Annotated in this window: 51 protein-coding genes, 5 tRNA genes and 1 other RNA gene (1 of these 57 running past the window's edge); 24 read left to right on the top strand and 33 right to left on the bottom strand. The window is 71.2% G+C overall.

Going from position 1 to position 56,691, the window contains the following annotated elements; translation table 11 throughout:
• The 14 genes from lanKC to rfbA form a co-directional block, all read right to left on the bottom strand.
• Window positions 1-52 carry the beginning of a class III lanthionine synthetase LanKC gene (gene lanKC, locus DNK56_RS18825; RefSeq protein ID WP_111336307.1) on the bottom strand. Its footprint begins 2,555 nt before the window's first position, so 52 of the gene's 2,607 nt are visible here — the first part of the coding sequence; its start codon is at window positions 50-52; its stop codon lies beyond the left edge, outside the window.
• Window positions 53-104: 52 nt separating this feature from the next.
• On the bottom strand, window positions 105-1,748 hold the full coding sequence (gene mpaP / locus DNK56_RS18830; protein ID WP_111336309.1) for a daptide biosynthesis intramembrane metalloprotease: 1,644 nt from the start codon (window positions 1,746-1,748) through the stop codon (window positions 105-107).
• Between the two features lie 61 nt (window positions 1,749-1,809).
• A complete protein-coding gene (locus DNK56_RS18835) occupies window positions 1,810-2,550 on the bottom strand; it encodes an ABC transporter permease (RefSeq protein ID WP_111336311.1) in 741 nt (246 codons plus the stop codon).
• The gene (locus DNK56_RS18840; RefSeq protein ID WP_111336313.1) at window positions 2,543-3,271 is read right to left on the bottom strand and encodes an ABC transporter ATP-binding protein; all 729 of its coding nucleotides are present in this window, start codon (window positions 3,269-3,271) and stop codon (window positions 2,543-2,545) included. The genes DNK56_RS18835 and DNK56_RS18840 overlap by 8 nt, the downstream gene beginning before the upstream one ends.
• Window positions 3,268-3,474, bottom strand: coding sequence for a hypothetical protein (locus tag DNK56_RS18845; RefSeq protein ID WP_111336316.1), 207 nt, complete (start codon window positions 3,472-3,474; stop codon window positions 3,268-3,270). The genes DNK56_RS18840 and DNK56_RS18845 overlap by 4 nt, the downstream gene beginning before the upstream one ends.
• 106 nt (window positions 3,475-3,580) lie before the next feature.
• A complete protein-coding gene (locus tag DNK56_RS35030) occupies window positions 3,581-3,751 on the bottom strand; it encodes a daptide-type RiPP (RefSeq protein WP_158564900.1) in 171 nt (56 codons plus the stop codon).
• Window positions 3,752-3,836: 85 nt separating this feature from the next.
• On the bottom strand, window positions 3,837-3,998 hold the full coding sequence (locus DNK56_RS35445) for a daptide-type RiPP (RefSeq protein WP_199564806.1): 162 nt from the start codon (window positions 3,996-3,998) through the stop codon (window positions 3,837-3,839).
• Window positions 3,999-4,077: 79 nt separating this feature from the next.
• A complete protein-coding gene (mpaC, locus tag DNK56_RS18850) occupies window positions 4,078-5,352 on the bottom strand; it encodes a daptide-type RiPP biosynthesis dehydogenase (RefSeq protein WP_111336318.1) in 1,275 nt (424 codons plus the stop codon).
• Window positions 5,349-6,677, bottom strand: a complete 1,329-nt coding sequence (gene mpaD / locus DNK56_RS18855) for a daptide-type RiPP biosynthesis aminotransferase (protein ID WP_111336320.1) — start codon at window positions 6,675-6,677, stop codon at window positions 5,349-5,351. Before mpaD ends, mpaC begins: the two co-directional genes overlap by 4 nt.
• Window positions 6,674-7,492: a daptide-type RiPP biosynthesis methyltransferase gene (gene mpaM, locus DNK56_RS18860; RefSeq protein WP_111336323.1), complete on the bottom strand. Its 819-nt coding sequence runs from the start codon at window positions 7,490-7,492 to the stop codon at window positions 6,674-6,676. Before mpaM ends, mpaD begins: the two co-directional genes overlap by 4 nt.
• 7 nt (window positions 7,493-7,499) lie before the next feature.
• The gene (gene mpaB, locus DNK56_RS18865) at window positions 7,500-8,564 is read right to left on the bottom strand and encodes a daptide biosynthesis RiPP recognition protein (RefSeq protein ID WP_199564807.1); all 1,065 of its coding nucleotides are present in this window, start codon (window positions 8,562-8,564) and stop codon (window positions 7,500-7,502) included.
• 88 nt (window positions 8,565-8,652) lie between these two features.
• On the bottom strand, window positions 8,653-9,618 hold the full coding sequence (locus tag DNK56_RS18870; RefSeq protein WP_111336325.1) for an LLM class flavin-dependent oxidoreductase: 966 nt from the start codon (window positions 9,616-9,618) through the stop codon (window positions 8,653-8,655).
• A 354-nt stretch (window positions 9,619-9,972) separates the two neighbouring features.
• Window positions 9,973-10,581, bottom strand: a complete 609-nt coding sequence (locus DNK56_RS18875) for a dTDP-4-dehydrorhamnose 3,5-epimerase family protein (RefSeq protein ID WP_274578713.1) — start codon at window positions 10,579-10,581, stop codon at window positions 9,973-9,975.
• Window positions 10,582-10,586: 5 nt separating this feature from the next.
• Window positions 10,587-11,462, bottom strand: coding sequence for a glucose-1-phosphate thymidylyltransferase RfbA (rfbA, locus tag DNK56_RS18880; RefSeq protein WP_111339391.1), 876 nt, complete (start codon window positions 11,460-11,462; stop codon window positions 10,587-10,589).
• Window positions 11,463-11,631: 169 nt separating this feature from the next.
• Between rfbA and hrpA the strand changes: the two genes are divergently transcribed.
• The 3 genes from hrpA to DNK56_RS36080 all read left to right on the top strand — a co-directional run bounded on the left by hrpA (window position 11,632) and on the right by DNK56_RS36080 (window position 16,220).
• Window positions 11,632-15,591, top strand: coding sequence for an ATP-dependent RNA helicase HrpA (gene hrpA, locus DNK56_RS18885; RefSeq protein ID WP_111336330.1), 3,960 nt, complete (start codon window positions 11,632-11,634; stop codon window positions 15,589-15,591).
• A 127-nt stretch (window positions 15,592-15,718) separates the two neighbouring features.
• Window positions 15,719-15,793 (top strand) — tRNA-Asp (locus tag DNK56_RS18890).
• A 139-nt stretch (window positions 15,794-15,932) separates the two neighbouring features.
• Window positions 15,933-16,220, top strand: a complete 288-nt coding sequence (locus DNK56_RS36080; RefSeq protein ID WP_111336333.1) for a DUF6274 family protein — start codon at window positions 15,933-15,935, stop codon at window positions 16,218-16,220.
• 469 nt (window positions 16,221-16,689) lie between these two features.
• Here the strand turns inward: DNK56_RS36080 and bldC are convergent, their stop codons facing one another.
• Complete coding sequence (gene bldC / locus DNK56_RS18900) at window positions 16,690-16,896, bottom strand: developmental transcriptional regulator BldC (protein WP_020869672.1); 207 nt, start codon at window positions 16,894-16,896, stop codon at window positions 16,690-16,692.
• Between the two features lie 563 nt (window positions 16,897-17,459).
• Entirely contained in the window at window positions 17,460-18,305 is an 846-nt protein-coding gene (locus DNK56_RS18905) for a hypothetical protein (RefSeq protein WP_111336336.1), read from the bottom strand.
• 179 nt (window positions 18,306-18,484) lie between these two features.
• Between DNK56_RS18905 and DNK56_RS18910 the strand changes: the two genes are divergently transcribed.
• Together DNK56_RS18910 and DNK56_RS18915 are read left to right on the top strand one after the other, a co-directional pair.
• The gene (locus tag DNK56_RS18910) at window positions 18,485-19,576 is read left to right on the top strand and encodes a Leu/Phe/Val dehydrogenase (protein ID WP_111336338.1); all 1,092 of its coding nucleotides are present in this window, start codon (window positions 18,485-18,487) and stop codon (window positions 19,574-19,576) included.
• 288 nt (window positions 19,577-19,864) lie between these two features.
• Window positions 19,865-20,122, top strand: coding sequence for a DUF3073 domain-containing protein (locus DNK56_RS18915; RefSeq protein ID WP_073966783.1), 258 nt, complete (start codon window positions 19,865-19,867; stop codon window positions 20,120-20,122).
• Window positions 20,123-20,257: 135 nt separating this feature from the next.
• On the opposite strand, the gene purM is transcribed toward DNK56_RS18915, so the two are convergent.
• From purM to DNK56_RS18935, 4 genes are all read right to left on the bottom strand, one after another.
• Window positions 20,258-21,331 (bottom strand): phosphoribosylformylglycinamidine cyclo-ligase, encoded by a 1,074-nt coding sequence (purM, locus tag DNK56_RS18920; protein WP_111336341.1) that lies wholly within the window; start codon window positions 21,329-21,331, stop codon window positions 20,258-20,260.
• 60 nt (window positions 21,332-21,391) lie between these two features.
• Window positions 21,392-22,918 carry an amidophosphoribosyltransferase gene (gene purF / locus DNK56_RS18925; RefSeq protein ID WP_111336344.1) on the bottom strand — a complete coding sequence of 509 codons (1,527 nt, stop codon included), beginning with the start codon at window positions 22,916-22,918 and terminating at the stop codon, window positions 21,392-21,394.
• Between the two features lie 345 nt (window positions 22,919-23,263).
• On the bottom strand, window positions 23,264-24,064 hold the full coding sequence (locus tag DNK56_RS18930) for a maleylpyruvate isomerase family mycothiol-dependent enzyme (protein WP_111336346.1): 801 nt from the start codon (window positions 24,062-24,064) through the stop codon (window positions 23,264-23,266).
• Window positions 24,065-24,158: 94 nt separating this feature from the next.
• Window positions 24,159-24,797: a TetR/AcrR family transcriptional regulator gene (locus DNK56_RS18935; protein WP_111336349.1), complete on the bottom strand. Its 639-nt coding sequence runs from the start codon at window positions 24,795-24,797 to the stop codon at window positions 24,159-24,161.
• Window positions 24,798-24,920: 123 nt separating this feature from the next.
• Here DNK56_RS18935 and DNK56_RS18940 point away from each other — a divergent pair, with 123 nt between their 5' ends.
• Window positions 24,921-26,477, top strand: coding sequence for an MFS transporter (locus DNK56_RS18940; RefSeq protein WP_111336351.1), 1,557 nt, complete (start codon window positions 24,921-24,923; stop codon window positions 26,475-26,477).
• Between the two features lie 68 nt (window positions 26,478-26,545).
• On the opposite strand, the gene purL is transcribed toward DNK56_RS18940, so the two are convergent.
• The 3 genes from purL to purS are packed head-to-tail and all read right to left on the bottom strand — an operon-like array spanning window position 26,546 to window position 29,729.
• Window positions 26,546-28,795 carry a phosphoribosylformylglycinamidine synthase subunit PurL gene (gene purL, locus DNK56_RS18945; RefSeq protein ID WP_111336353.1) on the bottom strand — a complete coding sequence of 750 codons (2,250 nt, stop codon included), beginning with the start codon at window positions 28,793-28,795 and terminating at the stop codon, window positions 26,546-26,548.
• Complete coding sequence (gene purQ / locus DNK56_RS18950) at window positions 28,792-29,472, bottom strand: phosphoribosylformylglycinamidine synthase subunit PurQ (protein ID WP_111336356.1); 681 nt, start codon at window positions 29,470-29,472, stop codon at window positions 28,792-28,794. Before purQ ends, purL begins: the two co-directional genes overlap by 4 nt.
• A complete protein-coding gene (gene purS, locus DNK56_RS18955; RefSeq protein WP_018521910.1) occupies window positions 29,469-29,729 on the bottom strand; it encodes a phosphoribosylformylglycinamidine synthase subunit PurS in 261 nt (86 codons plus the stop codon). Before purS ends, purQ begins: the two co-directional genes overlap by 4 nt.
• Before the next feature lie 386 nt (window positions 29,730-30,115).
• Between purS and DNK56_RS18960 the strand changes: the two genes are divergently transcribed.
• The 8 genes from DNK56_RS18960 (at window position 30,116) to DNK56_RS18995 (ending at window position 34,761) form a co-directional block, all read left to right on the top strand.
• A complete protein-coding gene (locus tag DNK56_RS18960; protein ID WP_199564808.1) occupies window positions 30,116-30,451 on the top strand; it encodes a histone-like nucleoid-structuring protein Lsr2 in 336 nt (111 codons plus the stop codon).
• A 143-nt stretch (window positions 30,452-30,594) separates the two neighbouring features.
• Window positions 30,595-30,666: transfer RNA gene (locus DNK56_RS18965), tRNA-Gly, on the top strand.
• Window positions 30,667-30,747: 81 nt separating this feature from the next.
• A tRNA-Gly gene (locus DNK56_RS18970) sits at window positions 30,748-30,823 on the top strand.
• A 147-nt stretch (window positions 30,824-30,970) separates the two neighbouring features.
• A complete protein-coding gene (locus tag DNK56_RS18975; protein WP_111336362.1) occupies window positions 30,971-31,915 on the top strand; it encodes an ABC transporter ATP-binding protein in 945 nt (314 codons plus the stop codon).
• A complete protein-coding gene (locus DNK56_RS18980) occupies window positions 31,912-32,715 on the top strand; it encodes an ABC transporter permease (protein ID WP_111336364.1) in 804 nt (267 codons plus the stop codon). The genes DNK56_RS18975 and DNK56_RS18980 overlap by 4 nt, the downstream gene beginning before the upstream one ends.
• A 17-nt stretch (window positions 32,716-32,732) precedes the next feature.
• Window positions 32,733-34,055: a sensor histidine kinase gene (locus DNK56_RS18985; RefSeq protein ID WP_111339392.1), complete on the top strand. Its 1,323-nt coding sequence runs from the start codon at window positions 32,733-32,735 to the stop codon at window positions 34,053-34,055.
• A complete protein-coding gene (locus DNK56_RS18990) occupies window positions 34,052-34,663 on the top strand; it encodes a response regulator transcription factor (RefSeq protein WP_111336366.1) in 612 nt (203 codons plus the stop codon). Before DNK56_RS18985 ends, DNK56_RS18990 begins: the two co-directional genes overlap by 4 nt.
• A gap of 22 nt (window positions 34,664-34,685) precedes the next feature.
• A tRNA-Gly gene (locus tag DNK56_RS18995) sits at window positions 34,686-34,761 on the top strand.
• Between the two features lie 112 nt (window positions 34,762-34,873).
• Here the strand turns inward: DNK56_RS18995 and DNK56_RS19000 are convergent.
• The 6 genes from DNK56_RS19000 to ffs all read right to left on the bottom strand — a co-directional run bounded on the left by DNK56_RS19000 (window position 34,874) and on the right by ffs (window position 43,625).
• Window positions 34,874-35,788, bottom strand: coding sequence for a phosphoribosylaminoimidazolesuccinocarboxamide synthase (locus tag DNK56_RS19000; RefSeq protein ID WP_111336368.1), 915 nt, complete (start codon window positions 35,786-35,788; stop codon window positions 34,874-34,876).
• Between the two features lie 116 nt (window positions 35,789-35,904).
• Window positions 35,905-37,365 carry a N,N-dimethylformamidase beta subunit family domain-containing protein gene (locus tag DNK56_RS19005; protein ID WP_111336370.1) on the bottom strand — a complete coding sequence of 487 codons (1,461 nt, stop codon included), beginning with the start codon at window positions 37,363-37,365 and terminating at the stop codon, window positions 35,905-35,907.
• Window positions 37,366-37,538: 173 nt separating this feature from the next.
• Window positions 37,539-39,530, bottom strand: a complete 1,992-nt coding sequence (locus DNK56_RS19010) for a hypothetical protein (protein ID WP_111336373.1) — start codon at window positions 39,528-39,530, stop codon at window positions 37,539-37,541.
• Window positions 39,531-39,772: 242 nt separating this feature from the next.
• Window positions 39,773-41,041 (bottom strand): phosphoribosylamine--glycine ligase, encoded by a 1,269-nt coding sequence (purD, locus tag DNK56_RS19015; protein WP_111336375.1) that lies wholly within the window; start codon window positions 41,039-41,041, stop codon window positions 39,773-39,775.
• Between the two features lie 197 nt (window positions 41,042-41,238).
• The gene (locus tag DNK56_RS19020; protein ID WP_111336378.1) at window positions 41,239-43,482 is read right to left on the bottom strand and encodes a DNA polymerase III subunit gamma and tau; all 2,244 of its coding nucleotides are present in this window, start codon (window positions 43,480-43,482) and stop codon (window positions 41,239-41,241) included.
• A gap of 48 nt (window positions 43,483-43,530) precedes the next feature.
• An RNA gene (gene ffs / locus DNK56_RS19025) (signal recognition particle sRNA small type) lies at window positions 43,531-43,625 on the bottom strand.
• Window positions 43,626-43,747: 122 nt separating this feature from the next.
• Between ffs and DNK56_RS19030 the strand changes: the two genes are divergently transcribed.
• Window positions 43,748-43,835 (top strand) — tRNA-Ser (locus DNK56_RS19030).
• Between the two features lie 63 nt (window positions 43,836-43,898).
• Here the strand turns inward: DNK56_RS19030 and DNK56_RS19035 are convergent.
• From DNK56_RS19035 to DNK56_RS19045, 3 genes are read right to left on the bottom strand one after another with little or no spacing between them, the layout of a single operon-like run.
• Window positions 43,899-44,813 (bottom strand): FAD-dependent oxidoreductase, encoded by a 915-nt coding sequence (locus tag DNK56_RS19035; RefSeq protein WP_111336380.1) that lies wholly within the window; start codon window positions 44,811-44,813, stop codon window positions 43,899-43,901.
• Between the two features lie 4 nt (window positions 44,814-44,817).
• Window positions 44,818-45,387 carry a cysteine hydrolase gene (locus DNK56_RS19040; protein ID WP_111336383.1) on the bottom strand — a complete coding sequence of 190 codons (570 nt, stop codon included), beginning with the start codon at window positions 45,385-45,387 and terminating at the stop codon, window positions 44,818-44,820.
• Window positions 45,388-45,412: 25 nt separating this feature from the next.
• Window positions 45,413-46,546: a helix-turn-helix domain-containing protein gene (locus DNK56_RS19045; protein WP_342211090.1), complete on the bottom strand. Its 1,134-nt coding sequence runs from the start codon at window positions 46,544-46,546 to the stop codon at window positions 45,413-45,415.
• A 215-nt stretch (window positions 46,547-46,761) separates the two neighbouring features.
• Between DNK56_RS19045 and DNK56_RS19050 the strand changes: the two genes are divergently transcribed.
• From DNK56_RS19050 to DNK56_RS19085, 8 genes are read left to right on the top strand one after another with little or no spacing between them, the layout of a single operon-like run.
• Entirely contained in the window at window positions 46,762-47,229 is a 468-nt protein-coding gene (locus DNK56_RS19050; protein ID WP_111336387.1) for an NUDIX hydrolase, read from the top strand.
• 3 nt (window positions 47,230-47,232) lie between these two features.
• Complete coding sequence (locus DNK56_RS19055) at window positions 47,233-47,880, top strand: hypothetical protein (RefSeq protein ID WP_111336389.1); 648 nt, start codon at window positions 47,233-47,235, stop codon at window positions 47,878-47,880.
• Entirely contained in the window at window positions 47,877-49,676 is a 1,800-nt protein-coding gene (locus DNK56_RS19060; RefSeq protein ID WP_111336392.1) for a DUF4254 domain-containing protein, read from the top strand. The genes DNK56_RS19055 and DNK56_RS19060 overlap by 4 nt, the downstream gene beginning before the upstream one ends.
• Window positions 49,677-49,721: 45 nt before the next feature.
• Window positions 49,722-50,297, top strand: coding sequence for a phosphoribosyltransferase domain-containing protein (locus tag DNK56_RS19065; protein ID WP_111336394.1), 576 nt, complete (start codon window positions 49,722-49,724; stop codon window positions 50,295-50,297).
• On the top strand, window positions 50,294-51,442 hold the full coding sequence (locus DNK56_RS19070) for a glycosyltransferase family 9 protein (RefSeq protein ID WP_111336397.1): 1,149 nt from the start codon (window positions 50,294-50,296) through the stop codon (window positions 51,440-51,442). Before DNK56_RS19065 ends, DNK56_RS19070 begins: the two co-directional genes overlap by 4 nt.
• Window positions 51,439-52,575 (top strand): hypothetical protein, encoded by a 1,137-nt coding sequence (locus tag DNK56_RS19075; RefSeq protein ID WP_111336400.1) that lies wholly within the window; start codon window positions 51,439-51,441, stop codon window positions 52,573-52,575. Before DNK56_RS19070 ends, DNK56_RS19075 begins: the two co-directional genes overlap by 4 nt.
• Window positions 52,560-53,309, top strand: coding sequence for an SDR family NAD(P)-dependent oxidoreductase (locus DNK56_RS19080; protein WP_111336403.1), 750 nt, complete (start codon window positions 52,560-52,562; stop codon window positions 53,307-53,309). Before DNK56_RS19075 ends, DNK56_RS19080 begins: the two co-directional genes overlap by 16 nt.
• A complete protein-coding gene (locus DNK56_RS19085; protein WP_111336406.1) occupies window positions 53,302-53,895 on the top strand; it encodes a histidine phosphatase family protein in 594 nt (197 codons plus the stop codon). The genes DNK56_RS19080 and DNK56_RS19085 overlap by 8 nt, the downstream gene beginning before the upstream one ends.
• Before the next feature lie 485 nt (window positions 53,896-54,380).
• On the opposite strand, the gene DNK56_RS19090 is transcribed toward DNK56_RS19085, so the two are convergent.
• A complete protein-coding gene (locus tag DNK56_RS19090; protein ID WP_111334259.1) occupies window positions 54,381-55,148 on the bottom strand; it encodes a transposase in 768 nt (255 codons plus the stop codon).
• Between the two features lie 207 nt (window positions 55,149-55,355).
• Between DNK56_RS19090 and DNK56_RS19095 the strand changes: the two genes are divergently transcribed.
• On the top strand, window positions 55,356-56,486 hold the full coding sequence (locus tag DNK56_RS19095) for a hypothetical protein (protein WP_146615261.1): 1,131 nt from the start codon (window positions 55,356-55,358) through the stop codon (window positions 56,484-56,486).
• Window positions 56,487-56,691 lie beyond the last annotated feature (205 nt).

Consider the following 56,691-nt stretch of genomic DNA (forward strand, 5'->3'; position numbering starts at 1 on the left):
TGTCGTAGAAGACCTCGCCGGGCCGGCAGAAGGTCAGATACCGGAAGTCCATCAGGGTCTCCTAGCAAGCCTGTGGCAGAGAGTGCGAACCGGCGGGTGCCGTGCTACCAGCGGAAGGCGGGCAGCACGTACTTGACGTACAGCCACTTCCCGGCGGGCATGCTGCCCGCGTCCACGACCGCTCCGCCGATCCGGGCGTCGGGGGCCTTCGTGAGCTCCAGCCGGTAGCCGTCGGCGGGGGTCGGCAGCGAGTCGGCCCGCAGCGGCAGGAACGCGGAGAGCGGGGCCGTGGTGGACTCCGGCCGGTCCGAGGCGATCACACCGTGCCCGGTCTCGGCCTTCGCGGCGAGCCCCACGCGGTAGAGGCGCACCTGCGCGCCCTTCTCCATCACGGAGCGGTCGGCGGAGGGCGGCAGCAGGAACACGGCGGTGCCGTCGTCGCGCACCTCGTAGCCCGCGGTCACCGTGTACGGGATCTGGACGAGCGCGAGCACGGCCGTGAGCGCCCCGGTGGCCAGCACCGCGCCGATGCCGAGCCGTACCGATCCCGCGCCGCCGGCCCGCGCCTCGCGCAGGACGCGCAGGAAGCCGCGGCCGAGGTGGTAGCAGAGGTAGCCGAGCCCGCAGAGCATGAGCCACGCGCCGATGATGCCGATGCGCTGCAGGGCGTCGCCCCACAGGCCGATCGCCGTGGCGATCAGATAGAGCGGGAAGGCCATGCAGACGAGCCCGAACGGCACGGCCCACCGGCCGAGTTCGGGAAGCCCCCGCGCGTACCGCCCGCCGAACAGCAGCCGGGCCACCGCGCGGCGCCCGTCGACGAGCGCCCGGTCGCGCAGATGCGGCACGTCGAGGTGGCTCATCAGCGCGATGTAGCCGTCGAGCTTGACGAACGGCATCAGGTTGAGGATGCCCGCGATGTACGTGACGAACGAGAAGATCAGGAGCCCGTCGCGGGCCTCGCCGGAGAAGAAGAGGGAGGCCGCGGCCGCGCCCCCGGCGATGACGACCTGGGTGGCGATCCCGGCCAGGGCGACGGCGACCCGCTGCCCCTTGCGCGGCAGCCGCCAGCCGTCCGTCACGTCGCAGAAGAAGGCGGGCGAGAGGTAGAAGAGCATGACGCCCATGCGCGCCGGGCGCCCCCCGTGGTGGGTGAGGACGGCTCCGTGGCCGAACTCGTGCACGGCGGTCGTGGCCAGGATGCCCACGAAGATCGCGAGGTACGTGCCGAGGCCCAGCGGCCGCCCGAGCGCGGCGTTCAGGCCGGCCGACTGGGCCGCGAGCACCATCAGCCCGCCCAGCGCGAGGACGGCGGCCGCGGCGGTCCCGGCCCGGCCCGCCAGCACCCGGACCAGCGGCGACAGGACCCGCAGCATGCGGTCGGGCCGCAGGATCGTGAACTGCACGGTCATCGGCGGTATGAACTTGAAGCGGCGGCCGCTCCTGCGGACCGTCTCACCGTTGTCGAGCAGCCGGCCCGACGCCAGCATGTCCACGGCGGTCGAGACCGCGTCGGCCGTCCACGGCTCGCCGAGGATCTCCGCCAGCAGCGCGTGGTCCCGCGTGCCGTTGAGCGCCAGGGCCAGCCGGGCCAGGTCGGGCTGGACCCGGAGGTAGCGCGCCGACCCCTGCTGGATCAGCCACGGCGCGCCCTCGGCGGCCGGCTCGTGCACCGAGACATCGGGGGCGAGCCGGGGGCGGGCGAGCAGTTCCGGGGGCACGGGCGGCGTCTCGGCCTTGGTGGACATACGGTCTGCCTGCCTTATCAGGTGAGGTCACGAACGCGATCGGATGAGGTCTCGAACGCGTTCAGGTGAGGTCTCGGACGCGGAAGAATCGGTAGGCGGCGAACCCGGCGGCCGCGAGCCAGCCCGCGATGACCAGGAGCGCGACCTGCGGCGAGAGCAGCACATGGCCCACGTCCCGGTAGATCGAACTCATGGCGATGGTGAACAGATAGCTCGCCGCCTCCGGCGCCAGCCGCTGGATGCCGGGGTCCATCAGCAGGGTCAGGGCCATCACCGCGACGACGGCCGCGATCTGGTGGCGGATGATCCAGCCGAGGAAGACGCCCCAGGGCGCGGCGAGCACGTTGCAGACGAACACGCCGAGGGCGATGAGCGTCGTCTCCTTCGTCCACTCGAAGTCCCGGCCGAAGGTGGACATGACGCCCCAGGCGGACAGCACCGAGCAGACCACGGCGAGCAGTCCGAAGACGGCGCCCATGACCGCGCCGATCGCCAGCTTGGCGCCGAACAGCCGGGAGCGCCCGGTCAGCAGGACGGAGCGGCTGATCGAGCCGGAGCCGTATTCACGGGTGACGACGACCGCGCCGTACAGGGACGCGAAGAGGAAGGTCATCATCCACGCGCGGACGACGTCGTCGGTCACCGACGCGAGGGTCGCGGTGCCGTTGTCGATGGCCTTGGAGCCCTCGGAGCCGTAACCGAAGCTCGCCATCAGCGACATGTAGATGCCGCAGAGCATCAGCACGAGCCAGGCCTTGCCGGTCCACGCCTTGAGCCATTCACCGCGCAGTGCGTCAGACACGGGCCCCCCCGGCGGTTCCGGCCAGTTCGAAGAAACGGTCTTCCAGGCGCTCGGCGCCGTCGCCGGTGAGCTGCGACAGCTCGCCCGCGAAGCGCAGCGTGCGCTGGAGGATCACGACGTCGTCGACGGTCTGCTCGACCTCGGCGAGGAGGTGGCTGGAGAGCAGGATGGTCCGGCCCTCCGCCGCGAAGGAGCGCAGCAGTTCGCGCAGCCAGCGGATGCCGTCCGGGTCGAGGCCGTTGACCGGCTCGTCCAGGACGAGGAGCTCGGGGTCGGGGAGCAGCGCGGTGGCGAGCGCCAGGCGCTGCTTCATGCCGGTGGAGTAGCCCTTGACCTTGCGGTCGGCGCCGTCGGTGAGGCCGACCTGGTCGAGCACCTCGTCGACGCGGGACAGCGGCAGGCCCAGGGTGCGCGCCCAGATCCGCAGGTCGCGGCGGCCGGTCGTGCCCGGCATCGGACCGGTCGAATCCATGCTGACGCCCACCCGTCGGGCGGCGTCCGGCAGCTTCTCGTACGGCTGTCCGAAGAGCGTGGCGTGCCCGGTGGTGGCGCGGGCGAGGCCGAGGAGGACGCGCAGGGCGGTGCTCTTGCCGGCCCCGTTGCGGCCGAGGAGACCGACGATACGGCCGGGGCGGACGGCGAAGGAGAGGTCCTCGACGGCGGTCAGCGCGCCGAACCGCTTCGTCACCCCGTGGAATTCGATGACCGCGGGCTCGCTCACGGCTGCTCCTGACCGCGGTTGCCCCTGACCGCGGCGGCTCCGACCAGGGCGGAGGCCCCCGCGATGGCAAAGACGATGACGGCGGTCACGACAATCCGTGACGAACCGTCCAGTTCGAGTGCGGTCGCGACGGCGGCCAGTGCGACCAGCACGCCGAGACCGGCGACGGACAGGGCGAGGCCGACGGCGCTCCTGCGGTTCATGTCTCTCCTCCACCTCATGGTGTTCGGTACTGTGCTCACTGGGCCGATGCCGTGGTGGCGGATGCTGCCCGTCACCACGGCATCGACGCTCAGCTACTTCTCAGCATCAGGTGGCGATGCTGACGGCCACGCTGACCGCGGCGCTGGCCGCGGCGACACCGCTGATCGCGACGCCGATCGCGACTCCGGTCCAGAACCCCGGAGCGTCCATGGCCTCCAGCTCCTGCATGCCCAGTTCGAGCAGCGGAGCGATCTCCTTGGTCTCTTCCATGATCATGTGTCACACCTCTCTTCGTGATGAGTGGTCGGTCGGTACCCGGAAGTGGTGGCCGCCCGGTACGGGGGCCGCCTCTCCCCGGAACTCAGGTGAGGAGCGACACCGAGACGGCGGCGCTGCCGTAGGCGGCCGAGGCGCTGACGATCACGCCGACGACCACGCCGATGCCCGTCGCCCAGCCCGGCGCGTCCATGGCCTCGAGCTCCTGCATACCGAGTTCGAGCAGCGGCTCGGGAGTCTCCTGCATGTCCCCTCCTTCTTGTCATGTTGCGTACTTTTCATCCCCCGCCGCGCCTCCCCGTCACCGGATGAGCGCGGTGGAAGTCCTAGGTGGCCGGGGCCAGTCGCTCCCCGGCGGGGCGGGCTGCGGCGCCCGCCCGCGGCCGGACCGGGCCCGGAGCGGGGCCGGGCTCCATCACGGTCGCCCGCAGCAGCCTCAGCACCTCCGCGTGGCCGAGGCCGCCCAGCATCGGCAGCCCCGCGCCCCACACCCGGACGATGCGGTGCGCGAGCGCCGCGGTCGCCCCGGGGGCGGCGGTGACGCGCCGTCCGACGCCCCAGGCGTCGATGAGCGCGGCCACTCCGTCCGCCGGGTCGGCGGGCAGCGGCTGCCCCGCCCCGGCGCGGACGGCGGACCACAGCCCGCGCAGCCGCCGCCGGGAGCCGAGGCGGGTCTCGCCCCGGTCGATGGCCCGCCACAGCGGTGGCAGCAGTGCGGCGACCGCCGTCATCTTCCGCAGTCCGAGCACGGTGGAGAGCTCGTTGGCGACCAGCCAGCCCTTGACGGCGTACGGGTCGCGCTCGTCGTGGAAGTGCCGGGTGTGGATCTCGGCGCTGAGCCGGGCCGCGCGCTCCCGCTGGGCCGTCGTGGCCGGCCCTCCGGTCCGGGTCGCGGCCACGACCTCGTAGCCGAGGCCCAGCAGCTCCGCCGCCACCGCCCGCACCCGCGCGTCCGGCTCCGGCTGGTCGGCGTGGTCCCCGATGTAGGGGCTGACCAGGCGGAAGAACGCCTCCAGGACGCCCTCGACGAACAGGTGCCTGGGCAGCGTCGCGGTGGCGAGCGGCTCGCGCACCGCGAACTCGGGCCGCAGTTCGGCCGCCATGACGAGCCGTTTGGCGTCCGGGTAGCCGAGGCAGGCCACCGCGCTGGCCTCCGAACCCGTGCCGATGGTGGTCGGCACGGCGATCAGCGGCATCGGGCGCGGCGGTACGCGGGTGAGGACGACGAGTCCGGAGCGCTGGGGCACGGTCAGCCGGCCCGCGACCGCCCGGCCGGCGGCGGCCAGCGTCGCCAGCTTCGCCCGGTCGAGCAGCGCGCCGCCCCCCAGGGCGAACACCCTCGCCGCGCCCTCCAGCCGGGTGGCGAGCGCGAGTACGTCGTCCAGGTCTCCGGCGCCGGTCAGCGTCAGGGACTCGTACGGGCGCGCGCCCAGCACCGCGGTCAGGCCGCGGTGGACCGGGGTGTCCAGGACACCGCCGTCCACGAGCAGGACGGTGCGGCCGGGGGCGTTCAGCCCGGGGTCCCGTCCGATGCGGGCGGCCAGCGCGTCGGTCCCGGTGAGGGTGACGCGGTCGGGTGGCGGGAGCACGGCCGCGGTCATGCCGTCGCCCGCCCGGTGTTCGCCAGGTGGGCGTCGAGCCCCGCCCGCACGCAGGCGAACAGTTCGGCGGCCTCGGCCTCGGTGTAGGTGAGCGCCGGGATGAGCTGGACGCCGTGCAGGCCGGGGTGGACGATCGCGCCCGCCCGCCGGATCTCCGTGACGAGCGCGGGGACCTCGGTCAGCGGGAAGGGTTCGGTGCCGTCGGGTTCCGCCGTGAGACGGACCGAGCGGAAGCAGCCGCGCCCCGTGGACCCGCTCACGTAGGGGTGGGTGGCGGCCAGCGCGTCGAGTTCGCGGGTGAGCGTCTCGCCGAGCACGCGGGCCCGCGCCACCACGTCCAGGCGGCTCATCTCGGCGAGCGTCGCGAGGATCGTCGCGCAGGTGACGGGCGTCCCGGCCTGGGTCTCGCCGTGGCTCAGGAGCGCCCCGGCCTCGTGGAAGGCGTCGGCGACGGTACGGGCGGCGATGACGGCGGCGGCCGCGCTGGTGCCGTTCGTCAGCCCCTTGGACACGATCATCAGGTCGGGCGGCGCCGGCCAGCGCTGCGAGGCGAAGAAGTCGCCGGTCCGGCCGAAGCCGGTCGCGACCTCGTCCGCGACGAGCAGGAAGCCGTGCTCCTCGCGCAGCCGGAGCAGGTCCGCGATGTACGCGTCGTCGAGCGGGATCGCGCCGGAGCCGAGCACCGGCTCGACGACGACGGCGGCGATCTGGGCGCCCTGCCGGGCCAGGAGCCGCTCCAGCTCCCCGGCGTCGTTCGGGGGCACGTGCCGCACGAGCCGCTGGTCGACCCCGTACAGCTGCTGGCCCAGGTCCTCGCCGGTGAGGGCGAAGCCGCCGAAGGTCAGCCCGTGGTAGCTGCCGCGCAGGCCGACGACGACCTTGCGGCGCTCCTGGCCGCGCAGCGCGTGGTAGTGCCGGGCGACCTTCATGGCGAGGTCGTTCGCCGCTCCGCCGGAGGTCGAGAACAGCACCCGGCCGTAGTGCCCGGCGCCCGCGACGTCCACCAGGGCCTCGGCGGCGCGGCGCGCGTACACGTTCTCGTAGCGGAAGGTGCTGAGGTAGGAGGCGTTGAGCAGGGCCTCGGCGCCGGCCCGGGCCACCGCCTCGTTGCCGTAGCCGAGGTTGGTGTTCCACAGGCCGCTGGAGCCGCAGAGCAGTTCCCGGCCGTCGGCGAAGCGGACCCGGACGCCCCGGGCCGAGACGGTGCACAGCTCGTCCTTGCCGTGGTGCTCGGGGGGCAGGAGGTTGGGCCAGAGGGCGGCGGTGCCCGGACCGGCCGTCTCCGGACCGGTGGCCCGGCCGGTGTGCGTATCCGTCGTGGTCATGCCGCGACCTCCACTTCGAGGAGTGTGCTGTGATGGCGCTCGCCGACCGGGGGCAGCGGGTGACGGGCGGCGACCCGAAGACCGCTCGCGTTCAGCTCCGCCTCCAGCCGGTCGGCGGGGAGCACCCGGATGCTGGTGAGGCCCACCCGTACCGGGCCCTCGTCGTACCGGGCCGGGAAGATCGAGACGACGCGGGCCTCCATGCCGGGTTCCCAGTACTCGAACATCCGGTAGTCGTTGCCCGCCGCCGTGCTGAAGTTCAACTCCCGCTCGGCGGGGCCCGATCCGTCCAGGTCGACCGTGGTGAGCAGGAACCTGCCGCCGGGTGCCAGGTGCCGGCGCACGGAGGCGTAGAGCCCCGCCCGGCCGGTCTCGTCCAGCAGCGAGATCGAGGTGGTGGCCAGGACCACGCAGGCGAAGGCGCTCCCCAGCGCGAAGTCGCTCATGTCGCCCTGGACGAGCGTGGCGCGGCCCCGCAGCCCGGCCGGGGCCTTGCCGAGGCGTTCGCGCAGCAGGTCGAGCATGCTCGGGGAGAGTTCGAGCGCGGTGACCTCGCGCCCCAGGGCGAGCAGCGGCATCGTGAGCCGGCCCGAGCCCGCCGCGAGGTCGAGCACGGGTCCGGGGGCGGTGCCCCGGACGAGGGAGATCAGCTCCCGCACCTCGTGGTGGTCCTGTTGTGCCAGCTCGTGGTAGATCGAGGAGCCGTCCTCGTCGTAGAGGCTGCAGCACTCGGCGCGCTCGCCGAGTTCGGCGAGGAGCGTGGCCGCCCGTCCGGCGATGCCGGCCTCCGGCAGCGCGATCCCGTCCGTTCTCATGCCCGCGTCACTTCCCCGCCGCTGCGAGGGGCCGCGTCGTGAGGGCGAGCCCGGCGGCGCCGAACCGCTCGCCCACGGTGTCGAGGCGGGCGCGCTCCACGTACGAGGCGGCCACGTCGGCCGAGTCGCACACGAGCAGTGCCTCGGCGGCCTCGGCGACATCGCGGCCGAGCCGGAAGCTGCGCCCGCGCCGGGGCTCGTGGGCGTACAGGTCCTCGCCGGCCCGCAGCAGCAGGAGCCGGTCGGCGTGCACGGTGTCGGCGGGGTCGCCGTGGTCGGCGAGCCCGGACACGAGGCGCTCGCCGAACCCGGAGACTCCGTCGACGACGATGCCGCGGGCGCGCAGGTCGCGCAGGGCCTGTACGGCGGCGAGGTAGCGGCCGAGCCAGGGCCGGGCGGCCAGCGCGGCGGCGCGGACCGGCTCCGGGACGGCGTTGCCCAGGCAGACGGCGCACGGCGCGTCGGACCGCTCGTTGGCCCGCGTCCACGCCTCGGTGAGCTGCCCGAAGCCGTCGCCCACGGTGCCGAGCGGGGTGCCGCCGGGCGAGGTGGACAGCGTTCCCGAGGGCCCGGCGTGGAGCCGGAGTCCGGGGCCGTCGCCGGCCGGTCCGGCGCCGAGGGCCGGGAGGTCGGCGAGCTGGATGGCCGGGTTGGTGAGGAAGTCCGCGAAGCCGCCCTCCTCGTAGGCGCGGTCGGCGTCGTTGAGGTACGCCTCGAAGTCGCCCTCGTCCGCCACCCGGACGACCGTGGGCCCGACGATCGACATGTACTCGCTGATGCCGTACGCCTGGATCTGGAGGTAGAAGCCGGGGTCGTGCGTGAACTCGGTGCCCGGCTCGGCGAGCGAGCCCTCGTAGGGCACGAGTTCGGGGCCGTCACCGGGCTCGGCTGCGGAGCCGGCCGCACCCGGTACGAAGATCATGGTGTCGTCGTCCACCGCGTCCGAGGCGAGCAGGGCGTCCAGGTGCGCGGCGTCCTCCAGCACGACGGTGCCGGCGGCACGCGGCGCGACCCGGGCCGTGGTCGCACGCCCCGTCGACCAGCCCATCAGGCGCACTTTCAGCGCGGACATGACACACCCTCCTCGATGACCCAGCAAGAAATAAATTCCATGACGGCAACCCCGCGCACATGAACGCGCGGAAATTCAGATCCGGAACCTAAACGGAAGGAAGAGCAGAAAGGATTTTCTTGAGATCGGACATCGCTTCCTGCGCACCGGCCGCATTGAATACCCCGGTCACATTGAGCACCACTTCGTCAACGCCCGCCTTTTCATAGGCCAGCAATTGATCGAGCACCTGACCGGTGTCCCCGCTCAGAAATGCGCCGCCCGCCACAAGTGCTTTCGCATCGGCTTCGACGTCTTCACCGCCCACGCCGACACCGGCCCGGCGCAGCATGTCGATGTAGTGGGGGCCCTTGAGATGCGCCATGTTGCTCGCGAGCGCGATCCGGTCCGGACCCAGGCCCTCGCGCTCCAGCGCCACCGGCACGATCGCGGTCAGCCGGGGTACCGGCCGACCCGCTCGCGCGGCTCCCTCACGCAGCGCCGGAAGCACGATGTCGGCCAGATAGGAGGCGGGGGTCAACCAGGTGATCGCCACATCGGCGATCTCTCCCGCGAGCCGCGCCATGGCCGGTCTGAGCACGCCGAGCCCCAGCTCGACGGGTGGGGCGGGGAAGGCGGGAAGTGCGCCCTGGAACGAGACGAACTCGCCCTTGACGTCGACGACTTCGTTGGCGAGCAGCCCGCGCACGATCGTCAGGTACTCGCGCGCCGCGGTCAGCGGACTGCGGTACGGCTCGCCCAGCAGGCTGCGCTGCATCGAGCGGCCGCCGGGGCCGAATCCGGCCACCACCGGCTGTCCCGTCGCCAGCGCCACGGACCGCGCCTGCACGGCCGCCTCGTACGGGTGCCGCAGCGGCATCAGCGTGACGCCGAGGCCGACCGGCACCCGGAAACCCGCGCCGGCGGCATGTGCGAAGCCCTGGTGCGGCTCCACATACAGTGCCTGCCCCTGCCACAGGCGCTCGGCCCGGGTCCACTGGACCAGGCCGGCATAAGGAAGCAACTGCTCGGGGCGCCGAGGTAAAAAAGGCACCAGAACCGAATAGCCAGTCACGTAAAGCCCCCCGATGATGAATAGCGCCGACCGCCCTCGGAATGGACACGACCATCACATGATGTCCGTGTTATTTCCATCACGCTCCCGGCGTGCGCCAATCATGGCACCCACGTGAAGGAGTGTAAAGAGTCTGTATTGAAGCGGAAGAAGATCACCGATTGTCCGATTCGGCGGGAATAACACTGCTGATCATGGACCACCCCAAGATGATCACATCCAAAAAACGGACAAAAGGTGGCGTGACGGCATCCGCCGAAACGTCCTGGCGACCCCGTCACGGCCGTCGGCGGCCCCAGTACGCCCACAAACGGAGCCCACTGCTCCAGTCGCCGCGGAACTTGTAAACGGAATTCACTTGACGGGGGCGTTCGCTATCCGGAGTCCGCCGCTGTAGGCACGGCACGCCGCGTACTCCGGCAGCGTCCCCGCCGCCCGCGCCCGCGCCAGCGTCGGCGCCGCCCGGTCCCGCTCGGACAGCAGGGGCCGCGCCACCGGCCAGTCGATGGCCAGCTCGGGATCGAGCGGATGCACCGCGTGCTCCGCCGCCGGCCGGTACGGCTCCGAGCACACATAGCTCAGCGTCGTGTCGTCCTCCAGCGCGCAGAACGCGTGCCCCAGCCCCTCCGCCAGATACACGGCCGCCCGCCGCACGTCGTCCAGGCGCACCGCCTCCCAGCGCCCGTACGTCGGGGAGCCCGTCCGCAGGTCCACCACCACGTCCAGACAGGCGCCCCGTACGCACGTCACGTACTTGGCCTGCCCCGGCGGCACGTCCGCGTAGTGCACCCCCCGCACCACCCCGCGCGCGGACACCGACAGATTGGCCTGGGCGAGCCGCAGCGGATGGCCGACCGCCTCGGCGAGCACATCGGCGCGGTACCACTCCAGGAAGAGCCCGCGCGGATCGGCCCTGCGCACCGGCCGGATCTCCCAGGCGCCCGCGATGCCCAGCGCACGCACGTCCATCAGGCCGTCCCCCCTTCGTCCAGCAGATCCAGCAGGTAGCGGCCGTAGCCGCTGGCGAGCAGGGGCCCGCTCAGCGCGCGCAGCTGGGCGTCGTCGATCAGCCCGCACCGCCACACGGTCTCCTCCAGACAGCCGACCTTCAGTCCCTGCCGCTCCTCGACGACCCGTACGTACTCCGACGCGCCGACCATCGAGGCGAACGTCCCGGCGTCCAGCCAGGTCGTGCCCCGGTCGAGCGCCGTCACCTTCAGCTCGCCCCACCGCAGATACGCCTCGTTGACCGCGGTGATCTCCAGCTCGCCCCGCGCGCTGGGGGCGAGACCGGCCGCGATCCCGACCACGCGGTTGTCGTAGAAGTAGAGACCGGGCACCGCGTAGCGCGAGCGCGGCCGCACCGGCTTCTCCTCTATGGACAGCGCGGTGCCGTCCGCGTCGAACTCCACGACGCCGTACGCCGAGGGGTCGGCGACCCGGTACGCGAAGATCCGCGCCCCCACCGGATCGGCGTACCGCCGCAGCCGCGTGCCGAGACCGGCACCGTGGAAGAGGTTGTCCCCGAGCACCAGCGCCACCGGCCGGTCCGCGATGAAGTCCGCGCCGATCAACAGCGCCTGGGCGATCCCCTCGGGGCGCTCCTGCACCCGGTACTCCAGACGCAGACCGAACTGCGAGCCGTCGCCGAGCAGCCGGCGGAAGTGCTGCCGGTCGTCGGGGCCGGTCACGATGAGGATCTCGCGCACCCCCGCCATCACCAGCGTGGTCAACGGGTAATAGATCATCGGCTTGTCGAAGATCGGCAGAAGCTGCTTCGACACCGCCCGCGTCGCCGGCCACAGACGGGAACCCGTACCGCCGGCGAGGAGTATTCCGCGCATCGTCACCGAGGGGGGCACGCCCTGCGGCGGCCGGCCCCGTATCCCTTCAGGTCCGAGTTGCGCGTGATCCTAACGGCTGGGCCGGTCCGCTACCAGGCTCCGCCGGGCCGCCCTTTCGCGCGAAATGGGTTCGCCGTTCCTCCGGCCCGGGTGAGACCCTGGGGTCCGTATGTCTACTTCCTTCGCCGATCTCCAGTCCCGGCTCGCACAGCTCTCCCTCCGCGATGCGAACCGGCTCGGCCGCCGTCTCGAGGGAGCCCGCCGCATCCGTAAGCCCGAGGCACAGCGGGCCGTGCTGGACGAGATCGCCGCCCAGGCGGACAAGGCGGCCGAACGGCTCGGCCTGCGGGCCGGCCGGATGCCCGCCGTCACCTACCCCGAACAGCTCCCGGTCAGTCAGAAGAAGGACGAGATCCTGGAGGCGATACGCGACCACCAGGTCGTGATCGTCGCGGGTGAGACCGGGTCCGGCAAGACCACCCAGATCCCCAAGATCTGCATGGAGCTGGGCCGGGGCGTCCGGGGCATGATCGGGCACACCCAGCCGCGCCGGATCGCCGCGCGCACGGTGGCCGAGCGGATCGCCGACGAGCTGAAGACCCCGCTGGGCGAGGCGGTCGGCTGGAAGGTCCGCTTCACCGACCAGGTGAACCCGGACGCGACCTTCGTCAAGCTGATGACGGACGGCATCCTCCTCGCGGAGATCCAGACGGACCGCGAGCTGCTGGCGTACGACACGATCATCATCGACGAGGCCCACGAGCGGTCCCTGAACATCGACTTCCTGCTCGGCTATCTGGCCCGGCTGCTGCCCCGGCGCCCCGATCTGAAGGTCGTCGTCACCTCCGCGACCATCGACCCGGAACGCTTCTCGCGCCACTTCGGCGACGCGCCGATCATCGAGGTCAGCGGCCGTACGTACCCCGTGGAGGTGCGGTACCGCCCCCTCCTGGAGGAGGACGGCGACGACGCCGACCGCGACCAGATCACCGCCATCTGCGACGCCGTGGACGAGCTCCAGGGCGAGGGCCCCGGCGACGTCCTGGTCTTCCTCTCCGGCGAGCGCGAGATCCGCGACACCGCCGACGCCCTCAACAAGCGCAATCTGCGCCACACCGAGGTGCTCCCCCTCTACGCACGCCTGTCGCACGCCGAACAGCACCGCGTCTTCCAGCGCCACACCGGACGCAGGATCGTTCTGGCGACCAACGTCGCCGAGACCTCGCTGACCGTGCCCGGCATCAAGTACGTGATCGATCCGGGCACCGCCCGCATCTCCCGCTACAGCCACCGCACCAAGGTCCAGCGGCTGCCCATCGAGCCCGTCTCGCAGGCCAGCGCCAACCAGCGCAAGGGCCGCTGCGGCCGTACCTCGGACGGCATCTGCATCCGGCTGTACTCCGAGGACGACTTCCTGACCCGCCCGGAGTTCACGGACGCGGAGATCCTGCGGACGAACCTGGCCTCCGTCATCCTCCAGATGACCGCCGCCGGCCTCGGCGACATCGAGAAGTTCCCCTTCATCGACCCGCCGGACCACCGCAACATCCGCGACGGCGTCCAGCTCCTCCAGGAGCTGGGGGCGCTCGACCCCACCGAAAAGGACCCCAAGAAGCGGCTCACCCCGCTCGGCCGCAAGCTCTCGCAGCTCCCGGTGGACCCCCGCCTGGCCCGGATGGTCGTCGAGGCCGACCGCAACGGCTGCGTACGCGAGGTCATGGTCATCGCCGCCGCGCTCTCCATCCAGGACCCGCGCGAGCGGCCCTCCGACAAACAGACGCAGGCCGACCAGCAGCACGCCCGGTTCAAGGACGAGACCTCCGACTTCCTGGCCTTCCTCAACCTGTGGCGCTACATCCGCGAGCAGCAGAAGGAGCGCGGCTCCTCCAGCTTCCGCCGGATGTGCAAACAGGAGTACCTCAACTTCCTGCGCATCCGCGAATGGCAGGACATCTACGCCCAGCTGCGCTCGGTCGCCAAGCAGATGGGCATCTCCCTGAACGACGAGGACGCGTCCGAGCAGTCGGTGCACACCTCGCTGCTGTCCGGGCTGCTGTCGCACATCGGCCTCAAGGACACCGAGAAGAACGAGTACCTGGGCGCCCGCAGCGCCAAGTTCGCGATCTTCCCCGGTTCGGCGCTGTTCAAGAAGCAGCCCCGGTTCGTGATGTCCGCGGAGCTGGTGGAGACCTCCCGGCTGTGGGCACGGGTCAACGCCCGCGTCGAGCCGGAGTGGATCGAGCCGGTGGCCCAGCATCTGCTGAAGCGCACCTACAGCGAACCGCACTGGGAGAAGGACCAGGCGGCCGTCATGGCGTACGAGCGGGTCACCCTGTACGGGGTACCGATCGTCGCCCAGCGCAAGATCAATTTCGGCCGGATCGACCAGGAGACCTCGCGGGACCTCTTCATCCGCAACGCCCTGGTCGAGGGCGACTGGCGCACCCACCACCAGTTCTTCCACGCCAACCGCAAACTGCTCGGCGAGGTCGAGGAGCTGGAGCACCGCGCCCGGCGCCGCGACATCCTGGTGGACGACGAGACGCTGTTCGACTTCTACGACCAGCGCATCCCCGAACACATCGTCTCCGGCGCCCACTTCGACTCCTGGTGGAAGCACAAGCGCCGCGACGAGCCCGACGCGCTCGACTTCGAGCGCTCGATGCTCATCAACGAGAAGGCCGGGGCCGTCACCAAGGACGACTACCCGGACTCCTGGCGGCAGGGGAAGCTCAAGTTCCGGGTGACCTACCAGTTCGAGCCGGGCGCGGACGCCGACGGGGTCACCGTCCACATTCCGCTCCAGGTGCTGAACCAGGTCACAGCCGAGGGCTTCGACTGGCAGATCCCCGGCCTGCGCGAGGAGGTCGTCACCGAACTGATCCGCTCGCTGCCCAAGCCGGTCCGCCGGCACTACGTGCCCGCGCCGAACTACGCCGCCAAGTTCCTGGAGCGGGCCGTCCCCCTCCAGGAGCCGATCACGGTGACGCTGGCCCGCGAGCTCCAGCGCATGGTCGGCGTCCCGGTCACCGCGGACGACTTCGACCTGGGCCGGGTCCCGGACCACCTCAAGATCACGTTCCGGATCGTGGACGAGCGGCGCCGCAGGGTCGCCGAGGACAAGGACCTGGAGGCGCTGCGGCTGCGGCTGCGCCCGAAGGCCCGGCAGGCCCTCTCCAAGGCCGCCGCGGCCACCGCGGGGCCCTCCGGCGAGTCCATCGAGCGCTCGGGCCTCAAGGACTGGACGATCGGCACGCTGGACAAGGTCTTCGAAACGCTTCCCCAAGCTCTCAGCTCCGTTCGAGCAGGGGAGACCCCACTGGCCGGTCAGCCGGTGAAGGCGTACCCGGCGCTCGTCGACCAGGGCGAGACCGTCGCCGTACGCCTCTTCGACACGGAGGCCGAGCAGCAGCAGGCGATGTGGCGCGGCACCCGGAAGCTGATCCTGCTGAACATCCCGGTGAACCCGGCGAAGTTCGCCTCGGACACGCTGACGAACCAGCAGAAGCTGGCCCTGTCCCGCAACCCGCACGGCTCCGTCCAGGCCCTGTTCGACGACTGCGCGACGGCGGCCGCGGACCGGCTGATCGCGGCGCACGGCGGCCCCGCCTGGGACGAGGCGTCGTTCCGGAAGCTGTTCGACAAGGTGCGCGCCGACCTGGTGGACCTGACCGTCCGCACGATCGACCAGGTGCAGCAGATCCTCGCGGCCTGGCAGGCGTGCGAGCGCCGGCTCAAGACCACCAACAGCCTGGTGCTGATCAACAACGTCACGGACGTACGCGACCACCTGGCGCGCCTGATGCCGCCCGGCTTCGTCACCGCGACCGGGCTGCGCAGGCTGCCCGACCTGATGCGCTACCTGGTCGCCGAGGACCGCAGGCTCCAGCAGATGCCGACCAACGTCCAGCGCGACACCACGCGCATGGACAAGGTCCACGAGATGCAGGACGAGTACGCCTGGCTGCTGGAGCAGCTGCCGAAGGGCCGGCCCGTCCCGCAGGAGGTCCTGGACATCCGGTGGATGATCGAGGAGCTGCGGGTGAGCTACTTCGCGCACGCCCTGGGCACCGCGTTCCCCGTCTCGGACAAGCGCATCGTGAAGGCCATCGACGCCGCCGCGCCCTAGGGGCGTCCGGGGGACGCCCCGGGCGCGCGCCGTGACGGAGCCGCCACCCGCGGTGAGTTCGACCGCACCCGCAGAACTCCTGTACAGTCTGTTTTCGCAGCCGGACGCGAGGAAGGCCGCGAAACCTGGTCCTGTGGAGCAGTTAGGAGTGCTCGCCACCCTGTCAAGGTGGAGGCCGCGGGTTCAAATCCCGTCAGGACCGCAGTACCGAAGGCCCGGATTCCATGAATCCGGGCCTTCGCGCGTCTTGACTCCGGCCTCCGCCGACGAGTACTCAGAAACCAGGGCCCGCCCCCGGATTCCCGGAGCGGGGCGGCGCGCATCCACCGGGAGGTGGCGCGATGGGGGCAACCACGGCCGAGTCGGCGCGGGAGCACGGGAGGGGGCCCCGGCACGCCGTCCGGGCATTGCTGAGGGCCCATCTGGCCGCCGCTTCCGGCTACCGTCACCTCACCCGGCGCTGCGCGGTCTGCGCCCGGCTGCTGCGGCTCGCCACGGAGCCCGTGACGGCCCCCCGGAGCGTCCGGCCGGGCGAGAGCCCCGCCGGACCGCCCACGGCGCCCGCAGGGCACCGGCGGGCCCCGGCAGGGGCTTCGGGGGCCAGGGACGTAAGTCCTCCCACGACATGACCTTCGGCTCCCCCCGTCGGCTTCCTCACAGTGGCAGGCTCGTAGATGGCAACAGTCATGCGGTGTGACGGGTGTCACTGAATCAGTTTTGAGAAGGGGGGACTTTACACCCTTCCTACAACTGGCGAATTTAATATGTGCAATTGCACCCCCGGAGGGATGTCGTCCGTTTGTCACCGCGACACCCCCCGGCGACCCCCGGGGCTCCCGGCCGCAGACCCCGGACGGCGCGCGGAACCGTACCGCGAGGTACGTACCGCGAGGTACGAACCGCGAGGTACGAACCGGGCCGCCGGCGGGCACAAAAAATCGCGCTGGACCCGGCGGAGTCCAGCGCGATCGGATGACATGACCCGCTTGGCACGGGTATGGCGCCCGTTGGGGCGGGCGCCCGTCATATGGAGCTATGAGCGGGCAAGCGGGTTGGGGGACCCAAAAGCCCAGGTGTGAAGGGGTGACAGGGGGTTTGTCAGCCCTCGCTGCGCTGCTGCGGAATGCCCGCCAGCAGGGCACGGACCTCCGCCTCGCGGTACCGGCGGTGCCCGCCGAGCGTGCGAATGGACGTGAGCTTGCCCGCCTTCGCCCAACGGGTAACCGTCTTCGGGTCCACGCGGAACATCGTGGCAACCTCAGCCGGGGTCAGCAGCGGCTCGGCATCAGGGGTGCGAGCGGTCATGAGCGGCCTCCTCGGGAGAACCGAACCATCTCGGTTCTTTCCTCTAAATTCTGCACCTTGACCCGCGTTGCCCGAAATGGCGGACGCGGGCCGAGTCGGTTATAGGACGAACGGCTTGTCCTCGGCACTACAACTACACCATCCGTCCAGCCACGTCGGCCAAACCGATGGAATTGCCCTCCCAGGTGTCCATCAGCGACGGAAAGCCGATGGACCATGCCATAGCGGACAGTCACACCACCGTGACGATCAGTCACAGAGCGATCAGGAGTCATCAGACCCCCCATAGCGTGCAATGCTGAGCGATCCGCCCATACATGGACGGATGGAGTCCTCGCCGGACTCCTTGTCCTATTTTGGCACGAGGGGTAGGGAAGGGCGCAAGGGCCCCGTAAGTGCTATCCATCACGGTTGAGACAAAGGCCCGGTTCGGGACGTAGGTCCCGCCACCCCCTGCGTCACAGGGGCCACTTCACCCCCACGGGTCACACCGGGAACAGGTTCACGCCCTCGCGCAGGAGTGATGTCCAGACCGTCCGGTCTCCTTTGGGACGGCTCCGCCCTCAGTTGGCGAACTGACGGTCCCTCACGGCCCGCCAACGCTCCGCGAGCCGCGCGTACGCCTCGGCGGCCCGCTCCGCGTCCCCTGCCCGCAGCGCGGCGATGCCCTCCGCCACGTCGGCCGCGCTCCGGTCGTCGCTCAGCTGCCGCTCCGACAGCGCGTGCACCAGCCCGCCGTAGTCCAGCTCCACCAGCGCGCGCGGGTGGAACTCCTCCAGCCACCGCCCGACGTCGACCAGGCCCGTGGTCAGCGGACCCTCGTCCATCGTCTCCCGCAGCGTCCGCAGCGACCTGGCCAGCCGGCGCCGCGCCTCGACCATCGGCGTCCGGTACCGGAACACCGGCGGCTCCCCGTCCGGCCCGGCCGCCACATGCTCCCGCTCCTCGTCCGCGAACAGCACGAACCAGCGGACCGGGACCTGCCACACCGCCGACCTGATCCACGGCCGGGCGTCCGGATGACGCGCAGCCCACCGCTCGAGGTCCGCCAGCGCCTGGCCGCGCACCACCGGCGGCAGCACCGCGTCCAGCACCGGACCGGGGAACAGCTCCGCCAGCCCGTCCAGCGCCAGCCAGCCCCGCAGCCGGGTCCGCCACGGGCACACGCACACCACGCCGTCCACCTCGGCCACGAACGCGTCGGCGCTCTCGTGCACCGGCACCCCGGCGGGCGGGGTCGCCGCCAAGTCGGCCAGCGAGCGCCGGAGTTCGTCCTGCGCCGTGGGCATCCGGTCGCGGGCCGCGTAACGGGTCCAGTGGGCGCGCTCGGGCTCCGGGAAGGCCGCCAGTGGCTCGTACACCCGGAGGTAGGACGCGTAGGGAACCAGCACCGAAGACACCACCGACATGCGGTGATCGTGTCACGGCCGGGCCCCCCAGGGGGGTGATCCTCGGCACTGGAACAGATCTACGTGGGGGTAGGACTTACGCTCTTGCTCACCGGGCCGTCCCACACGCGGGCGGGCCGGTGGGCCCTCCCCACCTTCAGGAGGGTCGTTCCGCCGCTTCGTACTTGGGAGTCACCACAGTGACCGATGTGACCGGCGCGCCTGTCGATGTCCTGCACACCCTGTTCCACTCGGAACAGGGAGGACACGAACAAGTCGTCCTCTGCCAGGACCGGGCCAGCGGCCTCAAGGCCGTCATCGCCCTCCACTCCACCGCCCTGGGCCCCGCCCTCGGCGGCACCCGCTTCTACCCGTACGCCTCCGAGGCGGACGCCGTCGCCGACGCGCTGAACCTCGCGCGGGGCATGTCGTACAAGAACGCCCTCGCCGGCCTGGAGCACGGTGGCGGCAAGGCCGTCATCATCGGCGACCCGGAGCAGATCAAGAGCGAGGAACTGCTGCTGGCCTACGGCCGGTTCGTGGCCTCGCTCGGCGGCCGCTACGTCACGGCCTGCGACGTCGGCACGTACGTCGCCGACATGGACGTCGTGGCCCGCGAGTGCCGCTGGACCACCGGCCGCTCCCCCGAGAACGGCGGCGCCGGCGACTCCTCGGTGCTCACCTCGTTCGGCGTCTTCCAGGGCATGCGGGCCTCCGCCCAGCACCTCTGGGGCGACCCGACGCTGCGTGGCCGAAAAGTGGGGGTCGCCGGAGTCGGCAAGGTCGGCCACCACCTCGTCGAGCACCTGCTCGCGGACGGCGCCGAGGTCGTGATCACGGATGTGCGCGAGGAGTCCGTGCGCCGGATCACCGAGCGCCACCCCGAGGTCGCCGTGGCGGCCGACACCGACGCGCTCATCCGCACCGAGGGCCTGGACATCTACGCCCCGTGCGCGCTGGGCGGCGCCCTGAACGACGACACGGTGCCGGTGCTCACGGCCAAGGTGGTGTGCGGCGCGGCCAACAACCAGCTCGCGCACCCGGGCGTCGAGAAGGACCTCGCCGACCGCGCCATCCTGTACGCACCCGACTACGTGGTGAACGCGGGCGGGGTCATCCAGGTCGCCGACGAGCTGCACGGCTTCGACTTCGACCGGTGCAAGGCGAAGGCCGCGAAGATCTTCGACACCACACTCGCGATCTTCGCACGTGCGAAGGAAGACGGCATTCCGCCGGCCGCCGCGGCGGACCGGATCGCCGAGCAGCGGATGGCGGAGGCGCGCCGCGGCTGATCCGCGACCCCCGTACGGCCCCGGCCCGCCGACCGGCGAGACAAGACTCACGCCGGTCGGCGGGTCGTCGGCCGATAAGAGGTTAAAATCGCAGTTGACCAGCGAGGACGGCGCGTCTCGCGGGTCCGCTTCCGGGGCGCTTGATGCGGGCGGCGTACCGTATGGCCGCGGAAGCAGGTACCGTTGAAGCACTACAGGCACGGTCTCTCGGCTGAGAGTCCGGTCTGAAACATGAACGCGTGTCAAGACTCTGGGGCCGTCGAGCCCCGTCACCGAGGGGGTCGAGCCATGGGGCGCGGCCGGGCAAAGGCCAAGCAGACAAAGGTCGCCCGCCAGCTGAAATACAGCACCGGCGGGACGGACCTGTCGCGTCTGGCCAGTGAGCTGGGCGCATCGACTTCGAGTCAACCACCGAACGCGGAGCCGTTCGAGGATGACGACGAGGAAGATGACCCGTACGCACAGTACGCGGATCTGTACAACAACGACGAGGACGAGGACGAGAACGACCAGTCCGGTCCGTCGTCCAAGCGCCGCGGCGCTTGACCTCGCGCTGACACATCATCCCGGTCCGGAGCTGCTCCGGACCGGGTTTTGTGCTGTCCCGGTGCCGCGCGGTCCCGGACGGGAGGGTGAAGGCGGCCGGTGACCGGCCGGGCCCGTCGGCCCGGCCGTTCCCGCTCAGCGTGCGTACGAGCCCACCAGCTCGGCGCCGGTCGTGCGGTCGCCGCGCGCGGTGATCTCACCGGCGACCCAGGAGTCGACGCCCCGGTCGGCCAGCGTGGTCAGCGCCGCGTCCACGGAGTCGGCGGGCACGACCGCGATCATGCCGACGCCCATGTTGAGCGTCTTCTCCAGCTCCAGCCGCTCGACCCGGCCGGCCGTGCCGACGAGGTCGAAGACCGCGCCCGGCGTCCAGGTGGAGCGGTCCACCGTGGCGTGCAGGTGGTCCGGGATGACGCGGGCCAGGTTGTTGGCCAGGCCGCCGCCGGTAACGTGGCTGAAGCCGTGCACCTCGGTCGTACGGGTGAGGGCCAGGCAGTCCAGCGAGTAGATCCGGGTGGGCTCCAGGAGCTCCTCGCCCAGGGTCCGGCCGAACTCCTCGACCTGGCGGTCCAGCGTCCAGCCGGCCCGGTCGAAGACCACGTGGCGGACGAGCGAGTACCCGTTGGAGTGAAGCCCGGAGGACGCCATGGCGATCACGACGTCGCCCTCGCGGATGCGGTCGGGGCCCAGCAGGCGGTCGGCCTCGACCACGCCCGTACCGGCTCCGGCGACGTCGAAGTCGTCCGCGGCCAGCAGGCCGGGGTGCTCGGCCGTCTCGCCGCCCACCAGAGCGCAGCCGGCCAGCACACAGCCTTCGGCGATGCCCTTGACGATGGCCGCGACGCGCTCGGGGTGCACCTTGCCGACGCAGATGTAGTCGGTCATGAAGAGCGGCTCGGCGCCGCAGACGACGAGGTCGTCCACGACCATGCCGACGAGGTCGCGGCCGATCGTGTCGTACACGCCCATGCGGCGGGCGAGGTCGACCTTGGTGCCGACGCCGTCCGTGGCGGAGGCGAGGAGCGGGCGCTCGTAGCGCTTGAGCGCCGAGGCGTCGAAGAGGCCCGCGAAGCCGCCGAGGCCGCCGAGGCCCGCGACCTCGGGGCGCTGCGTCTTCCTGACCCACTCCTTCATCAGCTCGACGGCGCGGTCGCCGGCCTCGATGTCGACGCCCGCTGCCGCGTAGGAAGCACCTGTTGTCTCAGACATTGCCTGGGATCTTTCGTGTGGAAATACGGGGCTCGGGGAAGGGCTGCCGGACGGCCCGGGTCACGGACGCCGCAGCGCGTCGGACGCCGCGGTCGCCGCGGGGCCCGCCGCCAGCTCGGTCTCCAGCAGCTGCTTGCCGAGCAGCTCCGGGTCCGGGAGCTCCATCGGGTACTCACCGTCGAAGCAGGCGCGGCACAGGTTCGGCTTGTCGATCGTCGTCGCCTCGATCATGGAGTCGAGCGAGATGTACGCGAGCGAGTCGGCGCCCATCGACGTGCCGATCTCCTCGACGGACATGCCGTTGGCGATCAGCTCGGCGCGGGTCGCGAAGTCGATGCCGAAGAAGCAGGGCCACTTCACGGGCGGCGACGAGATCCGGATGTGGATCTCGGCGGCACCGGCCTCGCGGAGCATCCGGACCAGTGCGCGCTGGGTGTTGCCGCGGACGATGGAGTCGTCCACGACCACCAGGCGCTTGCCCTTGATGACTTCCTTGAGCGGGTTGAGCTTGAGGCGGATGCCCAGCTGGCGGATCGTCTGGGACGGCTGGATGAAGGTCCGGCCGACGTAGGCGTTCTTCACCAGGCCGTTGCCGAACGGAATCCCGCTGGCCTCGGCGTAGCCGATGGCGGCCGGGGTCCCGGATTCCGGGGTCGCTATGACCAGGTCGGCGTCGACGGGCGCCTCGGCGGCCAGCCGCCGGCCCATCTCCACCCGGGAGAGGTAGACGTTGCGGCCCGCGATGTCGGTGTCGGGGCGGGCCAGGTAGACGTACTCGAAGACACAGCCCTTGGGCTTCGCTTCCGCGAATCGCGAAGTGCGCAGACCGTTCTCGTCGATGGCGACCAGCTCGCCGGGCTCGATCTCGCGGACGAAGCTGGCGCCGCAGATGTCGAGGGCGGCGGACTCCGACGCGACGACCCAGCCGCGCTCCAGGCGGCCGAGGACCAGCGGGCGGATGCCCTGCGGGTCGCGGGCGGCGTAGAGCGTGTGCTCGTCCATGAAGACCAGCGAGAAGGCGCCCCGCACCTGGGGAAGCACCTGGGCGGCGGCCTCCTCGACGGTGAGCGGCTTGCCGTCGTCGTCGGTCTGGCCGGCGAGCAGGGCGGTCACCAGGTCGGTGTCGTTGGTCGCGGCGACCTGGGTGGCGCGGCCGTCCTTGCGCGGGAGGTCGGCGACCATCTCCGCGAGCCGGGCCGTGTTGACCAGGTTCCCGTTGTGGCCCAGGGCGATCGAGCCGTGCGCGGTGGCACGGAACGTCGGCTGCGCGTTCTCCCACACCGAGGCACCGGTGGTGGAGTAGCGGGCATGACCGACCGCGATATGGCCCTGGAGCGATCCCAGGGAGGTTTCGTCGAAGACCTGCGAGACCAGTCCCATGTCCTTGAAGACCAGGATCTGGGACCCGTTGCTCACTGCGATGCCCGCGGACTCCTGTCCACGGTGCTGCAGGGCATACAGTCCGAAATAGGTGAGCTTGGCGACCTCTTCGCCCGGAGCCCAGACACCGAAGACGCCGCAAGCGTCCTGGGGGCCCTTCTCTCCGGGGAGCAGGTCGTGGTTGAGTCGTCCATCACCACGAGGCACGCCACCGAGTGTAGGGGAGATCGACCACTGGTCCGAATTGGGGATGCCGCGCCGGACCGCCGGGAAGGCCCCTCCGGAACACGGTTCCACCCCCTCCCCCGCGGTCACGCGCAGTGACCACAACCCGTCCCTGATCTACGCGCGGCAACCGCCGCAGGGCAGGCGACACCCGGATCACCGGCCACCGGGCGACCGTTTCCGGCCACCGTACGCATCGGTCTCCGGCCCGCTTCGTGGCACTGAGTGAAGCGGTCGGCGGGCGCCGGACGGGAACGGGGCGAACGGTCTTTTCGTGGCGAGCCTCACACCGCGGCCGCCCGGAATGCGGCATCTGGGTGGCGCCGGTCAGCCCATCAGGGGCAGCAGTTCCGACAGGTCGGCGCGCTCGCCGCTGGCGGAGACCTTCGCCGCTTCGACCTCGCGTGCCCATTCCGTACGCCCGGTGGCCAGCCGAATCCAGGTGAGCGGGTCGGTCTCGACGACGTTGGGCGGGGTGCCGCGCGTGTGGCGCGGGCCCTGGACGCACTGCACCACGGCGTACGGCGGCACCCTGACCTCCACCGATCCGCCGGGCGCCCGCTCGGCCAGCGCGTCCGCGAGGAGCCGGCTGCACGCGGCGAGCGCCTGCCGGTCGTACGGGACGGAGAGCCCGGTCGCCGCGTTGAGGTCGTCGGTGTGGACGACCAGCTCCACGGTGCGGGTGACCAGGAAGTCGCCGAGGCGCATGGCCCCGACGCGGGTGGCCAGCAGGCGGTCGTCGGAGGCGCCCGGGACCGCGGCCTCGAACCGGGCGGCGACCTCCGCGTACAGCGCGTCCAGGTCGGGATGGGCGGCGGCCCGCGCGGCGGTGTCGTCCGCGACGGCCGGGGCACGGGAGGCCGTGGTGAACGGCCACTCCAGGAGGGACACCTCGGGTTTGGCCAGGGCCGGGGCGGGAAGCTCCAGCGTCCGGCTGACATGGTCCGGGGCCATCGTGAGGTGGACGGCCAGCTCGCGGACCGTCCAGCCGCCGAGGCCGCTCGGCGCGGCGAGCTGCTCCGGGGTCAGGGTGCGCACGGCATCCCGTACGTGCGTGAACTGGGCGAGGACCGCGGCGCGGGTCCTGGCCGGGTCGTAGCGACGGGCTCGCTTCTGCGAAGGCGGCATGCGGGGAGCCTACGTCGCGGCACCGACACGCCGGCCGGGCGGCGGCGCGACGTTCCCGCTCTCCGTCAGGTCGGGCCGGCGGCCCGCTCCCCCGTCAGCCCCGGGTCGCGTAGTCGCCGAGGCCCTTCTCCAGCAGGTCGAAGGCCCGGTGGGCCAGGACGACCGCGTCGGCGGCGACCGCGGCGGACGGTTCGCCGGCCAGCAGGCGCCTGCGGTTCTCGGTGAGCAGCGCGTTGCGGGTGCCGAGCAGCTGGGAGGCGACGATGCGCGCCATGGCCGGGTCCTCGCCCTCCTCGATCAGCGCCTCGGTGAGCCGGTCCTGGGTGCGCACGAAGAAGGAGTGGGCGCGGGCGAGCAGCGCGGGCGTCTCCATGATCAGCCGCACGATGCCGAGCGCCACCGGGGAGTCGCCCATGCCCACCGAGGGGTCGTGGCGCTCGACGGCCTCGATGAACTGCCGGCGCAGCGCCGCGACCGCCGACTCGCCGGGAGCCCGCTCCCGTACGACCCGGGCGGCGTCGTCCGCGTGCTCCTCCAGCGGCGAGAAGACCAGGTCTTCCTTGCAGTCGAAGTAGTTGAAGACGGTCATCTTCGATACGTCGGCGGCGTCGGCGATCTCCGCGACGGAGACATGGTCGAACCCGCGCTCGGAGAACAGCTTCGTGGCGGCCGCCAGCAGGCGGCGCCGGGTCTCGATCTTCTTGCGCTCGCGCAGGCCCATGCCCTCGGTCATGGCCTCACTGTACCAGGATGAAGATTTATCCGAGATAAAAACTTGACTCAGTACATAAATACCCGCGACAGTGGGAGCACCACGGTGGTGCGCCTCGGCACCGCCCAGGGAGGGGGCCATGCCATGTCCGCGACCACGACCGCCGCCGCACCGGCGCGGGAGGCGACCGCAGAACGACCGAACGCCGAACGACCGACCGCCGAACGACCGACCGCCCGCCGCGGATCGAGGGTCGCCGTGGCGCTCTGCGTCGTCACGATCCTGCTGGCGGTGCTGGACTCGAACATCGTGTCCTCGGCCACCGTGCCGATCGTCCGCGACCTCGACCCCGTGCACGGCGTGGACCGGATTCCCTGGCTGATCGCCGCCTACCAGCTCGCCGCGACCGCCGCGCTGCCGCTGTACGGCAAGCTCTGCGACTCGCTCGGCTCCAAGAAGGTCTTCCTCGGGGCGCTCGCCACCTTCCTGACCGGGTCGGCGCTGTGCGGGATGGCCCAGTCCATGAGCGAGCTGATCGCCGCACGCGCCTTCCAGGGCGCCGGGGGCGGCGGGCTGATGAGCGTCACCATGGTCGTCCTGCGCCAGATCTCCGCCGCCGGAGCGAAGAAGGAGGGCACGGGCGGAGGGACGGGGGGCGACAAGAAGGGCAACATCGGCGGGATCATCGCCGGCGCGGGCATGGCGCTCGGCCCCTGGCTCGGCGGCGCCCTCGCCGACCACGCGGGCTGGCGCTGGATCTTCTACGTCAACCTGCCGGTCGGCATCGCCGTCCTCGTCGCCGCCGCCCTCGTGGTCGAGCTGCCCGCCCGCACGACGCGCCACCGCATCGACTTCCTCGGCGCCGCCCTCGCCGCCGCCTTCTCCACCGCGCTGCTCCTGGTCACCGAGTGGGGCGGCGAGGAGTACGCCTGGACCTCGCCCACCATCACCGCGCTCGCCGTCGCCGCCGCCGTCGCGCTCGGACTGTTCCTGTGGCGCCAGGCCACGGCCGCCGAACCGATCCTGCCGCTCTCGCTCTTCGCGCTGCGGCCCCTGCGCTACGGCTTCGCGATCCAGGGGCTCGTCGGCGTCGCGATGATGGGCTCGATCGTCTACGTGATGATCTACCTCCAGGTCGTCCGGGGGGTCGCCGCGACCTCCGCCGGACTCTTCCTGGTCCCGATGGCGATCGGCATGACCGTCGTCGGCCTCGTGTCCGGCAAACTGGTGGCGGCCGGCTGGTCGCAGAAGACCTTCGTCGTCAGCGGCACCGTCTCCGCCGCGGCCGCCCTCGCCCTGCTGGCCACACTCGACACGGACACCGGCCTGTGGACGGTGCGCGGCGCGCTGCTGCTCATGGGCATCGGCTTCGGCCAGCTCATCGGCCAGCTGATCGAACTCGTCCAGGACACCGCCCCGCCCGGCCGGCTGGGCGTCGCCACCACCGGAGTCCGCTTCTTCCAGACCCTCGGCACCGCGCTCGGCGCCTCCCTCTTCGGAGCCGTCCTCAGCAGGGTGTACGCCTCCCGGGGCCCCGGCGGCACCACCAGCGACATCGCCGGGCTCACCGGCCGGGCCCGCCAGGAGGCGCTGGACGCCTTCGTCTCCTCCACCGACGCGGTCTTCGCCTGCGCCACCGGGGCCATGGTCCTCGCCCTGATCCTGGCGACCCGGCTGCCCGGACCCCGTACGACGACCTGACCGCCGCAGCGCGAAACCCCCCGACCGGACGAGCCGGTCGGGGGGTTTCGGTACGAGCGGTGCGGGAACTACGCCAGCAGCGCCGGGATCGTCTCCTCGTGCGCCGTACGCAGCTCGCTCAGCGGGATGCTGAACTCGCCCTGGACGTCGATCTCCTCGCCGTCCACGACACCGATGCGGGTCACGGGCAGACCGCGCGCCCCGCACATGTCGTTGAACCGCAGCTCCTCGCTGCGCGGCACCGAGACGACCGCGCGGCCCGCGGACTCGGAGAACAGCAGCGTGAACGCGTCGAGGCCGTCCGGCACGACCAGCCGGGCACCCTTCCCGCCGCGCAGGCAGGACTCGGTGACCGCCTGGATGAGGCCGCCGTCCGACAGGTCGTGCGCCGCGTCGATCATGCCGTCGCGGGAGGCCGAGATCAGGATCTCGGCGAGCAGCTTCTCGCGGCCCAGGTCCACCTTGGGCGGCATGCCGCCGAGGTGGCCGTGGACGATCTCGGACCAGGCCGAACCGCCGAACTCCTCGTGCGTGTCGCCCAGCAGGTAGAGGAGCTGGCCCTCCTGCGCGAAGGCGACCGGCGTACGCCGCGTGACGTCGTCGATCACACCGAGCACGGCCACGACCGGCGTCGGGTGGATCGCCGTGTCACCGGTCTGGTTGTACAGCGAGACGTTGCCGCCGGTGACCGGGGTGCCCAGCTCCAGGCAGCCGTCCGCGAGACCGCGGGTGGCCTCGGCGAACTGCCACATGACGTCCGGGTCCTCGGGCGAACCGAAGTTCAGGCAGTCCGAGATCGCGAGCGGCTTCGCGCCGGTGGCGGCGACGTTGCGGTACGACTCGGCGAGCGCGAGCTGCGCCCCGGTGTACGGGTCGAGCTTGGCGTACCGGCCGTTGCCGTCGGTCGCCATGGCCACACCGAGGTTGGACTCCTCGTCGATGCGGACCATGCCGGCGTCCTCCGGCATCGCGAGGACGGTGTTGCCCTGCACGAACCGGTCGTACTGGTCCGTGATCCAGGACTTCGACGCCTGGTTCGGCGACGAGACCAGCTTGAGGACCTGCTCGCGCAGCTCGGCGCCGTTCGCCGGGCGGGCCAGCTTGCCGGCGTCGTCGGCCTGCAGCGCGTCCTGCCAGGACGGGCGGGCGAACGGGCGGTGGTAGGTCGGGCCCTCGTGGGCGACGGACCGCGGCGGCACGTCCACGATCTGCTCGCCGTGCCAGAAGATCTCCAGGTGGGAGCCCTCGGTCACCTCACCGATGACGGTGGCGATGACGTCCCACTTCTCGCAGATCTCCAGGAAGCGGTCCACGTGCTGCGGCTCGACGATGGCGCACATGCGCTCCTGCGACTCGCTCATGAGGATTTCCTCGGGCGAGAGGGAGGAGTCGCGCAGCGGCACGGTGTCCAGCTCGACGCGCATGCCGCCGGAGCCCGCGGAGGCCAGCTCGGACGTGGCGCAGGAGAGCCCGGCGCCGCCGAGGTCCTGGATGCCCGCGACGAGCTTCTCCTTGAAGATCTCCAGGGTGCACTCGATGAGGAGCTTCTCCTGGAACGGGTCGCCGACCTGGACGGCGGGGCGCTTGGCGGGGCCGGTCGACTCGAAGGTCTCCGAGGCGAGCACGGAGACGCCGCCGATGCCGTCGCCGCCGGTGCGGGCGCCGTACAGGATGACCTTGTTGCCCGGCCCGGAGGCCTTCGCGAGGTGGATGTCCTCGTGCTTCATCACGCCGATGCAGCCGGCGTTGACGAGCGGGTTGCCCTGGTAGCAGGCGTCGAAGACGACCTCGCCGCCGATGTTCGGCAGGCCGAGGCAGTTGCCGTACCCGCCGATGCCCGCGACGACGCCCGGCAGGACGCGCTTGGTGTCGGGGTGGTCGGCGGCGCCGAAGCGCAGCGGGTCCACGACGGCGACCGGGCGGGCGCCCATGGCGAGGATGTCGCGGACGATGCCGCCCACGCCGGTGGCCGCGCCCTGGTAGGGCTCGATGTACGAGGGGTGGTTGTGCGACTCCACCTTGAAGGTGACCGCGTACCCCTGGCCGACGTCGACCACACCGGCGTTCTCACCGATGCCGACGAGCATGGCGTCGTTGGCGGGGACCTTCTCGCCGAACTGCTTGAGGTGGACCTTGCTGCTCTTGTAGGAGCAGTGCTCGGACCACATCACGGAGTACATGGCGAGCTCGGCGCCGGTGGGGCGGCGGCCCAGGATCTCGCGGATGCGCGCGTACTCGTCCTCCTTGAGGCCGAGTTCCTTCCAGGGCTGCTCGGTGTCCGGGGTTTCGGCCGCGTGCTCGACCGTGTCCAGGCTCATGCGTTGACCAGCTTCTTGATGATCGAGGTGAAGAAACCGAGACCGTCGGTGCGACCGGTGCCGATCAGCGGCTCCACCGCGTGCTCCGGGTGCGGCATCAGACCGACGACGTTGCCCGCGGCGTTGGTGACGCCCGCGATGTCGCGGAGCGAGCCGTTGGGGTTGCGGCCCACGTACCGGAAGGCGACGCGGCCCTCCGCCTCCAGCTCGTCGAGCGTGCGCTCGTCGGCGGTGTAGCGGCCGTCCATGTTCTTGAGCGGGACGGAGATCTCCTGGCCCTCGGCGTAGTCCGAGGTCCAGGCGGTGCCCGCGTTCTCGACGCGCAGCGTCTGATCGCGGCAGACGAAGTGCAGGTGGTTGTTGCGCAGCATCGCGCCGGGCAGCAGGTGCGCCTCGGTGAGGATCTGGAAGCCGTTGCAGATGCCGAGGACGGGCAGGCCCGCCTTCGCCTGCTCGATCAGTGTCTCCATGACCGGCGAGAACCGGGAGATGGCTCCGGCGCGCAGATAGTCGCCGTACGAGAATCCGCCGGCCAGGATCACCGCGTCGACCTGGTGCAGGTCCTTGTCGCGGTGCCACAGCGATACGGGTTCGGCGCCCGCGACCCGTACGGCCCGCAGGGCGTCCTGGTCGTCGAGCGTGCCCGGAAAGGTGACGACTCCGATACGAGCGGTCACTTCGACTCCTCGGCGTTCTCCACCTTCACGGTGAAGTCCTCGATCACGGTGTTGGCGAGGAAGGTCTCCGCCATCTCGTGAATACGGGCGAGGGCGGCGTCATCGACCGGCCCCTCGACCTCCAGCTCGAAACGCTTTCCCTGACGTACGTCCGCGATTCCCTCGAAGCCGAGACGGGGCAGTGCGCGCTGCACCGCCTGTCCCTGCGGGTCGAGGATCTCGGGCTTGAGCATGACGTCGACTACGACGCGTGCCACTGGCACTCCCGGTGTGGTGGTGTGGTGCGGCTGTTTCTCCGGAGGGGGTACCCCGGACCCCCGCGGGTCCTCTCAGCGTACCTGGCCGGAAATTCTACGCGGGTAGATATCAAACGGGACAGATCACACTCAGATTTCGAACGATCACCGGACGGCGGAAAAGCCGCGAAACAAATGCTCAAGGGCCACCCGCATAGCACCCGGACACGCGCAGGTAATTGGGCGGGCTTCACAATGCGGTCCCTCCCGCTGTACAAATGATTACCGGGGAATGCAGCATTGCCCCGGAGCGCCGACAACAGTCGGCCCGCATCCGCGCTCACAGCCGGAAGGCCGGCATCGGCGCATGCCAGACGCGTCGATGCCGTAGGAAAGGACCGATATCCGTGGCGCAGCGCGTAGTGGTCACACTCTCCGACGACATCGACGGGGGAGCGGCGGCGGAAACGGTCGGCTTCGCCCTGGACGGGAAGTCGTACGAGATCGACCTCAATCAGTCCAACGCAAAGAAACTGCGCGACGCCCTGGCCCCGTACATGGCGGCCGGTCGCAAGCAGACAAATACCGGCAAGAGCGGCAAGGCGCCCGTTCCGTACCGGCACACCGCGCTGGCACCCGACCCGGCGGCGGTGCGCGCCTGGGCGCGCTCGCACCGGATGGACGTGCCGGCCCGGGGGCGCATCCCCAAGAGCGTCTACGAGGCGTTCCGGGAAGCGAGTTAACTCCTCGACAGGTTCGGCCGGCCCCGGCGGGGGCCTCGCCGGGGACCTGCGGGGGAGCCGACTTGCGCAACACCCCCGCAGGTCGGCTAGAGTCTGGAGCACGCCGAGGGGCAAGGCCGAAAAGGCCGAACCCCACGCAGCGTGCGGGTGTAGTTCAGTAGCAGAACATCCCCCTTCCAGGGGGAAGGCGCAGTGTGCAATTCCTGTCACCCGCTCTGCGTCACTCCTGCAGGACCACTCCGGTGGATCAGGTAGGGTAGTGATCGCTCCACCGGTGAAAGCCGAGTGGCGGCAATGCGGACGTAGCTCAGTTGGTAGAGCGCAACCTTGCCAAGGTTGAGGTCGCCAGTTCGAACCTGGTCGTCCGCTCCAGTGAAGAAGGCCCCGGTCATTTCGACCGGGGCCTTCTTCGTGCATTCATGCACACGGCCCCCGCGCGCCGTCGGCCATGACATTTGTCATGCGGGGTGGTGACAGCCCGCACTGCCCCCGGCCTTCCGGCCGGGGGAATGTGGAGTCATGACCAGCGACGACATGGCCCGTGAGTGCGTGATCCAGGCGGAGGACGTCCGCCGCCGCTACGACGGCGGCTTCGAGGCCGTGAGCGGCGTCTCGTTCTCGGTGGCGCGTGGCGAACTGTTCGCCCTGCTCGGGACGAACGGCGCCGGCAAGACCTCCACCGTCGAGCTGCTGGAGGGCCTGGACCGCCCCGACGGCGGCCGGGTCCAGGTCCTCGGTCACGACCCGTACGGCGAGCGCGCGGCGGTCCGCCCCCGCATCGGCGTGATGCTCCAGGAGGGCGGCTTCCCCTCGGAACTGACGGCCGCCGAGACGGTACGGATGTGGGCGGGCTGCACCAGCGGCTCCCGGCCGACCGCGGAGGCCCTGGAGCTGGTCGGCCTCGGCCACCGCGGCCGGGTCCGGGTCAAGCAGCTCTCGGGCGGTGAGCGGCGGCGGCTGGACCTGGCGCTGGCCCTGCTCGGCCGGCCCGAGGTGCTCTTCCTGGACGAGCCGACGACCGGCCTGGACGCCGAGGGCCGCCGCGACACCTGGGCGCTGGTCCGCCGGCTCCAGGAGGAGGGCACCACGGTCCTGCTCACCACGCACTACCTGGAGGAGGCGGAGGCCCTCGCGGACCGGCTCGCGATCATGCACCGGGGCCGGATCGTCACGGCGGGTACCCCCGCCGAGGTGACGGCCGCCCGCCCCGCCCGCATCCGCTTCGAGCTGCCCGACGACGTACCGGCCGCGCGGCTGCCCCTGGACCTCCACGCCGCCGCCGAGGGCCGCCGGGTGGAGATCCGCACGTTCCGCCTCCAGGACTCCCTCGCCGAACTGCTGCGCTGGGCCGCCGAATCGGACGTCGTGCTGCACAAGCTCGACGCGCGCGCGGCCTCGCTCGAAGAGGCGTTCCTCGACATCGCGAAGTCCGCCGCCGAAACCGAAGAGGTACCCGTTCCATGACCACCGCGACCACCCCTGCGGCCGACACCGCCGCCCGCACCACGGCCCTCGGCCGGCTGACCGCCCTCGGGCGCGCCGAGCTGACGCTGCTCAGCCGGAACAGGACGGCGATCTTCGTCGCGCTGTTCGTGCCGGTGACCATGATCCTGGCCATGAGGTCGGCCTTCGAGAACATCGACCTGGACGGCACCGGCCTGTCCATGGCCGGGGCCGCGCTCATGGGCGGCGTCGGCATGGTGCTCATCCAGGCCGTCTACATGAACATGGTCGCCGCCTACGTCGCCCGGCGCGAGGAACTGGTCATGAAGCGGCTGCGCACCGGAGAGGTCAGGGACGGGGAGATCCTCGCCGGGACGGCCCTGCCCTCCGCCGCCCTCGCGCTGGCGCAGAGCGCGGTGATCGTCGCCGCCGGCACGTTCTTCTTCGACCTCGGCGCCCCCGACCGCCCGGAACTGCTGCTGGGCGGGGTGCTGTTGGGCCTGGTGCTGCTGACGGCCCTGGCCGGGGTCACCTCGGTGGTCACCCGCACGGTGCAGACGGCCCAGCTGACGACCCTGCCGCTGTTCCTGATCTCGATGATGGGCTCGGGCGTCTTCGTCCCGCTGGACGTCTTCCCGGACCGGCTCGCGGCGTTCTGCGAATTCCTGCCCGTGACCGGCGTGATGACCCTGATCCGGGCCGGCTGGTTCGGCGTCCCCGAGGGCACCGATCTGCTGGGCGCCGCGCTGACCGGACTGGCCTGGACGGCACTGGCGGTGTTTGCTGTGCAGCGATGGTTCCGCTGGGACCCGCGACGCTGAGAGGGAGGCGGGGCGTGATCCGCGTACAGGGCTGGCGCCGCAGCTGGCAGGAACGCAACAAAATGGAGCGGATCGACCTCTACTCGCGGTTCACCATCTCCGCGTTGCCCTGGTTCTTCGCCCTGGCCTGGCAGGGGGTGCCCTTCCACTCGGACATCCGCCACGAACCGCTCCCGCTGGCCCTGGGGGTGGCGCTGCTCCTGGCGAGCCTGGCGCAGTGCCTGCTGAGCAACCGCAACCTCCCCGCCTCCTACGAGCACTACCTCGGCGTCTCCGTCTTCCCGGTGCGGCGCCTGCTCGCCCCGGTGGCGCTTCTGCTGCTGGCCATCGGGCTGCTGGCGGCGCTGGCCGGGGTGGACGGGGTGAACGGCGCCGGGCTGCTGCTCATGGCGCTGAACGCCCCGATGGCCCTCGTGATCACCCGGGTGCTGCTGGTACCGGTCCGCCGCTTCCTGATCGAGTCGCTCGGCCTCACCGCCCTGATCACCGGGGCCCTCGCCGCGGCCGGGGTGCGGGACGGCACGCTGGCCGCCGTGGTGCCGTGCAGCCTCTTCGGCTGTGTGCTGGTGCTGATCTCGGTGCGGCCCAGCGCCTGGAGCATGAGCGTGATGTGGCAGGCGGAGGAGGCGCGGGACGTGCAGGCCAGGCTCGCCGTCGCCGAGGAACGGCTGCGGTTCGGCCGGGACATGCACGACGTGCTGGGCCGCAACCTCGCGGTGATCGCCCTCAAGAGCGAACTCGCGGTGGAGCTGGCGCAGCGCGGCCGGCCGGAGGCGGTGGACCAGATGGTCGAGGTGCAGCGGATAGCGCGGGCCTCCCAGCAGGAGGTGCGCGATGTGGTGCGCGGCTACCGCGAGGCCGACCTCACCACCGAACTGGCCGGTGCCAAGGGCGTGCTGAACGCGGCCGGCATCGAGTGCACGGTGACCGGCGACGGCGGGGAGCGGCTGCCCGCGCCCGTCCAGTCGGCGCTCGGCTGGGTGGTCCGGGAGGCGGCGACCAATGTGCTGCGCCACGGCGACCCGCGCGCGTGCGTGATCCGGGTGACCACGACGACGGACGCCGCGGTGCTCCGGGTGGAGAACGACGGGGCGGCGGCCGCCGCCGCTCCCGCGTCGGGCACCCCCGGCTCCGGGCTGGCCGGCCTCCGGGAACGGCTCGGCGCGCTGGACGGCACGCTGGAGGCGGGGCTCGCGAAGAACGGCCGCTTCCATCTGACCGCCAGCATCCCGCTGACCAAGGCGGAGGGCTGCCGCAAGCGGGGAATGCCGCCGGGGACCACGGTGGCCCCCGGCGTGATCGTGGGGCCGGGACGCGGCCTGCTGGAAGGAAGACGATGACCGCGGTACGGGTGCTGCTCGCCGACGACGAGCATCTGATCCGGGGCGCGCTGGCCGCCCTCCTCGCGATGGAGGAGGACCTGGTGGTGGTCGCGGAGGCGGCGACGGGGCCGGAGGCGCTGGCCATGGCCCGGGCGCACCGGCCGGACGTGGCGGTGCTGGACCTGGAGATGCCGGAGGCGGACGGTGTGAGCGTGGCCACATCGCTGCGGGCCGAACTCCCGGACTGCCGCACGATGATCGTGACCAGCCACGGCCGGCCCGGCCATCTCAAGCGGGCCCTCGCGGCGGGTGTGCGGGCCTTCGTCCCGAAGACCGTCAGCGCCCGCCAGCTGGCCGGCATCATCCGCACCGTGCACGCCGGAAACCGCTATGTGGACCCGGAGTTGGCGGCGGACGCCATCGCCGCCGGGGACTCGCCGCTGACCGTGCGCGAGACCGAGGTGCTGGAGCTGGCGGCCGACGGGGCGCCGGTCGCGGAGATCGCCGAACGGGCCTCGCTGTCGCAGGGGACCGTACGCAACTACCTGTCCGCGGCGGCCACGAAGCTCGGGGCCGAGAACCGTCATGCGGCGGTGCGTCTCGCACGGCAGCGGGGTTGGGTATAGTAGGTCTCGCGCTTCGGCGCTTGCGGACGTAGCTCAGTTGGTAGAGCGCAACCTTGCCAAGGTTGAGGTCGCCAGTTCGAACCTGGTCGTCCGCTCCAGTGAAGAAGGCCCCGGTCATTTCGACCGGGGCCTTCTTCGTGTCCGTACATCCCCGGCGGGAGTCCTCGCCGGCCGGGGCCCGGTCCGGGTCCGGCCGGCGAGGTGTCGCTCCTACTGCCAGGGGGTGCCGGTGAGCAGCTCGTACGCCTCCACGTACTTGGCGCGCGTCGCGTCCACGACCTCCTGGGGCAGGGCCGGGGGCGGCTGCTCGCTCCTGCGGTCCCAGCCGGAGGCCGGCGAGGTCAGCCAGTCGCGGACGAACTGCTTGTCGTAGGACGGCTGGGCGTGGCCCGGCTCCCAGGAGGCGGCCGGCCAGAAGCGGGAGGAGTCCGGGGTCAGGACCTCGTCGGCGAGGGTCAGTTGCTCGCCGACGTCCGCGGTGGGCGCGTAGCCGAACTCGAACTTGGTGTCCGCGAGGATGATCCCGCGCTCGCGCGCGATGTCGCGGGCCCTGCCGTACACGTCCAGGGTGGTCCGGCGCAGCGCGGCGGCGGTCTCCGTGCCGACCTGGCGGACCACCTCCTCGTAGCTCACGTTCTCGTCGTGGTCACCGACGGCGGCCTTGGTGGCGGGCGTGAAGATCGCGCCCGGCAGCTCGGAGCCGTCCACCAGGCCGTCCGGCAGGCCGATGCCGCAGACGGTGCGCGAGGCGTCGTACTCCAGCAGGCCGGAGCCCGTGAGGTAGCCGCGGGCGACGCACTCGACCGGGACCATCCGCAGCGACGTACAGATCATCGTGCGCCCGGCCCAGTCCTCGGGCGCCCCGGCGGGCACCTCGGTGGACAGCACATGGTTGGGCACCAGGTCGGCGAGCTGGTCGAACCACCACATCGACAGCCGGGTCAGGACGCGGCCCTTGTCCGGGATCTCGGTCGGCAGCACCCAGTCGTACGCGGAGATCCGGTCACTGGCGACCATGACGAGGTCACCGGCCTCGTTCCGGTACAGGTCGCGTACCTTGCCGGTGTGCAGGTGGGTGAGTCCCGGTACCTGCACGGGCTCGGGCTTTTCTACGAATCCGGACACGCTGCCTCCGCGTAGGTTGATCCAGGAACGGTTCCGATTCTCCCGTATCCGGGAACGCCCGGCTGCGGAGGGGTGCCGACCGGGTGGCCCGGCGACCCGCTGCGGAACGCCCGCGCTCAGGCCCGCTTGCAGATCCGGTCGAGCAGATTGGCGGTGGCCCGCTGGATGCGCGCGTCCACATGGCCGGGCCGGTCCAGCGCCGGGGACCAGGCGAAGGTGCCCGAGGCGAAGACGAGCGCGCCGGACGGGGCCCGGTACAGCGAGGTCTCCTGGTACCGCAGCACGCCCTCGCCGTCCTGGTACGGGGAGTGGGCGAGCAGGATGCGGTTGTCGTGCTCGGGCAGCGTGGTGCGCGGGAAGTAGCGGTCGGCCTCGCCCGCCACCAGGCCCGCGATCTCGTCGCCCTCGCCGGCGCCCGTGGCGTCCCACAGCCAGTGGTTCGCGTTCCGCACGACCATCGGATGCGGTTCGGGTACCCGGCCCGCGTACTGGATGCCGAGCAGCTGCTGCTCCGGGCGGTCGATCTCCCGCCACAGCGCGGGCTTGCCGGGGCCCCGGCGCTTGCGGCAGGTCAGCAGCCGGTCGGGCACCCCGGACGCCGAGGGTTTGAGGCCGACCTGCCAGTACATGGTGTTGGCGGAGAGGTGGACGAGCGAGGTGCCGTGGTCGCGGGCGCGCTCCGCCGTACGGCGCATGGGCACCGACCAGTACTCGTCGTGGCCGGGGAAGACCAGGCCCCGGTAGCGCGTCGGGTCCACCCGGCCCGCGTGCAGGTCGCGGGTGTCGGCGTAGGCGAGGTCGTAGCCGTAGCGCTCGGCCCAGCGGATGAAGTCGTACGCGTGTCCCACGTGCAGCGGGAGGCCGGCGCCGGCGTAGGGGCGGTCGAACGAGACGGTGACCGCCGCGTCCTCCTCGCCGAGCAGCCGGCCCTCCTCGTCCCAGGCGTGGTAGAGGCTGGCGCCGGTCCGGCCGTCCTCCGGGTAGAGGTTGTACGCCTGCCAGGTGACGTCCGGGAGCACCAGCAGCAGGTCGGCCGGGTGGTCGTCGCGGATGGTGAACGGGATGTGGGAGCGGTAGCCGTCGAGCGTCGTGAGCACGGCGACGTACGCGCCGATCGACCAGTAGGACGGGATCTGCAACCGCCAGGACAGCCACCAGTGGTGGCAGGAGACCGTGCGGTCGGCGGTGAGCGGGGCCGGCTGGACGATGCCGGAGAGCCGGGGGCTCGTGGTGATCTTCGAGGCGCCGTCGCCCCCGTAGTGGCCGATCCGGTAGACGTCCACGGTGAACTGCTGGGGCGGGTCCACCGTGATGTGGAAGTCGATCGCCTCACCGGGGGCGGCGGCTCCGGTGGAGGTGAAGCCCTTGATCTGCCGGTGCACGTCGTCGGCGGTGCGCGTGCCGCCGTCCGTGGAGCGGTGCAGGGTGGGGTCCGCGTACCAGGGCACGATCTGCCCGGTGTCGTCGAAGTAGTTCTCGCTGCCGCGCAGCCAGGGCAGCGGGCCCTGGCCGAAAGGATCGGTCACGGCGTGCGCCAAGGCACCCGATTCCCACCGACGGATCTGTTCCGCCCCCATGACGCTCCCCCTCCCTCGCAACCCCCGGAACAACAGTGACGCGCCGGCAGTCGGCGCCGTTCCCCAGCACATCACATAACGCACGCACTCCGTCACCGTTCGTCGCGAATTGACGTTTAACGGAACTCGATGCTCCGGTTACGTCCGTTCCGTGCCGGTGGCGACCGGTCGGGTCAGACCAGGCGTACGGGCTTGTCGACGCGTACGCCGACCGCGTCCAGCCAGGACCGCAGCGGGCCCGCGTCACCGTCCTCGATCAGGCTGAGCACCGGGCTCCCCAGATCCGCCCCGCGCTCCCCGCCGACGAGCAGCGCGGGCCCGTCGAGCCAGTCGAGCCCGGGGGCGGCCCCCGCCGTGTCCACGGCGGCACAGCAGACCATCGCCGCGACGTGGTCGACGAGCAGGTCGATCCCGGTACGGGGCGGCTGCAGCGGGAAGAGGGGGAGGGGGTCGGGGCCCCAGGGGGCGAGAAGGTCCTCGCGGGCGGGATGGTGGGCGGGGGCCGTGGAGCCGTTCGCGGGGGCCGTGGAGCCGCCGGGGGCACTCGGGGTGGGGGTGCTCGGAGTGGGGGCACTCGGGGCGGGGGCGCTCGCGCCGGAGTGCGCCTCCGCGCTGTGCGCGTCCGTACCGGCGTGCACGGCGTGGCCGTGAGCCCCCTCCGCGCTGTGGGCTCCGGCGTGCGTGGGCGCGTCCGCGCCGGTGGGGGCGCTCTGTACGGGGGCGTCCTGTACGGGGGCGCTCTGTACGGGGGCGTCCTGTACGGGGGCGTCCTGTACGGGGGCGCTCTGTACGGGGGCGCTCTGTACCGGGGCAGCGGCCCCGGTAGCGCCGGGCCGGGGCGTACCGGGCCCGTCCGCTCCCCGGGCTCCCGCCCGGTCCGCCGCCTCCTCGCGGGCCAGTGCCGCGGTGATCCCGGCCGCCAGCGCCTCGCCGCCGCTCTCCGCCGCCTCCAGGTGGTCGACGACGCGGGCCAGGGTGGGCACTCCGTCGTCGCCCAGGGCGTCCAGGACCCGGTGCAGACGGGCCGCCTCGGAGCGCCACTTCCGGTCGACCACCTCGTCCGGGTACTGCTGCCAGTCCACCGGCGCCCAGTCGGCGCCCGCCCCGGCGGGGCCGCCGTGGAACAGCCGGGCCGCCAGCAGGGAGACCGCCTCGTCGGCCGCGCCGGGCTCCTCCAGGAGGTCGCAGGCGGGGCGCTCGCCGAGCCGGGAGGCGTACCCCTCGGCCAGCCGGTCGCGGCGGGACAGCTCGGTGAGGGCGCAGACGACACCCGCGTCCAGCTGCGAGGGCCAGCGGCCCATCCGCCAGGCGGGCAGCGCGACCCGGGTGAGCAGCCGGTCCCAGCCGGCGTAGGCGAGGCCGACCTGCTCCTGCGCGACGATCCGCACCCCGTAGTCCACCGCCTGGGCGCGCGTGGAGGCGGCGGCGGCCACGCCCCGCTCCATCTCGGCGGCATGGCCGCGGCAGCTGCGCAGCAGCATCCGGGCGATCCGGCCGACGAAGGCGCGCGGCAGCCGCAGCACCCGGCCCACCGGGCCCCGGCCGGGGGCGGCCGCGTCCGCGACGGCCCCGTCGAGGCCCCGGACGAAGCGCCGGGCGGCGGCTATGTCGGGGTGGGCGGACGAGCTCGTCCCCGCGACGACCGGGGCGAGGACCGCGCGCAGCTCGCCCACCCGCATCCACCACAGGAACGGCGACCCGATGACCAGCACCGGGGCCGCCTCGGCCCGCCCGGCGGAGCCACCGCCCGGCGGGCGCGCCCGGTCCTCCAGCCAGCTGTCGCAGTCGGGCGTGAGCGCTATCGCGGCGGGCGCGGGCACATCGAGCCGGTCCGCGAGCTCACGGACCAGGCGGTAGAGGTCGGGGGCCGCCGTCTCGCTCAGCGGAACGGTCGGGCTGACCGCGGGCTTCGCCCGCGCGACCGCGACCGCGACGGCCGCCGCGATCAGCAGGACGACGAGCGCGCAGGCGGCCACCGCCCAGCGGGCCGCGTCCCAGCCGTCGCCGCTCGCGAAACCCCGCGCCCCGGCGGCGAACAGCACCACGGCCAGCGCCGCGGGCAGCAGCGCGGCCGCTGTCGCCCTGCCGCGAATGCGCAGCAGGGCGAGCGCCCGGACCCGCGCCGCACGCGCGCCCGGCTCCTCACCCGTACCGGTACCGGACATGGCTGGACCTCACCCCCTCTGCCCCCACGGCGGTGTTGCTCACTCCCCCACTGTGGCACCGGCCTCTGACATCGCAATGCCGGTGGGCCAAGTGCCGGAACGCCTGCGCCGCACCCTAGTTGGGGGTGCGGCGGGCGTCATCCGGATGGCTCAGCCGTCACTCGATGGAATGGCTTTGGGCAAAGCTGTTGAGGTGTGGGGGGCCTACGGGGTACGGGGGCGAGTCCTCGTTTTTGGCCGGATCAGGCCCGTGCGGTCGCCGCGTCCTCGGCGGCCTTCCGGGCGATGTCCGTACGCAGCTGGGAGCCCTCCAGCCGAATCCTGGCCGCCGCCGCGTAGGCGCGCTCGCGGGCGCCCGCGAGGTCCTCGGCCGTCGCCGTCACGGACAGCACCCGGCCGCCCGCGCTGACGACCGCGTCGCCCTCGCGGCGGGTGCCGGCGTGCAGGACGTACGCGTGCGGGGCGTCCTGCGCCGCGACCTCGCCCAACCCCTCGATCGCATCACCCGTACGGGGAGTCCCCGGATAGTTGTGCGAGGCGATGACCACGGTGACGGCCGCCTCCTCGCTCCACCGCAGCGGCGACAGCTGGTCCAGGGAGCCGTTGGCGGACGCGAGCAGCACTCCGGCCAGCGGCGTCTTCAGGCGCGCCAGGACGACCTGGGTCTCCGGGTCGCCGAACCGGGCGTTGAACTCGATGACCCGTACACCGCGCGAGGTGATCGCGAGGCCCGCGTACAGCAGCCCCGAGAAGGGCGTACCGCGCCGGCGCAGCTCGTCGACGGTCGGCTGGAGCACCGACTCCAGGACCTCGTCCACCAGCTTGGGGTCGGCCCACGGCAGCGGGGAGTACGCGCCCATGCCGCCGGTGTTCGGGCCCTCGTCACCGTCGAGCGCGCGCTTGAAGTCCTGGGCGGGCTGGAGCGGCAGCACGGTGGTGCCGTCCGTGATCGCGAAGAGGCTCACCTCGGGGCCGTCGAGGAACTCCTCGATGACCACCCGCTCGCAGGCGAGCGCGTGGGCGCGGGCCGCCTCGACGTCCTCGGTGACGACGACGCCCTTGCCGGCGGCCAGCCCGTCGTCCTTGACGACGTACGGCGCGCCGAAGGCGTCGAGGGCGGCGTCGATCTCGGCGGGCGTGGTGCACACGTAGCTGCGGGCGGTCGGTACGCCCGCCCCGGCCATGACGTCCTTCGCGAACGCCTTCGAGCCCTCCAGCCGGGCGGCCTCGCCGGACGGGCCGAAGCAGGCGATGCCGGCGGCGCGCACGGCGTCGGCGACCCCGGCGACGAGGGGCGCCTCCGGGCCGACGACCACCAGATCGGCACCCAGCCCGGTGGCGAGGTGCGCGACGGCAGCGCCGTCGAGGGCGTCGACCTGGTGCAGTTCGGCCACCTCTGCGATACCGGCGTTGCCGGGGGCGCAGTACAGGTCGGTGACCTCGGGGTCGAGGGACAGAGAGCGGCACAGGGCATGTTCGCGGGCGCCGCCGCCGATGACGAGGACCTTCACGGGGTGCAGCCTAGCCGCCGGGACGCGCGGGCCCGGACGGCCGCCGATCCGTGGACACGGGGGCGCGTGCCGCGCCGGGGCGGGGGCGGCACGTCGGAGCGCCGGGTGTCCGGCGTCAGGTGCCCAGTGCCAGGCGCCCGGCGTTCGGCGCTCGGCGTCCGGCGTTCGGCGTTCGGAAGGGTGTCGGTGCCGGCGGGCTATTCGTTCGTGTACTCCTCCACCACCGTGGCCCCCAGCTCGCGGACGATCAGCTCGTGTCCGGAGAGCGCGGAGTCGACCAGGTCGGGGTCGTCGGCCTCCGGGATGTCGTCCTCGGGCGCGACGGCCCTGGGCGGCTCGGGAGCGGCGGCGGCCGGCGGCGGCCCGGCCGGGGCCCCGGAGCCGCCCGGCTGCGGCGGGGCGGCGGGAGGCTGGGCGGGGGCGGGCCGCTGCTCGTACGACTGCGGCGCGGGGGCGGCGGGGCGCTGCGGGGCGGGCGGCGGGGTGTACGGGCGCTGGCCCCCGGACGGCGGCGGCGCGGGCTGCCCGGCGCCGCCGGAGGGGTCCACGATGGCCTCGATCTTCCACTGCGCGTTGAACCGCTCGGCCAGGGCCTGCCGCAGCACGTCCTCGCTGCCGCTGCTCGCGAAGTTGTCCCGCGCTCCGGCGTTGAGGAAGCCGATCTGCAGGGTGCTGCCGTCGAACCCGGTGACCTGGGCGTTCTGGCTGAGGAGAATCCACGTGAAACGTCGGCGGTTCTTCACCGCCTCCAGGATGTCGGGCCACATGTTGCGCACCTGCCCCGCGCCCTGCGCCATGCCCGGCGCGGTCTCGGGGGCGGCGTGGGCGCTCTGCGGCGCGGGGGCGGGCGCGGCCGGGGCGGGCGTGGGCGCCGGGGCGGGGCCCCTGCCGGGCGCGGCGGCGGTGGGCCAGCCGCCGGGGCGGCGTCCCTGGTCGGCGGCGGGCGCGGGCGCGGAGGCCGCGGCGGGCCACGCCCCGGGCCGCTGCCCGGAGCCGGGCGCTTCGGCGGGGGGTGGGGTGGGCGCGGGGGCGGCGGGCGGGGTCTGCGGGGCGGCCGGAGCCTGTGTGTACGGGGCGGCGGACTCCGGGGCCTGCGCGGCAGCCGGGGCGGGGGCCTGCTGCCCGTACGGGGCCTGCGGCGCGGGCGCGTCCCCCCGGACGGCGGCGCGTGCGGCGGCGGGCCCGGCGCCCGGCTGCGGGGCGACGGGGGCCGGTGCGTGGGCGAGGGCCTCGGGGCCGGGGACGTACCCCATGGCGGGACCGGGGCCGGTGGTGGCGAAGGAGGCGCCCCGCTCCAGCCGGTCGAGCCGGGCCTGGAGCGAGCGCTCGTCGTCGAAGGCGGCGGGCAGCAGGACCCGGGCGCAGATCAGCTCGACCTGGAGGCGCGGCGAGGTCGCGCCGCGCATCTCCGTGAGCCCCTGGTTGACCAGGTCGGCGGCGCGGCTCAGCTCGGCGGCTCCGAACACGGACGCCTGGGCCTGCATCCGCTCCACGACGTCGGCGGGCGCGTCGATCAGCCCCTTCTCCCCGGCGTCCGGGACGGCGGCGAGGATCACCAGGTCGCGCAGCCGCTCCAGCAGGTCGGCGACGAAGCGGCGCGGGTCGTTGCCGCCCTCGATGACCCGGTCCACGACCTCGAAGGCGGCGGCCCCGTCGCCCGCCGCGAAGGCGTCCACGACGGAGTCGAGCAGGGAGCCGTCCGTATAACCGAGAAGGGCCGTCGCCATGGCGTACGTCACACCCTCGTCGCCCGCGCCGGCGAGCAGCTGGTCCATGACGGACATCGAGTCACGCACGGACCCGGCACCGGCCCGTACGACGAGCGGCAGGACGCCCTCGTCGACGTGGCTGTTCTCCCGGCCGCAGACCTCGGCGAGGTAGTCGCGCAGCGTCCCCGGCGGCACCAGCCGGAAGGGGTAGTGGTGGGTGCGCGAACGAATGGTGCCGATGACCTTCTCGGGCTCCGTGGTCGCGAAGATGAACTTCAGATGCTCCGGGGGCTCCTCCACCACCTTCAGCAGGGCGTTGAACCCCGCCGAGGTCACCATGTGGGCCTCGTCGATGATGTAGATCTTGTAACGACTGGAGGCCGGTCCGAAGAACGCCTTCTCGCGCAGATCACGGGCGTCGTCCACGCCACCGTGCGAAGCGGCGTCGATCTCGATGACGTCGATCGACCCCGGCCCGTTGCGCGCGAGGTCCCGGCACGACTGGCACTCGCCGCAGGGGGTGGGCGTGGGCCCCTGCTCACAGTTCAGACAGCGGGCGAGGATGCGCGCACTCGTCGTCTTGCCGCAGCCCCGCGGGCCGCTGAACAGGTACGCGTGATTGACCCGGTTGTTCCGCAGGGCCTGCTGGAGCGGGTCAGTGACATGCTCCTGACCGATGACCTCGGCGAACGACTCGGGGCGGTAGCGGCGGTACAGCGCAAGGGACGACACACCTACGAGGTTATCGGGGCGCACTGACAACCCCACCCGCCCGGACACGCAAGGGCCCCCCACGCACCCGCCAGAGCCAACCTACCCTTGCTGCCTTCCGGCCCTGGGGGAGTTCAGTCAGATAGCGCCACGTGAGGGGCTGACGCCCACCTTAACCGATCCCCACCCCCACAAGTCCACCTCCCCCACCTCCCCGAACCCCCTCCAGCACCTCCCCGCGGATCGGGTTCGCGAGCACTCCCCAACGTCTTGTATTGTTTGCGGCGGAGGATTCGCCTAGTGGCCTAGGGCGCACGCTTGGAAAGCGTGTTGGGGGCAACCCCTCACGAGTTCGAATCTCGTATCCTCCGCCAGTGCCTCACCGGGCACGATGTCGAAGGGCCCCACCGCTCGCGGTGGGGCCCTTCGACGTTGTCTCACCCCTTGAGGGGCAGGTCCCTGGATGCGTAGTACACGCGCAGCGCTGCCTCGCTGCCGGAGCCCAGGGCGGTCATGATCCGTTGGAAGCGGGCGGAGCGGAGGTCACCGGCCACGATGACGCGGGGGTGCTGGTCGGTGGGCGGGCAGTATCCGTCCGTGCCGCGGATCAGGTCTCCGGGTGGGGCGGCGGGGGCACTTCCCAGGCTGAGGAAGGCCGCGTCCGCCGTGATCGTCCGGTGAATACCGTCCTGCCCCACTGCCTCGGCCGACAACTGGGCACCTTCTCCACCGTGCAGCGTCAGGTGATCGACGGGGAGCAGCGTGACCCGTGGGTCCTCGCGGACCTCGTCGATCTTGTACGCGTCGGCAGCCGGGTACGCCACGAGGAGGCGCGTGTCCGTGGTCGGATGGGCGCGCAGGAAGGTGCCAATAGGGCGGTCGCCACCGAGTACGAGGAGGGTCCGGCCCTGGGCGTCACCGGCGTCCGCCTGCCAGAGCGCGGGCAGAGTCAGACCGACGCAGGCGGTGATCCAGGGCGCGTCGCCGGGTTGGAGAGGGCCGACGCCCGTGGCGACGACGGCGTACGGGGCGGTGAGGGAAGCGCCCGTGTCCAACGTGACGGTCACCTGGTCGTCGTCCGCGCGAAGCTCGGTGACGTACCGGCCGAGTTCGAGCCGGCACAGCTCCGTGCCCTTCAGCTCGGCGACGATGGCGTCGGCCAGCTCGGGGCCGCCGGTGTAGCCGCCGAGAACGTTGTTCAAGGCTGGGATTCGGTACAGGTTCCGGCACAGCCGGTCCGGCTCGACCAAAACCGAGCGCATGCCGACACTGGCGGCCATGCGTGCGGCGGCGCATCCGGCGGGTCCGCCGCCGATGATGATCAGATCGGTGTCGTACAGCGTGTCGCCCATAGGGCTATTCCAGCATCGGAGCCCCTGCATACGCCGCGAGTTGGTCGACCACGTGCTCGGTGGTGACAAGTTGGCCGGTTCCGATCAGACGGCGCGCGACGACGAGGCCGGCGTCGTGTACGTCAGGGCCGGCGTCGCTGGCGCAGGCGTCGGTGACGATCCAGGGTGCGTAGCCGTGTTCGAAGGCGTCGGCCGCAGACTTCAGGACGCAGCTCTCGGTAGCGATTCCGCAGAAGACGAGGTCGGTCCAGCCGCCCCCACGGACCAGTTCGGCTGCCTGGAGGGTGAAGAGCGTGTAGCCGGTCTTGTCGACGACCGCGTGCGCGCGGGCTGCCGCCTCCGCGAGTTCGGGGACGATGTCGGTCTCAGGTGGTTCTTGGAGTCGGCGCCACTGGAAGAAGCGCTCGTACGGGCTGTCCGGATAGTTGAAGTACCGGGTGAAAATCACGGGTCGGCCGGCGCCGGTCCACTGGGTGACGAGATCGGAGACCGCCCGCACGGCGTGGCGGCTTCGCTCGTTCACGAAGCCGTTCTGCATGTCGATCACGACCAGCGCGGCGCTGCCGATGTCCATCCGTTGCTTCTCCTGCCCTGTGTTCTCACCGGACGCCCTCTCGCAGAGCGTCCTGCGCGGCGCGCAGCCGTTCGGCCAGCCCGCTGGTGTTCATGATGGCCTCCCGCATCAGAACGTGTTGAGCGGTCTCCTGGGCTCGGGCGGTGGTGAGCCGGGAGGAGGCGGCACGCAGGAAGCGCCAGCCGTACTGCTCGGGCATGAAGGGGTCCTGGCCGTCCTCGATCATCTGCTGCACCTGGCGGGTGAAGCACCAGAGGGCTTGGACGGTCAGTTCACAGGTGACCAACTCGTCGATGGTGAGGCTGCGCTCGCGGGAGTGAGAGGCATAGGCGACGCCGGACCAGCCCGCGTAGGCGGTGGACACACCCCGTACGCCGAAGGACACGATGTCGGGGTGGTCGAAGCCGGTGGCGAGGAGAGACTCCTCGACCGCACCGCCCAGAGGAGCTGGGCCGTCCGGGGCGCCGCGGTCGACCAGGACAGAGGGCGTGGACAGCAGGCGCAGTGCGGTGTCGTGGGCGTCGCCGGACCAGGGGCCCGAGGTGAGCCAGTAGAGGGAGAGGACGTACTCCGGGTTGGGGACGCGGGCGGGTTCCTCGTCCAGGAGGTCGCGGAGCTTGTCTCGTGCCCAGGGCAGGTCGGAGGCGTAGGAGCGGTACCGCCAGACCGCAAGGTCGGTGAGCGCGGCAGGCTGGTGCGGCTGAACGAGGTGAAAGACGGCCACCCCGCACGCGAAGACGTGAAGGACGCACTCCTGTGCCTCGGGGTGGTCGACGCGGGCCGAGGAGGACTCCAGCCACTCGCCGTGCGCACTCGGTCTCATGTGTGCACGGAGGCGGCCGGCGCGCTCGACGCCGATGAAAACTGGCAGGAACTTGTGGGAGTCGACTTCGATTCGGCCTGTCACGGGTGGCGCAGCGCCGTTTGTTCCCAGCGCCGCCGCGAACCGCGTCTGCGCTTCGCCCGACGCATGGTCGAGCGCGGTGTCGAGCACAGCCTGGGACTCTGCACGCGGCTGGTAACCCGCGCCGCCGCCCTCCCAGTTCGACACGGTGCGGTCGCTGACGCCGAGGTAGGCGGCGAAGTCACGCAGGCTCATGCGAAGGGCTTCGCGCAGCAGCCGTGCTTCGCGCCCGGACCATCTCTGCACAGTCACCACCGTCGTACCCCCCCCGTCCGTCACCTGGTGAAACGCCGAAACACCCTGTGCGGGCAGTCCTGTTCGGCATTACTGCGGCATCGCTGCAGCACTCGTGCGTCACACTCAGCGATCAGTTTGCACCATGCTGTATTCACGAACCGGGGAAAGTGGCCACAGCCAAAAAGCGCCCCTCCGCCCGTTCTCTCCGGTTACACACCCAAGGAGCAAACGGCATGACCGACATCGTCAAGCGCAACGCCCGCGCCATCCTTCTCGACGGCGACGAACTGGTCCTCATCAAGCGCACCAAGCCCGGCAGGGAGCCGTACTGGGTGTCCGTCGGCGGAGGAGTCGAGGAAGAGGATGCGACCATCGAGGCGGCTCTGCACCGGGAGGTGTTCGAGGAGCTGGGCGGCAAGCTGGAACGCGCCGAGCTCGTCCACCTCATCACCGATGTGCTGGAGGGAGGCGTCGGAGTCCAGCACATCTTCGCGGCGCGCCTGGAGTCGATGGACCTGGCCGCACGGACGGGCACCGAGTTCGACAAGCCGGAGCGGGGCGGGTACGAGGTGGTCCGGGTGCCCTTCACCGCCCAGGCCGTCCGTGAGCTGAACCTGATGCCGCCGGAGTTGGCCGAGTTCATCGCCACGAACACCCACGCGATCACCTCCGTCCTCGACACACCGATCCGCGAGGCATGAGCGGTGGAGCGGTTACCGGACTTCATCAGCCTCAACGGCCCTGACAACGTCGGCAAGACGACTCACCTCGATCGGCTGGCCACGCGCCGACACGTCTTCCAAGCGTTGGGAGCCGTCCACGAGCACGACCCCGAGCCGTGGGCGCGAGCAGCGGCCGGCGACTACGCCCGGTGGTGGTTCGAGACGTCCACGACGGTCGAGCTGACGGAGATGCTGCTCGTCGGTCACGCCAAGCGGGCCACCGCACGCGAGCCCGGTCGTACGGGACTGCTGGACCGTGGCCTGCCCATGCTCCTCGCTGTGGCCACCGCGACATGCGTGGTCAAGGACGAGCTGACGGTGGGCGAGGCGTTCAAGACCGTGACGGACATCGCCGGTTCGCGCGCCACCGCATCGGAGACCGCGGTGCTGCTGCTCGCATCCCTCGACGCCGAGCGCAGTTACGCCATCACCAGCGCCCGCGAGGGCCGCCCGTGGACCGGGATCTACCCGGCCTATCAGAAGACACTGCACGCTGTTCTGCTTCACCAGGCCGGCCACGGCACGTACGCCGCTGTCGTGGACTGCGAGAACCGCTCCCTGGACGACGTGCACAGCGCCGTACTCCATCACCTCGGCCTCACTCCACTCACCGACGGGAGTCCCCGATGACCCAGAACTCCCCGCCCTTGGTGCTGCCTCCGGGGCTCGCCCGCGCCATGGCCACCCTCCAGGACAAGGACCGGCAGCGCCTGGACGACACCGTCACCCGGCTCCACACCGTCAACGGGCGTCTGTGGGACACCGAGGACCGGGTGCGCAGTGCTTTCCTCTCCGCCGCCCAGGTCGCCGACTGCAAGCGAGAGATCGACCAGCTCAACGCCGAACGCAACGCCCTCGCCGAGCGCGCTGACGAAGTCCTCGGCTCGCTGGCGGACGCGGGCCGTGCCGATGTGCCGCTGCACACCGAGACGCTCGCCTCCGTCGTGGACCGCATGTCGGTGCTGACGCTGCGGATCTGGCACAGCGAGCGAGCGGCGACCCGCGATGAGCTGGCCCGTCGACGTGTCCCGGCACTTCACGGGCAACGTGAGGAGCTGTACGCCGCTCTCGACGCGCTGGTCAACGATGTCGTCGCAGGCCGTCGTCGGCTCCCCGTACCGGCCCGCTTCAAGCTGTACGGGCGGGAGGACATCGCTCCGACAGAGATCAAGCCGAGTCGGCATCTGCGCCAGGTACTCGCCTTCGGCGGGCTGAGCGAGTGCGGGAAGAGCACCAGCGCACAGTTCGTCCAGCGGACCTGCGGCGCCCAACGCCTCAAGATCGGCTTCCTGTTACGGCAGGCAGCCCATCGGGAAGGGCTCGCGGACCCGTACGCACTCTCGGCCCGTCGGCAGGCCGAACTGCTCCTCGGCGAGCTGAACCGCTTCGCGGACGCCCACGTCGACACGAAGCTGTTCACCATCGAGTCCGTCCACGACGATGCCTCGATCGCCGAGCTCAAGCAGCTCAGGGGCGACACGCTCCAGATCGTCTACCTGGACACCCCCTTCGCCGTACGCGTCGAGCGGTCCGGCACACCGGCCCAGGCCGTCGCCGCGAAGGACGAGATCAAGATGAGCCGTGGCGCCCACCAGGTCGCCGCTCTGGCCGACCACGTCATCGACAACACTGGCAGCATCGCAGCCCTCCGCGCCCGCCTCCGGCGCATCGCCGCCCCGCCCTCCACGACTGCGCTGCGCGTGGCCACCCCGTACGGGCTCGGTCTTCCGGCAGCAGTCGCGTCGGCGACGGCCGACTTCACCGACGCGGTGCGGGCGTACGGCCCCGGCGTACGGCTCGTCACCCTGACCGGAAGCCCCGGAGAGGGAACCTGGATCGCGGGCTGGTCCGACCTGGACCTCATGGTGATCGCCGAGCACGAGGTCATCGGCGGCATCCAAGAGGCCCTGGAGCAGTACCGGACGGCCCTCGGCGGTGCGGCCTCCCTCGGCCCCACCCTCGTCACGCCCGGAGAACTGACCGCCCGACGCCTCACTCCGCGCCTGGCTTTCGTCCTTCACCAGCTCCAGCAAGGCAGCCCCGTCCTGCATGCGGCATCCGACCTCGAACTTCCGACGATCAGCCGGGACGAGCTCGCGTTCGCCGCCGTCCGCGAACTGCCCCAGGTCATGCTCACCATGCGCCGTCTGCGTACTGCGGAGGGGGCGACCGCTCTGCGGCAGCTCTACAAGCACCTCGTGCTCGCCTGCCGCCTTCTCCTGCGCGAGCACAACCAGTGGGAGTCCGGCCCCGACCGGATCCTCGCCGCCGCCTCCCGCATGCCGGGCCTGACGGCCCTCGCGGTCCCTCCTCTGGCCGAGGTCGCGAACGCTTGGCGTGACGGTGACACCGAGCTCGTGCTCAAGCCCGTCACCGCAGCGGTCGACCAGCTCCTCACCTGGTACGCCCTCCAGCTCGCCGCCTGAACCACGCACCTCTCCTTCCTCCCTCTCACCGACAGGAGCTCCGTCATGCCCGAAACCGTCACCCTGCCGCCCTTCTCCGCCCGAATCGTCGAACGGCTCAGCGTCGGAGCCACCAGCCGCCGCGAGCGTGTCATCCACTCGTTGGACGGCCTGGAAAGCCCGGTGCATCCCGACACCCTTGCCAGCACGGGGGCCGATCTGTGGCGTCTGCTCCAGAAGCAGCTGCCGGACGGGGCCGGCCCCGTGGACTTCCTCCTGGGCCTGGACGCGGGCGGCATCCTGCCCACCGTCTCTCTCGCCGACGCCGCCCGCCTCCCGTACAAGATCGCCTGGAAGCTGCACCTCCCCCTGGACGGCGCGGTCCGCTTCAGCGAGCCGCACGCCATGCGCACCGACGTCTTCGCCTACGGCATCGCTCCGGGACAGCGCATCGTCATCGTGGACGACGAGATCACCACCGGTCGGACCCTGGCCGACCTCACCCGCCGCCTCCGCGAGGCCGGCGCCGTGCCGCTGGCGGCGGCCTGCCTGGTGGAGGACACCACGCGCGGAGCCCGCGCCCTGCTCGACGAGCTGGAGCTGCCGCTGGTCTCGCTCACCACGATCGAGGGCCCGGCGTGAGCTCGGTCGCCCCGCCAGGGGCCCGGTTCCACCACGGCTCCGTGGTCGTCCCCGCCGGGGCCGTCCACACCACCCCGCTGGGGTACGACCGTGGCAGCGTCCCCCTCGGCGCGCCGCTCCCGCTGCCCGCCTCCGCCGAGTTCGTCCACCGCCTGAGTGGGTGCGGCGAGGTCGTGGTGGCCTTCGAGGGGAAGCTCGGAGACACCCTCCTCGCTCTGTCGGGGGTCCGCGCGGTGCTCGACTGGCTGCGGCTGCGGTCGGTTCGCACGTCCGTCCGGGCGGTGGGGCCGTACGCGGGGCTGATCGCCCGGACCGGGCTGATCGCTCACCGCCCAGTCACCACGCCCCACGGTCGACGCGCCGTGATCGGAGACCGCGCGGGGATCGAGGCGCACGGCTCCGAGGCTGTGGTGAGCGTGGTACTCGATCCAGCGGCCCCGCCCTGCTGGTCGAGCGACGGCCGCGCCCACCCGGACCTGCCGGCCCGCCACTACCTGGCGCTGGAACGCCGCCTCGGTATCCGCCTCCCCGGCACGGCTCCCTTCGCGCCGACCCTCGCGACCGGCCCGAACGATCTCGTGGAGGAGCTGCGATCGGTGGGCTGGCTGGGCGGCCTGACCATCGCCGCCATCACCGCCACCAGCTGGCCGAAGCGCAAGGACTACACCGCCCAGCGGTACATCGCCCTCGCCGAGCAGATCGCCGAAGCCCAGCAAGCACAGGCCCGGCTGCTGCTCATCGGCGGCAACGCGGAAGACGGCTTCCGCGTCAGGGCAGAGGCCCCTAGGCGCCACGTTCAGGTGCTCCACCTGGACGGGGTGCCGGCCGAACAGCTCGCCGATCTCTTCCCGCACTGCGACCTGGTCGTCGGCAACGACACCGGCCTCACCCACCTCGCCGCGATGACGCGCAGTCCCGAGAGGCCCGTCATCGGCTTGTACGCGCGCCACAGCCACAGCAAGTGGCGTACCGGGCTCCCCCATCACCACGCCGTCGCCACCGACCTGTCCGACCGCATGCACCAGGGCGACCTCTGCCCCGTCCGAGACGCCATCCCTTCAGACGTCGACGTTCACATGGACGCCTTCCCGCCCGCCGAACTGGCCCGAGTGTGCCTCGATCTGCTCAACGGGGTGCGGCCATGACCTTCCGCAGCCCTCTGCGGCTCGGCCCGGTGCGGCGCTTCACCCGCAACCTGCTCTGTCCCGTCGACCTCCTCGGCCGCCCGTTGCTCCTGAAGTACACGCGCGACCCGGTGGAAAGCCTCGCCGAGGCGCGCGGGCACGCACGTCTGGCCCCGCACTACCGGGTGCCAACCCTCCACGCCCACTTGCGTGTGCCGGGCGGGCGAATCCTCGCGTACGAACGTCTGCCCGGCGGCACCGATCACGGGCTCCTGCTCGATCTCATCAACGCCGACGAGCCGAGCAGCGACCTCCGCGCCTACATGGATCAACTCACCGCCGCGTACCGCGAGGCCATCCTCGCGACGGCGAGACCCACCGACCCGACACGCGTGGTCCGCAAGCTGTACTGGGACCGTGCGGCCCCCGGCGGCCGACTCGACGAGTACTACGGCGGCAAGGACTTCCCGATCGCCGACGACCTCATCGACGTCCCGGTCTCCCGCCTCGACACCTACACCCTGTACGTCAACGGCCGTCGGCACCAGCTGGACTGGGTTGCCACCCTCCGCTGGCTCCGGGCCCACTTCGCCGCGACCGAGCCGGTCTGGGCAGCTCTCACCCAGGGCGACCCCACCGACGTCAACCTCGCCCAGCCGCTCGCCTGGTTCGACTACGACACCGCCGGGATGAACAGCGTCCCCGGTGAGTTCGCCAACTTCCTCTGGTACGCCTCCGCCCTCGGCGGCTGGCTCGTGCCCACGTACAACCCGGCGGCCTTCGCCGGCCACCCCGCCACGTTCGTCCGCGTCCAGGACAACATCCCCGAGATCCGACGAGCGGACGTCGAGCACACCACGAGCACTATCCACATCGACTACGCCCCACGGCTCGCGGCTCCCCGGCGGGCCGCCGTGACCACGTACTGGAACCAGCTCGTACGGCCGGTCGCCGACCGCCTCTGGCCCGGGGTCGACCTGGCGAACCTTCTCCGCCCCTACCTGGCCATGCGCATCCTCGGCGTCTACAACCTCGCCGACCTGGCCCCACCGGACCGGCTCGTCCTCCTCGCCCGGTTCGCCGAAGCGATGAGCCCCGACTTCAACCCCGCCACCTACTTCTGCCCCCTGGAGTCGTCATGCCCGGCCCCCTGAACGGCCGCACCTCCCTGGTCACCGGAGCCACCGGCGGACTCGGCACGGCCATCGTCCGCCGCCTCGCAGCCGACGGCGCCGCTATCGCGCTCGCCCACTACGACGACGACCGAACGGCAGGAGAGCTCTCAGCCTCCCTCCCCTCTTGCATCTCCCTGTCGGCAGACCTTCGAGACGCCGAGGCCGTACGGTCCCTGTGCCGTCGAGCCCAAGAAGCGTTGGGCCCGGTGGACATCCTGGTCAGCAACGCCGGTGCCTACCCGCGCCGATCATGGCCGGAGACGACACCGACCCACTGGGAAGACGCTCTGGCCACCAACCTGACCAGCCACTATCTTCTCGCCCACGAACTCACCCCCGCCATGACGGCCGCCGGCTGGGGCCGCGTCATCACGATCGGCTCTGTCCTGGCCTCTGCGGGCCGCCACGAGCTCGCCGGCTACATCAGTGCCAAAGCCGGCCTCGAAGGACTCACCCGCGCCCTCGCCCGCGAACTCGGCCCAGCCGGCGTCACCGCGAACTGCGTCGCTCCCGGCTCCATCCGCGTCCCCGCCGAAGACGCCGTCGTCGACGACCCGGAAGCCATGACCGTCCGCCAGCTCGCCCGCCAGTGCGTCCAACGCCGGGGCCGACCGGAAGACGTCGCCGCGGCCGTCGCCTTCCTCGCCACCGAGGACGCCGGCTTCATCACCGGCCAGACCCTGCGCGTCGACGGAGGCTGGATCCTTGGCTGACATCTGGCTCATGCGCCACGGCGCCTACGAAGGCCACCGCCCCGGCTACCACGCCCCACACGAGGCCACCCTCACGCAGGAGGGCCGCGACCAGGTACACCGCTCCCTCCCTCTCCCCAACGGCATCACCGCGATCGTCACCAGCCCCATCCCCCGAGCCCGCCAGACCGCCACCCTTGTCTCGCACCTCACGGGCCTGCCGATCGTCGCCACCTCCGGCCTCCTCGCCGAGTGGCGCGCCCCGAGCATCGTCCTCGGCCGCAGCGCCGAGACCTACCCGCCCGCCTATCGCGCCTGGCGGGCCCGGCGCCTCGCCAACCCGTCCCTACGCTGCGAAGACGGCGAAAGCCTCACCGACCTACACACCCGCGCCCGCCACTGCGCCACTTTCCTCCACCACACCGCCCAACGCCACGGCCCCCTCCTGGCGGTCTCCCACACCCTCTTCCTGGGCGTCCTCACGCGTCTCCCAGAAGGCCCCGCCGCCTTCGTCACCGCCTCGAGAACCCCGTGGCGGTTCACGGAACTCCGACTTCTGCCTGTCCATCGACGAGCGGCCCCCGGCCTTCAACGACCTGCCCAGTAGCTGGCTGGCCTCCAGACTGCCCCGTCGGCAGAACCCCCTACTCGTAGGTCTCCATCCAGCGCCCCCTTTACCGCCCGGCCCCTCGCCCAAGCCCATCCCCAGCGAGAGCAACGAGGCACCGTTGTGCCACAGCCCGAGTTGATCACAATGAACGGGAGGACGTCTTTCTCTACGGCGGTCTCTCAGCCTGCGCGTGGTGCTGGCGAAAATCGACGCGCCGGCCTCCAATCGCACCCATCGTGCCGAAAGCAGCAATCGGTCACCCTGCAATACGTCAAGTCCAGCTCCAGCTGGATGGCGACACGGCCTCAGGCGCCCTCCTCCGACGCAGTTCATAGCTGTACGCCACAGTCTTCGCAAGGCCGCCCGTCTATCCTGAATGTCGCCACTCGGGAGCATTTTGACTGGTCAGCCCCCTAAGGGCTGTCCCGTAAATGATCTCTGAGCCGCCTTGGGCGTGGTTGGCCGTTGTGCGGGCCGTGCGTCTATCCGGCGAGGGCGAGGTTGTGCATCCGGGCAATGCCGAGCATGGCGTGGTGGACTCCGTCGCCTTTGAGGCGGCAGTCGCGGAGGATCTTCCAGGTCTTCATGCGCGCGAAGACGTGCTCGACGCGGGCGCGGACCTGCTTGTGGGACTTGTTGTGTGCTTCCTTCCAGTCCGGAAGGTCTTCGCCCTTGCGTCGGCGGTGGGGCATGACGAGCCCGGTGCCGGGATAGCCGCCGTCGGCGATCGTGAGTGTTCTGCCGACGGCGGCTTTGGCGCCGGATTCCTCCCATGCCTTGCAGTCGTTGCGGTTTCCGGCAAGCGGCCGGCCCACCACGACGACCAGGCGGGTGTCGGCGTCGATGACGACCTGATGGTTGGTCGAGTACCGGTAATTCTTGGACTGCTCCGCCACCGTGTGGTCCCGGGTGGGGACCAGGGTGCCGTCCACGATGAGGACGGTGTCCTTGGCGAACCGCTTGCGGGGCTGGAGCGCGAGCATCGGCCCGAGGTGGTCGATGATGCGGTCCGCTGCCGACTTGGACACCCCGAAGAGCGGGGCGAGCTGGCGCATCGTCAAGTTTGTGCGCCAGTACGCCGCGACCAGCAGAGCCCGGTCCTCCAGCGGGAGGCTCCACGGCCGGCCCCTGCGGACCGCATCCGCACCCTCGCGCCGCAGTACGGTCACCAGCTTGCCGAACAGGCGAGGGCTCAGCCCGGTGAACGGGGCTATCCAGGACGGCTCCGACGCCGTGATCACACCAGCCACCGCAAGATCATCTCACCCGTGACCAGCAGTTACGGGACAACCCTTAGCCCCAGACAGTGACTGGGTAGCGCAACCACGAGAGGGCACAGGACGCGCATCCCACAGCGATGACGCTGTTCGATTGCTTCTGGCGTTGCGACGGAGCAAAATTGGTCTGCGTTGGAGTGCACATCCAGGGTTCCGGCGCTGGCTCAGTAGGGTGGGGGCATGGGCACGGACAGTCGGACTTTTGGATCTTGGCGCTTGCGAGGCGGGCGTTATGAGCAAGCGGGCCTACCCGTTGAGGTTTTGGCAGAGTTCGCTAGGTATGAGCGCTTGGTAGTGGACGTGGCCCGAGGTCTCTACAAGAAGCGCCATGCGACACGCCAACGCGTCCCCAGGGGGTTCGCCTCATCCTTTTCGCTTCGCCTGTCCGATATCCAGCGGGGCAGCGTCGTTCCCGTCCTGGAGCGGACCACCGTCGACGCCGACGCACTCTTCGACGATAGCGACGCAGACATCTTCGAAGAAGCCAGAATCGTTATTCAGGATGCACTCCTCTCGATTCAAAAAGGGTCCGGCATCCCTCGAGACTTCCCTCCGCATGCGTTGCGCGAGTTTTCCAGCTTCGGGAGAACCCTGCGAGGCGACGAGTTCATCGAGTTCGATAGCGGGACTCCTGATGCCGTAATTTACTCGCAACCCATTCGCCGCAAGATTCAGGAACAAGCACGCCTCGAAAGATTCGAGATCGAGACACTTGTTTTGGGACAAGTGACTGGCATCAGCGCGGATAGAGGCACGTTTGAGTTCCGCCTCACTCGGGGCGAGAAGGCAATCCTTGGACGTTTTTCATCGGATGACATCGTTGCAGACCTGAGACAGCATCTTGATCGCTCGACAATGGCACCTACTGTGGCCATCAGCGCTGTTGCCATTCAGTCAATGGATGAGGAGATCATCGAGATTCAGGATGTTCTGTCCATTGAACCCGTACTACCGACTGATTGGTCCGATCGCCTAAGCGAGCTGCACGACCTCGAATCAGGATGGCTAGATGGCGTTGGTCGGCAGGTAAGTCGAAAAGTCCTCCGGGAAGTAGAGTCGCTACTGCTCGAATTCATCGACACGCAGGTGCAGCGTCCCTACATATACCCAACAGAAGATGGCGGGGTACAGCTTGAGTGGCCTTACCCAGCAGGGGAAGTGACGCTGACTGTCGCAACAGACGGGAAGGTCGAAGCTTACGCATTCTCGAAGTCAGATGACGACGAAGAGGATGACAGGGCGTTTCACTGGCATCAGTTGAGTGAGATTACAGAGTTCGTGATCGGGGGGATCGCAAGGTATGTCGGCTGATGACTCAAATCTTCGACCTGGCGAATTCGAAATAGCGGATCAAGAAGAGAGGCTTTGGCGCCAAGTTCACCCAATCTGGATTCATGAAGGTCGAGTCACCAGTCAACTCTTCAGTCCCACCCCGAAGGACTCGGGCGAGGTATCTGTAACTAGAGCGTCGTTTGTTAGCCCCGAAGACGCTCACCAATATCACACCGAGACACTT

Origin of the sequence: Streptomyces sp. AC1-42W, assembly GCF_003248355.1 — a bacterium.
Classification (GTDB): Bacteria; Actinomycetota; Actinomycetes; order Streptomycetales; family Streptomycetaceae; genus Streptomyces.

Bases quoted from the DNA above. Each gene is read 5' to 3' on its own strand.
- mpaP (WP_111336309.1), bottom strand. From the start codon at position 1,748: ATGTCCACCAAGGCCGAGACGCCGCCCGTGCCCCCGGAACTGCTCGCC.
- DNK56_RS18845 (WP_111336316.1), bottom strand. From the start codon at position 3,474: ATGAACCGCAGGAGCGCCGTCGGCCTCGCCCTGTCCGTCGCCGGTCTC.
- DNK56_RS35030 (WP_158564900.1), bottom strand. From the start codon at position 3,751: ATGATCATGGAAGAGACCAAGGAGATCGCTCCGCTGCTCGAACTGGGC.
- DNK56_RS35445 (WP_199564806.1), bottom strand. From the start codon at position 3,998: ATGCAGGAGACTCCCGAGCCGCTGCTCGAACTCGGTATGCAGGAGCTC.
- mpaC (WP_111336318.1), bottom strand. From the start codon at position 5,352: ATGACCGCGGCCGTGCTCCCGCCACCCGACCGCGTCACCCTCACCGGG.
- mpaD (WP_111336320.1), bottom strand. From the start codon at position 6,677: ATGACCACGACGGATACGCACACCGGCCGGGCCACCGGTCCGGAGACG.
- mpaM (WP_111336323.1), bottom strand. From the start codon at position 7,492: ATGAGAACGGACGGGATCGCGCTGCCGGAGGCCGGCATCGCCGGACGG.
- mpaB (WP_199564807.1), bottom strand. From the start codon at position 8,564: ATGTCCGCGCTGAAAGTGCGCCTGATGGGCTGGTCGACGGGGCGTGCG.
- rfbA (WP_111339391.1), bottom strand. From the start codon at position 11,462: ATGCGCGGAATACTCCTCGCCGGCGGTACGGGTTCCCGTCTGTGGCCG.
- hrpA (WP_111336330.1), top strand. From the start codon at position 11,632: ATGTCTACTTCCTTCGCCGATCTCCAGTCCCGGCTCGCACAGCTCTCC.
- DNK56_RS36080 (WP_111336333.1), top strand. From the start codon at position 15,933: ATGGGGGCAACCACGGCCGAGTCGGCGCGGGAGCACGGGAGGGGGCCC.
- bldC (WP_020869672.1), bottom strand. From the start codon at position 16,896: ATGACCGCTCGCACCCCTGATGCCGAGCCGCTGCTGACCCCGGCTGAG.
- DNK56_RS18905 (WP_111336336.1), bottom strand. From the start codon at position 18,305: ATGTCGGTGGTGTCTTCGGTGCTGGTTCCCTACGCGTCCTACCTCCGG.
- DNK56_RS18915 (WP_073966783.1), top strand. From the start codon at position 19,865: ATGGGGCGCGGCCGGGCAAAGGCCAAGCAGACAAAGGTCGCCCGCCAG.
- purM (WP_111336341.1), bottom strand. From the start codon at position 21,331: ATGTCTGAGACAACAGGTGCTTCCTACGCGGCAGCGGGCGTCGACATC.
- DNK56_RS18930 (WP_111336346.1), bottom strand. From the start codon at position 24,064: ATGCCGCCTTCGCAGAAGCGAGCCCGTCGCTACGACCCGGCCAGGACC.
- DNK56_RS18935 (WP_111336349.1), bottom strand. From the start codon at position 24,797: ATGACCGAGGGCATGGGCCTGCGCGAGCGCAAGAAGATCGAGACCCGG.
- DNK56_RS18940 (WP_111336351.1), top strand. From the start codon at position 24,921: ATGTCCGCGACCACGACCGCCGCCGCACCGGCGCGGGAGGCGACCGCA.
- purL (WP_111336353.1), bottom strand. From the start codon at position 28,795: ATGAGCCTGGACACGGTCGAGCACGCGGCCGAAACCCCGGACACCGAG.
- DNK56_RS18975 (WP_111336362.1), top strand. From the start codon at position 30,971: ATGACCAGCGACGACATGGCCCGTGAGTGCGTGATCCAGGCGGAGGAC.
- DNK56_RS18980 (WP_111336364.1), top strand. From the start codon at position 31,912: ATGACCACCGCGACCACCCCTGCGGCCGACACCGCCGCCCGCACCACG.
- DNK56_RS18990 (WP_111336366.1), top strand. From the start codon at position 34,052: ATGACCGCGGTACGGGTGCTGCTCGCCGACGACGAGCATCTGATCCGG.
- DNK56_RS19005 (WP_111336370.1), bottom strand. From the start codon at position 37,365: ATGGGGGCGGAACAGATCCGTCGGTGGGAATCGGGTGCCTTGGCGCAC.
- DNK56_RS19010 (WP_111336373.1), bottom strand. From the start codon at position 39,530: ATGTCCGGTACCGGTACGGGTGAGGAGCCGGGCGCGCGTGCGGCGCGG.
- DNK56_RS19035 (WP_111336380.1), bottom strand. From the start codon at position 44,813: ATGGGCGACACGCTGTACGACACCGATCTGATCATCATCGGCGGCGGA.
- DNK56_RS19040 (WP_111336383.1), bottom strand. From the start codon at position 45,387: ATGGACATCGGCAGCGCCGCGCTGGTCGTGATCGACATGCAGAACGGC.
- DNK56_RS19050 (WP_111336387.1), top strand. From the start codon at position 46,762: ATGACCGACATCGTCAAGCGCAACGCCCGCGCCATCCTTCTCGACGGC.
- DNK56_RS19060 (WP_111336392.1), top strand. From the start codon at position 47,877: ATGACCCAGAACTCCCCGCCCTTGGTGCTGCCTCCGGGGCTCGCCCGC.
- DNK56_RS19065 (WP_111336394.1), top strand. From the start codon at position 49,722: ATGCCCGAAACCGTCACCCTGCCGCCCTTCTCCGCCCGAATCGTCGAA.
- DNK56_RS19075 (WP_111336400.1), top strand. From the start codon at position 51,439: ATGACCTTCCGCAGCCCTCTGCGGCTCGGCCCGGTGCGGCGCTTCACC.
- DNK56_RS19080 (WP_111336403.1), top strand. From the start codon at position 52,560: ATGCCCGGCCCCCTGAACGGCCGCACCTCCCTGGTCACCGGAGCCACC.
- DNK56_RS19095 (WP_146615261.1), top strand. From the start codon at position 55,356: ATGGGCACGGACAGTCGGACTTTTGGATCTTGGCGCTTGCGAGGCGGG.